49 protein-coding genes and 3 tRNA genes (2 of these 52 cut by a window edge) are annotated in these 57,210 nt (G+C 68.3%); 33 read left to right on the top strand and 19 right to left on the bottom strand.

Features of this window, described 5'->3' with window-relative positions; genetic code table 11:
• The 5 genes from uca to BJ988_RS23820 form a co-directional block, all read left to right on the top strand.
• On the top strand, positions 1–2,504 hold the 3' portion of the coding sequence (gene uca / locus BJ988_RS23840; RefSeq protein WP_179660346.1) for an urea carboxylase. Its footprint begins 1,177 nt before the window's first position; 2,504 of the gene's 3,681 nt are visible here — the last part of the coding sequence; the start codon falls outside the window, past its left edge; its stop codon occupies positions 2,502–2,504.
• Positions 2,501–4,198 (top strand): allophanate hydrolase, encoded by a 1,698-nt coding sequence (gene atzF, locus BJ988_RS23835; protein ID WP_179660345.1) that lies wholly within the window; start codon positions 2,501–2,503, stop codon positions 4,196–4,198. The genes uca and atzF overlap by 4 nt, the downstream gene beginning before the upstream one ends.
• A gap of 273 nt (positions 4,199–4,471) precedes the next feature.
• Positions 4,472–5,185 (top strand): TetR/AcrR family transcriptional regulator, encoded by a 714-nt coding sequence (locus tag BJ988_RS23830; RefSeq protein WP_343051763.1) that lies wholly within the window; start codon positions 4,472–4,474, stop codon positions 5,183–5,185.
• A 160-nt stretch (positions 5,186–5,345) separates the two neighbouring features.
• A complete protein-coding gene (locus tag BJ988_RS23825; RefSeq protein WP_179660343.1) occupies positions 5,346–6,569 on the top strand; it encodes a hypothetical protein in 1,224 nt (407 codons plus the stop codon).
• 104 nt (positions 6,570–6,673) lie between these two features.
• Positions 6,674–8,077, top strand: coding sequence for a cytochrome P450 (locus BJ988_RS23820; protein WP_179660342.1), 1,404 nt, complete (start codon positions 6,674–6,676; stop codon positions 8,075–8,077).
• A 155-nt stretch (positions 8,078–8,232) separates the two neighbouring features.
• Here the strand turns inward: BJ988_RS23820 and BJ988_RS23815 are convergent, their stop codons facing one another.
• On the bottom strand, positions 8,233–9,183 hold the full coding sequence (locus BJ988_RS23815) for a helix-turn-helix transcriptional regulator (RefSeq protein ID WP_179660341.1): 951 nt from the start codon (positions 9,181–9,183) through the stop codon (positions 8,233–8,235).
• 83 nt (positions 9,184–9,266) lie between these two features.
• On the opposite strand from BJ988_RS23815, the gene BJ988_RS23810 reads away from it, so the two are divergent.
• From BJ988_RS23810 to BJ988_RS23800, 3 genes are read left to right on the top strand one after another with little or no spacing between them, the layout of a single operon-like run.
• Positions 9,267–9,902, top strand: coding sequence for a histidine phosphatase family protein (locus BJ988_RS23810; protein WP_179660340.1), 636 nt, complete (start codon positions 9,267–9,269; stop codon positions 9,900–9,902).
• On the top strand, positions 9,899–10,228 hold the full coding sequence (locus BJ988_RS23805) for a YnfA family protein (RefSeq protein ID WP_179660339.1): 330 nt from the start codon (positions 9,899–9,901) through the stop codon (positions 10,226–10,228). Before BJ988_RS23810 ends, BJ988_RS23805 begins: the two co-directional genes overlap by 4 nt.
• Before the next feature lie 10 nt (positions 10,229–10,238).
• Positions 10,239–10,826, top strand: coding sequence for an NUDIX hydrolase (locus BJ988_RS23800; RefSeq protein WP_179660338.1), 588 nt, complete (start codon positions 10,239–10,241; stop codon positions 10,824–10,826).
• 270 nt (positions 10,827–11,096) lie between these two features.
• On the opposite strand, the gene BJ988_RS23795 is transcribed toward BJ988_RS23800, so the two are convergent.
• Complete coding sequence (locus BJ988_RS23795; RefSeq protein WP_179660337.1) at positions 11,097–11,312, bottom strand: hypothetical protein; 216 nt, start codon at positions 11,310–11,312, stop codon at positions 11,097–11,099.
• A gap of 164 nt (positions 11,313–11,476) precedes the next feature.
• Between BJ988_RS23795 and chrA the strand changes: the two genes are divergently transcribed.
• A complete protein-coding gene (gene chrA / locus BJ988_RS23790) occupies positions 11,477–12,613 on the top strand; it encodes a chromate efflux transporter (protein WP_179660336.1) in 1,137 nt (378 codons plus the stop codon).
• A 40-nt stretch (positions 12,614–12,653) separates the two neighbouring features.
• On the opposite strand, the gene BJ988_RS23785 is transcribed toward chrA, so the two are convergent.
• The 3 genes from BJ988_RS23785 to mobA form a co-directional block, all read right to left on the bottom strand.
• Complete coding sequence (locus BJ988_RS23785; protein WP_179660335.1) at positions 12,654–13,247, bottom strand: bacterial proteasome activator family protein; 594 nt, start codon at positions 13,245–13,247, stop codon at positions 12,654–12,656.
• Positions 13,248–13,320: 73 nt separating this feature from the next.
• On the bottom strand, positions 13,321–14,295 hold the full coding sequence (locus BJ988_RS23780) for an NAD(P)H-quinone oxidoreductase (RefSeq protein ID WP_179660334.1): 975 nt from the start codon (positions 14,293–14,295) through the stop codon (positions 13,321–13,323).
• A gap of 159 nt (positions 14,296–14,454) precedes the next feature.
• The gene (gene mobA / locus BJ988_RS23775; protein WP_179660333.1) at positions 14,455–15,024 is read right to left on the bottom strand and encodes an NTP transferase domain-containing protein; all 570 of its coding nucleotides are present in this window, start codon (positions 15,022–15,024) and stop codon (positions 14,455–14,457) included.
• Positions 15,025–15,129: 105 nt separating this feature from the next.
• Between mobA and BJ988_RS23770 the strand changes: the two genes are divergently transcribed.
• From BJ988_RS23770 to BJ988_RS23755, 4 genes are all read left to right on the top strand, one after another.
• Complete coding sequence (locus BJ988_RS23770) at positions 15,130–15,906, top strand: carbon-nitrogen hydrolase family protein (RefSeq protein WP_179660332.1); 777 nt, start codon at positions 15,130–15,132, stop codon at positions 15,904–15,906.
• 85 nt (positions 15,907–15,991) lie between these two features.
• Entirely contained in the window at positions 15,992–17,752 is a 1,761-nt protein-coding gene (locus tag BJ988_RS30690; RefSeq protein WP_246321562.1) for a hypothetical protein, read from the top strand.
• Between the two features lie 48 nt (positions 17,753–17,800).
• On the top strand, positions 17,801–18,031 hold the full coding sequence (locus BJ988_RS23760) for a biotin/lipoyl-binding carrier protein (RefSeq protein WP_179660331.1): 231 nt from the start codon (positions 17,801–17,803) through the stop codon (positions 18,029–18,031).
• A gap of 43 nt (positions 18,032–18,074) precedes the next feature.
• Positions 18,075–18,162: transfer RNA gene (locus tag BJ988_RS23755), tRNA-Ser, on the top strand.
• 16 nt (positions 18,163–18,178) lie between these two features.
• Here BJ988_RS23755 and BJ988_RS23750 read toward each other — a convergent pair.
• Positions 18,179–18,403, bottom strand: coding sequence for a hypothetical protein (locus BJ988_RS23750; RefSeq protein ID WP_179660330.1), 225 nt, complete (start codon positions 18,401–18,403; stop codon positions 18,179–18,181).
• 179 nt (positions 18,404–18,582) lie between these two features.
• Between BJ988_RS23750 and BJ988_RS23745 the strand changes: the two genes are divergently transcribed.
• The 3 genes from BJ988_RS23745 to BJ988_RS23735 all read left to right on the top strand — a co-directional run bounded on the left by BJ988_RS23745 (position 18,583) and on the right by BJ988_RS23735 (position 19,596).
• Positions 18,583–19,068, top strand: coding sequence for a hypothetical protein (locus BJ988_RS23745; RefSeq protein ID WP_246321561.1), 486 nt, complete (start codon positions 18,583–18,585; stop codon positions 19,066–19,068).
• A gap of 44 nt (positions 19,069–19,112) precedes the next feature.
• Positions 19,113–19,206, top strand: a tRNA-Ser gene (locus tag BJ988_RS23740).
• A gap of 180 nt (positions 19,207–19,386) precedes the next feature.
• Positions 19,387–19,596, top strand: a complete 210-nt coding sequence (locus tag BJ988_RS23735; protein WP_179660329.1) for a hypothetical protein — start codon at positions 19,387–19,389, stop codon at positions 19,594–19,596.
• Positions 19,597–19,607: 11 nt separating this feature from the next.
• Here BJ988_RS23735 and BJ988_RS23730 read toward each other — a convergent pair whose 3' ends face one another.
• On the bottom strand, positions 19,608–20,657 hold the full coding sequence (locus BJ988_RS23730) for a LuxR family transcriptional regulator (RefSeq protein WP_343051762.1): 1,050 nt from the start codon (positions 20,655–20,657) through the stop codon (positions 19,608–19,610).
• 107 nt (positions 20,658–20,764) lie between these two features.
• Here BJ988_RS23730 and BJ988_RS23725 point away from each other — a divergent pair.
• The 4 genes from BJ988_RS23725 to BJ988_RS23710 all read left to right on the top strand — a co-directional run bounded on the left by BJ988_RS23725 (position 20,765) and on the right by BJ988_RS23710 (position 22,859).
• Positions 20,765–20,837: transfer RNA gene (locus tag BJ988_RS23725), tRNA-Arg, on the top strand.
• 149 nt (positions 20,838–20,986) lie between these two features.
• Positions 20,987–21,259, top strand: a complete 273-nt coding sequence (locus BJ988_RS23720; RefSeq protein WP_218861081.1) for a helix-turn-helix domain-containing protein — start codon at positions 20,987–20,989, stop codon at positions 21,257–21,259.
• Positions 21,256–22,542 (top strand): tyrosine-type recombinase/integrase, encoded by a 1,287-nt coding sequence (locus BJ988_RS23715; protein ID WP_179660328.1) that lies wholly within the window; start codon positions 21,256–21,258, stop codon positions 22,540–22,542. The genes BJ988_RS23720 and BJ988_RS23715 overlap by 4 nt, the downstream gene beginning before the upstream one ends.
• A gap of 92 nt (positions 22,543–22,634) precedes the next feature.
• A complete protein-coding gene (locus BJ988_RS23710; RefSeq protein WP_179660327.1) occupies positions 22,635–22,859 on the top strand; it encodes a helix-turn-helix domain-containing protein in 225 nt (74 codons plus the stop codon).
• A gap of 77 nt (positions 22,860–22,936) precedes the next feature.
• Here the strand turns inward: BJ988_RS23710 and BJ988_RS23705 are convergent, their stop codons facing one another.
• A complete protein-coding gene (locus tag BJ988_RS23705) occupies positions 22,937–23,311 on the bottom strand; it encodes a hypothetical protein (protein WP_179660326.1) in 375 nt (124 codons plus the stop codon).
• Positions 23,312–23,415: 104 nt separating this feature from the next.
• Here BJ988_RS23705 and BJ988_RS23700 point away from each other — a divergent pair, with 104 nt between their 5' ends.
• Together BJ988_RS23700 and BJ988_RS23695 are read left to right on the top strand one after the other, a co-directional pair.
• A complete protein-coding gene (locus BJ988_RS23700; RefSeq protein ID WP_179660325.1) occupies positions 23,416–23,658 on the top strand; it encodes an addiction module protein in 243 nt (80 codons plus the stop codon).
• Positions 23,655–23,972, top strand: coding sequence for a type II toxin-antitoxin system RelE/ParE family toxin (locus BJ988_RS23695; protein WP_179660324.1), 318 nt, complete (start codon positions 23,655–23,657; stop codon positions 23,970–23,972). The genes BJ988_RS23700 and BJ988_RS23695 overlap by 4 nt, the downstream gene beginning before the upstream one ends.
• A 19-nt stretch (positions 23,973–23,991) precedes the next feature.
• Here the strand turns inward: BJ988_RS23695 and mobF are convergent, their stop codons facing one another.
• Complete coding sequence (mobF, locus tag BJ988_RS23690) at positions 23,992–26,676, bottom strand: MobF family relaxase (protein ID WP_179660323.1); 2,685 nt, start codon at positions 26,674–26,676, stop codon at positions 23,992–23,994.
• An 866-nt stretch (positions 26,677–27,542) separates the two neighbouring features.
• On the opposite strand from mobF, the gene BJ988_RS23685 reads away from it, so the two are divergent.
• From BJ988_RS23685 to BJ988_RS23675, 3 genes are all read left to right on the top strand, one after another.
• Positions 27,543–34,301, top strand: a complete 6,759-nt coding sequence (locus BJ988_RS23685) for a DNRLRE domain-containing protein (protein ID WP_179660322.1) — start codon at positions 27,543–27,545, stop codon at positions 34,299–34,301.
• 29 nt (positions 34,302–34,330) lie between these two features.
• Complete coding sequence (locus BJ988_RS23680) at positions 34,331–35,062, top strand: hypothetical protein (protein ID WP_179660321.1); 732 nt, start codon at positions 34,331–34,333, stop codon at positions 35,060–35,062.
• Positions 35,063–35,550: 488 nt separating this feature from the next.
• Entirely contained in the window at positions 35,551–36,084 is a 534-nt protein-coding gene (locus BJ988_RS23675) for a hypothetical protein (RefSeq protein ID WP_179660320.1), read from the top strand.
• 832 nt (positions 36,085–36,916) lie between these two features.
• On the opposite strand, the gene BJ988_RS23670 is transcribed toward BJ988_RS23675, so the two are convergent.
• Positions 36,917–37,285, bottom strand: a complete 369-nt coding sequence (locus tag BJ988_RS23670) for a hypothetical protein (protein ID WP_179660319.1) — start codon at positions 37,283–37,285, stop codon at positions 36,917–36,919.
• Between the two features lie 46 nt (positions 37,286–37,331).
• Complete coding sequence (locus tag BJ988_RS23665; RefSeq protein WP_179660318.1) at positions 37,332–38,150, bottom strand: aminoglycoside 3'-phosphotransferase; 819 nt, start codon at positions 38,148–38,150, stop codon at positions 37,332–37,334.
• Positions 38,151–38,263: 113 nt separating this feature from the next.
• Between BJ988_RS23665 and BJ988_RS23660 the strand changes: the two genes are divergently transcribed.
• A complete protein-coding gene (locus BJ988_RS23660) occupies positions 38,264–39,613 on the top strand; it encodes a protein kinase domain-containing protein (RefSeq protein WP_179660317.1) in 1,350 nt (449 codons plus the stop codon).
• Here BJ988_RS23660 and BJ988_RS23655 read toward each other — a convergent pair.
• Both BJ988_RS23655 and BJ988_RS23650 read right to left on the bottom strand, forming a co-directional pair.
• A complete protein-coding gene (locus BJ988_RS23655) occupies positions 39,610–40,047 on the bottom strand; it encodes an anthrone oxygenase family protein (RefSeq protein WP_179660316.1) in 438 nt (145 codons plus the stop codon). The two genes, BJ988_RS23660 and BJ988_RS23655, sit on opposite strands and share 4 nt — an antisense overlap.
• The gene (locus tag BJ988_RS23650) at positions 40,044–40,832 is read right to left on the bottom strand and encodes an NAD(P)H-binding protein (protein ID WP_179660315.1); all 789 of its coding nucleotides are present in this window, start codon (positions 40,830–40,832) and stop codon (positions 40,044–40,046) included. The genes BJ988_RS23655 and BJ988_RS23650 overlap by 4 nt, the downstream gene beginning before the upstream one ends.
• 73 nt (positions 40,833–40,905) lie before the next feature.
• On the opposite strand from BJ988_RS23650, the gene BJ988_RS23645 reads away from it, so the two are divergent.
• Positions 40,906–41,817: an AraC family transcriptional regulator gene (locus BJ988_RS23645; RefSeq protein WP_179660314.1), complete on the top strand. Its 912-nt coding sequence runs from the start codon at positions 40,906–40,908 to the stop codon at positions 41,815–41,817.
• A 9-nt stretch (positions 41,818–41,826) separates the two neighbouring features.
• On the opposite strand, the gene BJ988_RS23640 is transcribed toward BJ988_RS23645, so the two are convergent.
• Positions 41,827–43,053, bottom strand: a complete 1,227-nt coding sequence (locus tag BJ988_RS23640) for a TerC family protein (protein ID WP_179660313.1) — start codon at positions 43,051–43,053, stop codon at positions 41,827–41,829.
• A 59-nt stretch (positions 43,054–43,112) separates the two neighbouring features.
• Positions 43,113–43,733 carry a TetR/AcrR family transcriptional regulator gene (locus BJ988_RS23635; protein WP_179660312.1) on the bottom strand — a complete coding sequence of 207 codons (621 nt, stop codon included), beginning with the start codon at positions 43,731–43,733 and terminating at the stop codon, positions 43,113–43,115.
• 61 nt (positions 43,734–43,794) lie between these two features.
• Between BJ988_RS23635 and BJ988_RS23630 the strand changes: the two genes are divergently transcribed.
• Both BJ988_RS23630 and BJ988_RS23625 read left to right on the top strand, forming a co-directional pair.
• Positions 43,795–46,497 carry an MMPL family transporter gene (locus BJ988_RS23630; RefSeq protein ID WP_179660311.1) on the top strand — a complete coding sequence of 901 codons (2,703 nt, stop codon included), beginning with the start codon at positions 43,795–43,797 and terminating at the stop codon, positions 46,495–46,497.
• A complete protein-coding gene (locus BJ988_RS23625) occupies positions 46,494–48,581 on the top strand; it encodes a YhgE/Pip family protein (protein ID WP_179660310.1) in 2,088 nt (695 codons plus the stop codon). Before BJ988_RS23630 ends, BJ988_RS23625 begins: the two co-directional genes overlap by 4 nt.
• Positions 48,582–48,696: 115 nt before the next feature.
• On the opposite strand, the gene BJ988_RS23620 is transcribed toward BJ988_RS23625, so the two are convergent.
• Positions 48,697–49,389, bottom strand: coding sequence for a nitroreductase (locus tag BJ988_RS23620; RefSeq protein ID WP_343051760.1), 693 nt, complete (start codon positions 49,387–49,389; stop codon positions 48,697–48,699).
• 214 nt (positions 49,390–49,603) lie between these two features.
• Here BJ988_RS23620 and BJ988_RS23615 point away from each other — a divergent pair, with 214 nt between their 5' ends.
• The 3 genes from BJ988_RS23615 (at position 49,604) to BJ988_RS23605 (ending at position 52,561) form a co-directional block, all read left to right on the top strand.
• The gene (locus BJ988_RS23615; protein WP_179660308.1) at positions 49,604–50,491 is read left to right on the top strand and encodes a hypothetical protein; all 888 of its coding nucleotides are present in this window, start codon (positions 49,604–49,606) and stop codon (positions 50,489–50,491) included.
• Between the two features lie 75 nt (positions 50,492–50,566).
• A complete protein-coding gene (locus BJ988_RS23610; RefSeq protein WP_179660307.1) occupies positions 50,567–51,334 on the top strand; it encodes an SDR family oxidoreductase in 768 nt (255 codons plus the stop codon).
• A 9-nt stretch (positions 51,335–51,343) separates the two neighbouring features.
• Positions 51,344–52,561: an acetyl-CoA C-acetyltransferase gene (locus tag BJ988_RS23605; protein WP_179660306.1), complete on the top strand. Its 1,218-nt coding sequence runs from the start codon at positions 51,344–51,346 to the stop codon at positions 52,559–52,561.
• Positions 52,562–52,683: 122 nt separating this feature from the next.
• On the opposite strand, the gene BJ988_RS23600 is transcribed toward BJ988_RS23605, so the two are convergent.
• Both BJ988_RS23600 and BJ988_RS23595 read right to left on the bottom strand, forming a co-directional pair.
• Positions 52,684–52,947, bottom strand: coding sequence for a type II toxin-antitoxin system RelE/ParE family toxin (locus BJ988_RS23600; RefSeq protein WP_179660305.1), 264 nt, complete (start codon positions 52,945–52,947; stop codon positions 52,684–52,686).
• On the bottom strand, positions 52,944–53,204 hold the full coding sequence (locus BJ988_RS23595) for a ribbon-helix-helix protein, CopG family (RefSeq protein ID WP_179660304.1): 261 nt from the start codon (positions 53,202–53,204) through the stop codon (positions 52,944–52,946). The genes BJ988_RS23600 and BJ988_RS23595 overlap by 4 nt, the downstream gene beginning before the upstream one ends.
• An 83-nt stretch (positions 53,205–53,287) precedes the next feature.
• Between BJ988_RS23595 and BJ988_RS23590 the strand changes: the two genes are divergently transcribed.
• Positions 53,288–54,880 (top strand): cation:proton antiporter family protein, encoded by a 1,593-nt coding sequence (locus tag BJ988_RS23590; protein WP_179660303.1) that lies wholly within the window; start codon positions 53,288–53,290, stop codon positions 54,878–54,880.
• A 59-nt stretch (positions 54,881–54,939) separates the two neighbouring features.
• Here BJ988_RS23590 and BJ988_RS23585 read toward each other — a convergent pair whose 3' ends face one another.
• Positions 54,940–57,210, bottom strand: partial view of an FG-GAP-like repeat-containing protein gene (locus BJ988_RS23585; RefSeq protein WP_179660302.1) — the 3' portion only. Its footprint extends 519 nt past the window's final position; only the last 2,271 of its 2,790 coding nucleotides appear in the window; its start codon lies off the right edge, out of view — the gene reads right to left on this strand; the stop codon is at positions 54,940–54,942.

Genomic DNA, 57,210 nt, shown 5'->3' with positions numbered 1-57,210 from the left:
ATCCGCTGATCGCCAAGGTGATCGCCACCGGCGCGACCCGTGACGAGGCGCTGGACACGCTGGGTGACGCCCTCGCCCGGACCCGGATCGACGGCATCGTCACCAACGTCTCCGCACTGCGTGCGATGACGACGAACGACGAGCTCCGCTCGGCCACGCACTCGACCTCGACCTTGGCCGAACGGGCCAAGCAGGGCAGAGGTGGCGACCCGGACCCGCGCATCGACGTCCTCGACCCGGGCGTGCTCACCACCGTCCAGGATCTTCCTGGCCGGGTGGGCTACTGGCAGGTCGGCGTTCCCCCGTCGGGGCCGTTCGACCCGGTCTCCTTCGCCGAGGCGAACCTGGCCGTCGGCAACCACCGGGGCGCCCCCGGGCTCGAGGTCACGGTGCCGCTGGCGACCGGCCGGACGACGTCCGGCGGGCCGACGTTGCTCTTCACCGATCCCGCCGTCGTCTGCGTGACCGGTTCCCCCATGCCGGTCAGCGTCGACGGCGTCCCTGCCCCGCAGTGGGAGCCGATCGAGCTCTCCGCGGGGGCCACGTTGAAGCTGGGCCGCACCGACGGGCCGGGACTGCGGACCTACATCGCGGTCCGGGGCGGCCTGGACGTGCCCGAGTATCTCGGCAGCGCCTCGACGTTCACGCTCGGCGGGTTCGGCGGGCACGCCGGACGTACGCTCCAGCGCGGCGACGTGCTCCGCCCGGGGACGGCGATCGACCCCCAGGCGCAGCCCGCGGCGACCCCGGCGTCGCGGCGGCCGGCGCTGACCAACAGCTGGCAGATCGGCGTCACCGAGGGCCCGCACGGCGCACCGGAGTTCTTCACGCGATCAGACCTGGAGCAGCTCTACTCGGCCGACTACCGGGTCCATCACAACTCGGCCCGCACCGGCGTACGCCTGATCGGACCGAAGCCGACCTGGGCCCGTGCCGACGGTGGCGAGGCCGGACTGCATCCCTCGAACATCCACGACACCCCCTACACGGTGGGTTCGCTCGACTTCACCGGCGACACCCCGATCATCCTCGGCCCCGACGGTCCGTCGCTGGGCGGCTTCGTCTGCCCGGCGGTGGTCGCCAGCGGCGAGCTGTGGAAGGTCGGGCAGCTGCGGCCCGGCGACACGGTGCGGTTCGTGCCGGTGCGCGAGGACAGGGCCGCGGGCCTGGTCGACCACCGGGCTTCCTTGGCGGTGGTCGACGGCGCGGGTGGCGACGGCGACGACGGCGTCCTGGGCGGGCTGCCCGGGACTCCGGAGCGCCCGGAGGTCACCTACCGGCGGAGCGGGGACAACTCCGTGCTGGTCGAGTACGGGCCGATGACTCTCGACCTGGGTCTCCGGATGCGGGTGCACGCGCTGCAGTCGGCGCTGGCCGAGCACGCGCCTGCGGGCATCATCGACGTCACGCCGGGAATCCGGTCGCTGCAGGTCCATACCGACTCCTCGGTCCTGCGGGCCGGTCAGGTCGCGGCGCTGCTGCGTGAGCTGGAGGAGGACCTGCCCGCCACCTCGGAGCTCACCGTGCCGTCGCGGCGGGTACGACTGCCGCTCTCCTGGGACGACCCGGCGACCAGGGAGGCGATCGAGCGCTACACCGCAGGCGTACGTGACGACGCGCCGTGGGCGCCGTGGAACATCGAGTTCATCCGCCGGATCAACGGGCTGGCCTCGGTGGAGGAGGTCCACCGGACCGTCTTCGACGCGTCGTACCTCGTCCTCGGGCTGGGGGACGTCTATCTGGGGGCGCCGGTCGCGACGCCGCTGGACCCGCGGCACCGGCTGGTGACCACGAAGTACAACCCGGCGCGGACCTGGACGGCGGAGAACTCCGTCGGGATCGGTGGCGCGTACATGTGCATCTACGGGATGGAGGGGCCGGGCGGCTATCAGCTCGTCGGCCGGACCACGCAGGTGTTCAACCGGTTCCGGCGCTCTACGTCGGCCGGCGGGCTCTTCCACGACGATCCGTGGGCGCTGCGGTTCTTCGACCGGATCGAGTGGTACCCGGTCTCCGCCGAGGAGCTCCTGGAGCTGCGGGCGGAGGTCGATGCCGGTCGCGGTGAGTTCGAGACCGAGGAGGGCACCTTCTCGATCAAGGAGTACGACCGCTTCCTGACCGACAACGCGGACTCGATCGCGGACTTCCGCGACCGGCAGTCGGCCGCCTTCGAGGAGGAGCGCGAGCGCTGGAAGGTGGCGGGGGAGTTCGACATCTGCGACCGCATCGACGCGCGAGGCGAGCCGTCGGAGGTCGAGGTGCCGGACGGCTGCGTGCAGGTGACCGCGCCGTTCACCTCGACGGTCTGGAAGGTGGTCGCCAGCCGCGGGGCGCGGCTGGCTCAGGACGCCCCGCTGATGGTCGTCGAGGCGATGAAGATGGAGGCGAGCGTCCCGATACCGGTCGCCGGAGAGGTCGTCGAGCTCTACGTGAAGCCGGGCGAGCAGATCGCCCCTGGACAGGTCATCGCCGCGGTCCGGCCGGCCGACGGGTCCGGGTCTTGATCCACTCGCTCCCAGGTCGTGCGGTCGACCGCGCGGCCGAGGCTCTCGACCGGATCGAGGCGTCGGACCGGCCGGAGATCTGGATCTCGCTGCGTACGCGGACGGAGCTGCTCGAGGAGGCCGCCGCGATCGACGCGAGGGTGGCCGGCGGTGAGGTCCTGCCGTTGGCCGGGCGCCTGCTGGCGGTCAAGGACAACATCGACGTGCACGGCCTGCCGACGACCGCCGGAGCACCCTCCTTCGCCTACCAGCCGGCCCACGACGCCACCGCCGTCGCCCGGCTGCGTGCGGCCGGTGCGCTGGTCGTGGGAAAGACCAACCTGGACCAGTTCGCGACCGGACTGGTCGGCACCCGGAGCCCCTACGGTCCGGTCCGCAACGCCTGGGACCTCACCCGGATCTCGGGCGGATCCTCGTCGGGCTCGGCGGTGGCGGTCGCTCTCGGTCTCGTCGATCTCGCGCTGGGGACCGACACCGCGGGCTCCGGGCGGGTTCCGGCGGCGCTCAACGGCATCGTCGGGGTCAAGCCATCGCGTGGGTTGGTGCCGGTCACCGGTGTCGTGCCCGCCTGCTACACGCTCGACTGCGTCACCGTCTTCGCCCGTGATCTCGCGGCTGCGCGGGCGGCGGCGGAGCTGATGGCCGGTCCCGACCCTTCGGACCCGTTGTCTCGTACGCTGCCTCCGGATGCCGGGCTGCCGCCCGCGCCGAGGGTGGCCGTGCCGACCGGCGAGCACCTCGACGGTCTCGCCCCGGGATGGGCCGCCGCCTTCCGCGCCGCGGCAGCGCGGCTGGACTCTGCCGGCGTCGAGATCGTCGAGGTCGACATCTCGCCGTTGCTCGAGGCCGCTCGGCTGCTCTACGAGGGCGCCTTCGTAGCCGAGAGGTACGCCGCGGTCGGCTCCCACCTCGAAGCCAACCACGACCTCATCGGGACGGACCTCGACCCGACGGTCGCGGAGATCGTGCTCGCCGGGGCAACGGCCAGCGCAGCCGACTGGGCGCGCGACGTGGCTCTCCTGGCGCGCCTCGGTGCCGAGGCGAGCACGGCGCTGACCGGATGCTCGGCGCTGCTGACGCCGACGACGACCTGGCACCCGACCCTCGCCGAGGTGGCGGCGGATCCGGTCGGCGCCAACGCTCGCCTCGGCCGCTACACGAACTTCGCGAACCTGCTCGACATGGCGTCGCTCGCTGTCCCCGTGGGCCAGGTCGACGGGCTGCCGTTCGGGGTGATGCTGACCGGGGCCGCCGGCAGCGACCGCACCCTGGCGGCGCTCGGCCACACGCTTCTAAGCCCGAGCGTCGACCTCTTCGTGGTGGGTGCCCATCTGTCGGGGATGCCGCTCAACCACCAGCTGATCGAAGCCGGAGCCACCCTGCTGCGCCCGGCCTCGACTTCGGCCGACTACCGGCTGTTCGCGCTGGAGACCGTTCCGCCCAAGCCCGGACTGGTCCGGACAGGTGGTTCCGAGACCGGGGTGCGGATCGAGGGCGAGCTCTGGCGTGTGCCGGCCGCGGGCTTCGGGGCGTTCGTGGGCGGCGTACCTGCTCCGATGGCCATCGGGAAGGTCACGTTGGCGGACGGCTCCGCCGTCTCCGGATTCCTCGTCGAGCCTTTCGCGGTCGAGGGGGCTGCCGACATCTCGTCGTACGGAGGGTGGCGTCGTCACCGGTCTGAGCAGGGCCTTTGAGGGTCGGCGGGGATAGCGGGCGCCAGACCGAAGGCATTCCCTCTGACGGAACGCGATCCTGTTCAGACGTCCGGATGCGAGTCACACTGGGCACGGATCCGCCAAAATCGTCGTCCTCGGGAGGATGCCGTGCCAGCTTTATCGGTTCGTCATGCCATACCGTTTGTCCACGAGGACTTCAACCCTTTGGCGGGACTTTCGGCACTATTCTCTAGGGGAAGAAGACTCTTTCGAATCTTCCCCGAAACTCGGGAGGCCGCTTAGATGACGTACATGACAACTAGGCGTTCTCGGCCCGGCCGCCCCAGGCATGTGCCCGATTCGGGCACCGCCTCACCACGTGAGCAGATCCTCGAAGCCGCAGCGAAACTCTTCGTGTCGCAGGGTTTCGCAGCGACCTCCACCCGCGAGATCGCCGACCATGTCGGCATCCGCCAGGCTTCTCTCTACTACCACTTTGCAGGCAAGGACGAGATCCTTGTCGAGCTGCTCCGCACCACGGTTCGTCCGACCACGGACAAGGTCGAGAAGATCCTCAACCAGGTGCCACCTCTGAACGTCGAGACAGCCCTCTATCTGCTTGTTCTCGTCGACGTACGCACGCTTGCGGACGTGCCGCACAACGTCGGCATGCTCTATCTGCTGCCGGACGTGACCAAAGAAGAGGTCTACGTCGACTTCCGCGAGGAGCACGACAAGCTGGCTGAGGCTTACGCCGATCTCGCCAGCAGGGTGGCCACGGAGACGGTGCTGTCGACGATCGGTCTCAAGCAGCTGGGCAACATGCTCATCCAGCAGGTCGAGGGTGTCATCAACATGCGCACCGAGGACTCGGTCCGGCGGATCTCGTGCCCGGAGGCATGGGCTATTGCGGCCTCATGCCTGCGGATCTGCGGTGTCAGCGAAGAAAAGATCAGTGCTGCGAACGAGGTCGCCGTGGACATGCTCGACGATTTCCGAGAGGACAAGGTCCTCGAGGTCGCCTGACACGGTCCCAACCAGTCTGACGGCTCAGTAAATGGTGGGCACGGGCGGCGCGTGTGAGTTGCCCCGATGAGGCTTGACCGACACACTTTCCGAGCCCTTGCCCGCTTCCCCCACCACAAGGACCCCCACACGTGTGCAACGACCCTTCCGGAGGCCTCTGATGGCCCGGAAGCAGACAGCCATCCTCTCCGTGAACCGCGGTGTGACGACGCTCAACGGCTTGGTGGTGGATCGTCCGTGGGGGGAGGATCCGCATCAGGCAGGCATACGTGCCGTGCGCGAGCAGCTCGCCCGCCCGAGCCGCAAGCCCGTCGAGGTCGTCGCCACCGACGACGACGCCCGGATCCGGATGCTCGTCCATCCCGACGGTCGGGTCACCGACGTCGAGATGCTCGAGGTCTTCGGCACCTACGCCTCGCCAGGGCAGGCTCCCGGGGCGGCATGGCTCCCTGCTGCCGCTGCGCCGGTGGTCGTCCAGGAAGTCGTCGAGCCGGTGGAGGAGCCCGAGCCCGAGGCGGAGGAGCCGTACGTGCCGCCGGTCCTGGCCGTTCCGGCGCCTGCTGTCGAGCCAGCGGAGCCCGAGCCGGCTGAGCCCGAGCCAACGGAACCCGAGCCGGAACCCGAGCCGGCGCCTGCGCCGCCGACAGGGCCGCCGCCGGCCCCCGCGCTGATTCCTGAGCCGATTCCTGAGCCAGGGCCCGGCCCGGGTGCAGAGCTCGTCGCTGAACCGGTCTCCGAGAGGTCGCCCGGGCCGTTGGTGCCGTTGCACCACATGGAACCGGGCCCGTACCGGCGGTCTCGGATGACCCGTCGTGGTCGGGTGGTGCTGGTCATCGCCGCCGTACTCCTGTTGATCCTGGTCTACGAGGTCGTACGCGGCGTCGTGACCGGCTCCGATGCCGACTCGTCCGACAAGAAGGAGCCGCAGAGCGAGCAGTCGGCGCCCACCGCCGGCGCCAGCGACGAGGTCATCGAGCCGCCGTCGGAGGCGGTCTCGCCGAGCGGGCCGCCGTCCTCGGTCGGGGTCGAACCGACTCCGAAACCAACTCCGAAACCGACCCCGAAGCCCTCGCCGACCAAGAAGCCGAACGCGGAGCCCGCGCCCACCAGGAAGCTGTCGGTGGAGGCGATCGCTATGACCGAGGCCATCGGTCTTCGGATCGACACCAGCAGGCTGCCGGTGACGGCCAGGATCGCGATGGATCCGTGGGGCGCGCCGGAGCGGTTCACACGTACGGTCACGATCACCGAGCCCGACCAGCTCGTCGTGGTCAAGCCGGTCGCCTCGGGCCACGCCGAATGGAGCGTCCGGGTCGACGGTGCCGCGAAGGTCACCGGCTACACGCACTCCTGGCCCAAGGGCGATCGCAAGATCAAGCGCTGATCGCCGCCCCGGGACGGCCGGATTTGCTACCACGGTCGGATGTGGCGGCCTTCGGCCCCGGCGTACGCTGCATGAAACGTGTTCCTGTGCCTCGGAGGTCTCGCATGCCGCTCAAGATCACGCCGCCCGTCGGCGCTCGCACGATTGCCGGCCGGACGCTGGGCTGGACGCTGGGCCGGACGCTGGGGCCGGTGGAGCGCACCGCCAAGCAGGGGGTGCGCTGGGCGCTGGGGCACGGGTTGCCGCGTACCGCCATCGTCCGGTCTGCCAGGAAGGGAGACCTGCAGGGTGACCTGATCCTGAGCGGGCCCGGGTCGCACACCTTCGACCTGGTCGACCTGTTCGAGGAGTTCCGTGCGCGTGGGCCGCTCTACCAAGGCGGCTTCAGCCATCTCGCGGTCGATCATGAGGTCATCAAAGAGGTGTTGACCAGCAACGACTTCGTCACCGGGTTCTTCGCGCCCGACGAGTCGGGGACCGGTCTGCTGGCGCGCGCGGCGACCTGGTCTGCCAGCGACGTGTTCGCTCCGCTCCAGCCGCCGTCGCTGCTCGCGACCGAGCCGCCGGAGCACACCCGCTATCGCAAGCTGGTCACTCGTGTCTTCACCGTGCGAGCGGTCGAGCGACTGCGGACCCGCACCGCGGAGATCGCCCAGGAGCTGCTGGACGACCTGGAGAAGGAAGCGTCCTCCGGCGACAGCGTCGACCTCGTCACCCGCTACTGCGGGCTGCTGCCCATCACGGTGATCTCCGAGGTGCTGGGCGTCCCCGTCGAGCTGCGCGAGCGGATGTTGGAGCTCGGCAAGGGCGCGGCGCTCAGCCTCGACATCGGGCTTGGCTGGCGGACGTTCCGGGAGATGGAGGCGTCGCTGGAGGAGTTCGACAACTGGCTGCGCGGCCATCTGGCATATCTCGCCGATCACCCTGGCGACGACCTGCTCAGCCAGCTCGTCGCGCTCCGCGACGACGGCGACCGGCTCAGCGACAAGGAGCTGCGGGCCATCGCCGGTCTGGTCTTCGCGGCCGGCTTCGAGACCACCGTGAACCTGATCGGCAACGGCATCGCGCTGCTCCACGACAACCCGTCGCAGCTCGAGGTGCTCGCGGCACGCCCCGAGCTGTGGGCGAACGCGTCCGACGAGATCCTCCGGCTCGACCCGCCCGTGCTGCTCACCGGCCGGGTCGCCCGGCGCAACTCGACGATCGCCGGTCAGGAGATCCCGCGCGGCACGATCATCAACACGGTGCTGGCCGCCGCCAACCGTGACCCGGGTGTCTTCACCGACCCGCACACCTTCGACGTCACCCGGGAGAACGCCCGCGACCACCTCTCCTTCTCCAGCGGCCGCCACTTCTGCCTCGGCGCCGCGCTGGCCCGGATGGAGGGTGAGATCGGGCTCCGGCTCCTCTTCGAACGGTTCCCCGACCTCGAGCTCGTCGGCGACCGCGAGCGCCACCCCACCCGCATCCTCCGCGGCTACTCCCGACTGCCGGCAAAGCTCCTCTGAGCGCTGGTCGAGCCGCCGGAGCCGCTATGCGACCGAGCGAAGCGAGGGCGGCGGAGGCGTGTCGAGACCAACACAGTCCCCTCGAGCGCCGATCCGACCGTGTTGGTCTCGACGCGCTCGGCCGCAGGCGGCCTCGCGGCTCGACCAACGGGAGGTCAGCGCTCGGCGGCGTCGAGGAGTCGTTGGCCTAGGGTGGCCACGCAGCGGCGTACCTCGTCGCCCTCGACCACCCGGAACGGGACGGCGCGACGGGCGAGCTCCTGGGCGTACCAATCCGGGCTGTTGGTGCTCCCGACGAGGCGGCAGTGTCCGTCGTCGAGGGGTTCGAGGCGGCCCAGGACGCGGGGGAGGTAGCGGTCGACCTGCGCGAACGGGGCCTCGAAGACGACCTCGACCGAGTAGGCCCAGCCCTCGCCGAGGTGTTCCTCGACCTCGGTGACGGGATCGATCTCAGGTCGTACGAAGGCGGTCTCCTCGATGTCGACCGCGGCCATCCGGTCGACCCGGAGCACCCGGCGCGCGTCTGCGGTGTGGGACCAGCAGAGCAGGTACCAGCGGGCGTGGCGGACGACGACCGCCCACGGGTCGACGACCATCTTGCGCTCGTTGCCGTTCTCGGTCGTGTAGGTGATGGTGCTCCGCCGCTGGGAGTCGCAGGCCTGGACCAGGCTGGTGGTGATGTCCGGGTCAGGGGTGGCGGCGCTCTGGTCGGGGACGGCCGAGATCGTACGCCGCACCGCGGCCACCGTCTGTGACAGCGACTCGGGCAGCACCCGGCCGATCTTGCCGACGGCGCTGCCGACCGGGCCGGTGGCGTCGGCGATGTCGTGGTGGCCGTCGAGCAGGGCCATCACCAGGCCGAGGGCCTCCGCGGTGGTGAAGATGAGCGGCGTACGCATCCCGCGGCCGAGGCGGTAGCCGCCATACGGGCCGCGCTCGGACTCGACCGGAATCCCGGCCTCTCGCAGGATGGCGACGTAGCGGCGCGCGGCGCGCTCGGTGACCCGCAGCCGCTCGCCCAGCCGTTCGGCGGTGATGCCGGGGGAGGACTGCAGCAGCTCGAGGGTGAGCAGTGCCCGAGCTGTCGGGCTCTCGTCGTGTCCCATCGTGCGGCTCCCGGAATTGGTTCGTCCGGATTCAGATTAGTCCGTCGCTCTCGGCACGGCAGGTCCCGTACCCTTACCGGCATATGAGACTTCTGCTGATCAGACACGGCCAGACCCCGAGCAACGTCTCGGGGGCGCTCGACACTGCCTTCCCGGGCGCGGGGTTGACCGAGCTCGGCCTTTCCCAGGCCGCAGCGGTGCCTGACGCGCTGGCGGGGGAGAGGATCGCGGGGCTGTACGCCTCCCGCCTGGTCCGTACGCAGCTGACCGCCGAGCCGCTCGCCGCCCGGACCGGCCTTCCGGTCGTGGTGCAGGAGGGCTTCGAGGAGATCAACGCCGGACACCTGGAGATGGCCACCGACAAGGAGTCGGTGACGGCCTATCTCGAGGCGCTCGCCGACTGGATCGATGGCACTCTCGAGACCCCGGTCCCGGGCGGCGAGGCGGGCCACGAGTTCCTGGCGCGCTACGACGCCGCGGTGCAGGCGGTGGCCAAGCAGCACGAGCCCGACGACACGGTCGCGATCGTCTCGCACGGTGCCGCGATCCGGATGTGGACGGGGCTGCGCACCACGCAGTCGCCCGCCTTCGGTGACGACAACCGGATCCGCAACACCGGCCTCGCGGTCGTCGAGGGCAGCCCGGACGAGGGTTGGACGACGATCTCCTGGAACAACGACCCGTTGGGCGGCGCCCACCTGATCGGCGAGGGCTTTTGATCCTCCGCTCGCTCCTGCTCTTCGCGCTGGCCGCGGTCGCCGAGATCGGTGGCGCCTGGCTGGTCTGGCAGGGGCTGCGGGAGCACCGCGGCTGGCTCTGGGTGGGCGCTGGGTTCATCGCGCTCGGCCTCTACGGAGTCGTCGCCACGCTGCAGCCCGATGCTCACTTCGGGCGGATCCTGGCTGCGTACGGAGGGGTCTTCGTCGTCGGCTCGATCGTCTGGGGGATGGCGATGGACGGCTTCCGGCCGGACCGCTGGGACATCGCCGGTGCGGCGCTGTGCCTGGCCGGGATGGGCGTGATCATGTACGCGCCGCGTGGGTGAGGATGGGATCATGAGTTCCGAGGAAGTCTCTCCACACACCTTCGTCCCGGTCGCGCCCGGAGAGCGGCCCCGTCGTACCCGCAGCACTGTTCGGGTGCTCCTGATCGACGATCGCGACCGGATCCTGCTCTTCGCCGACTCCGACCCGGGGGTCCCGGGGGCGCGCTGGTGGATCACGCCGGGCGGAGGCATCGACCCGGGTGAGAGCGAAGCGGAAGCGGCGGTGCGCGAGGTCGAGGAGGAGACCGGCCTGCGGATCACCGAGGCCGACCTGCTCGGACCGACGATGCGACGCACCGTCGTGCACGGCTACAGCGACGTGGTCATCGATCAGCAGGACGTCTTCTACGCGTGCTGGGTGCCCGAGTTCGAGGTCTCCACCGCGGGCCACACCGAGGTCGAGCTGCTCACGATGGCCGGCCATCGCTGGTGGACGCGCGCCGAGCTCGCCACGACCGACGAGGCGATCTGGCCGGCGTCGCTCCTCGACCTGTGGACGGACGCCGACGTACGCCGCGCCGCGGCCGCCTCGGGAGCGGCCGGTCCTGTCGAGGCGGCCGATGGCGGACGCGTGGAGGAGTCGACGGTACCGGCCTGACGGCCTTACCCCAGCAGCACCACAGCCGACCATCCCCCCCAGGATGGTCGGCTGCGGTTCTTGCGAGATCTGGTCGACATCCCCCCGGTACGACGAGATCTCTGGTGTGCGTCGTCGCTTCGAGTGCGGATCCCCAGATCGGCACGTGCGACGACACTCAGTCCGTGGAGCGGCCTCCCGGCCGCGCCCTGTGCCGCCCCCTCGGTCGGCGCAGAGCGGCCAGCCACAGCCTCAGGCTGTGGACTCCGGACCGACGATGGTTGCGCATGGTCAGCGAACGGCCCCGAGCGCGACGATGCCGACGGCGGCCACGGCGGCGACGCCGAACATCGTGTTGCCGACGGCCGGCGGCAACCCGCCGCGGTGCTTGTGCTCGGACGGGTCGCTCTTCCGGATGCTGCGGACGGCGTCGAGGACGTTGTTGCGGATCGACTCGACGGCGGTCAGGTCACTGCGGTGACGTGCGGTGATCGTGGTGGTAGCCATTGGTTCTTCCTCTTCTCGGCGAACGGCGCTGGCCGTCCGGGTCGGCGGCCTTCACATGAGAGAGACGGGGGCGCGGGGTGGGCATGACGCGACTTTTCGCCACTTTAGAGTTACGGAATATCCACATCTGAGAAACATCATGTTCAGCCCGTACGCTGCGCGTCATGACCACGTCGTTGGCCGAGATCACTCGGGAATGGGGCCGGATCGGCGTCATCGGGTTCGGCGGTCCGCCGGCCCACATCCGGCTGCTGCGCGAGACCGTCGTCGAGCGCCGCGGATGGGTGGAGCCGGAGGAGTTCGAGGACGCGATCGCGACCTGCAATCTGCTCCCCGGACCCTCTTCGACGCAGCTGGCGATCTTCACGGCCTGGCGGGTCGGAGGCGCTCGCGGTGCGCTGGTCGGGGGCCTCGCGTTCATCCTTCCGGGGCTGGTCATGATCCTCGCGTTGGCGGCCCTCTTCCTCGGTGACCCGCCCGCATGGGTGCTGGGCGCGGGCGCGGGGGCTGGTGCGGCGGTCGCTGCCGTGGCGGTCCAGGCGGGCTGGGCGCTGGTGCCGTCCTCCTTCGAGCGGACCCCGTCGCGTCCGCGGTGGATCGTCTACGCCGTCATCGGGACGGTCGCCGCCGCGACCACCGGGGCATGGGTCGTCCTCGTGCTCGTCGGCGCCGGGCTCGTCGAGGTGGCGATGCGGAGGCCGTGGCGTACGAACTCCTTCCAGTCCGTCCTCACCCTGCCGTTCCTGGTCCAGGGCGGACTCACCGCCGCGGTGGCGGCGCCGCTGGCGTGGACGGCCTTCAAGGTCGGCGCGCTGTCCTACGGCGGCGGTTTCGTGATCATCCCGCTGATGCAGTCCGACGCGGTCGATCGCTACGGCTGGATGAGCGACGCGGAGTTCCTCAACGCGGTCGCGCTCGGGCAGATCACCCCGGGCCCGGTCGTCCACACGGTCGCGGTCGTCGGGTTCGCGGCCGCCGGGCTCCTCGGGGCCCTGGGCGCCGTAGTCATCGCCTTCGGGCCGTCGTTCGCGATGGTCATCGCCGGCGGGCGGCACTTCGAGGCGCTGCGCTCCTCGCCGCTCACTCGCGCGTTCCTCGACGGCGCCGGCCCGGCAGCGATCGGTGCGATCCTCGGATCGGCCGTCCCGCTGGCGCTGGCGACGAGCGAGTGGTGGCAGTGGGTGGTGCTCGCCGCGGCCGGCGTACTCCTGCTGCTGCTGAAGCGCGGGGTGGTGCTCACACTGCTGCTCGCTGCCGCGGTCGGGGTGGTTGTCGCCGTGGCTGGTGGGCCGCTGCCGTGAATGCTCACCGAGGTGCCTCGGTGAGCATCCGCTCGCTCACCTAGAGGTAGAGCCCGCCGGAGGAGTCGCCGTGGTCGTTCTGGGCGCCCGACTGCTGGGCTCCGCCCTGGCCGGGGGCAGGTTGGCCCTCGGCGGATAGGGTCACACCCGGCGGCAGACCCTTGCGGATCTGCTCGAACTGGGCGCGGGCGGCGACCTGCTGGGCGTAGATCGCGGTCTGGATGCCGTGGAAGAGGCCCTCGAGCCAGCCGACCAGCTGCGCCTGTGCGATCCGGAGCTCACCCTCGGAGGGGGTCTGCTCCTCGGTGAACGGCAGCGAGAGCCGCTCCAGCTCCTCGACCAGCTCCGGCGCGAGCCCGGACTCGAGCTCCTTTATCGACGCCTGGTGGATCTCGCGGAGCCGGTTGCGGGAGGCCTCGTCGAGCGGGGCGGCCTTCACCTCTTCGAGCAGCTGGCGGATCATCGATCCGATCCGCATCACCTTCGCGGGCTGCTCCACGAGGTCGGCCACGTCGCGCTCTTCGTCCTCGGGGGCCTCCTGCGTGGTGGCGTCCTTGAGTACGTGGGCGGGCACCGAGATCGGCTGCCCGTCCGGGCCGATGACCACGACTTCCCCGGTCTGCTCCTGCGTCATGCGCTCAACCCTACCCAGGGTCTGTTCGACAACTCGGAAGGCGCCGGCCAGGCGCCGAGTTCTCGAACAGCCCCTAGCCTCCGGTGGTCAGCAGGATCTTGCCTGTGTGCGTGCCGGATTCCATGAGCCGGTGGGCCTCGGCCGCATCCTCCAGCGGAAGTACGTCCTGCACGACCGCCTTCACGTCACCGGCCTCGATCATCGGCCAGACGTGCGCAATGACCTCTTCGCAGATCGTCTCCTTCTGCTCGACCGGGCGGCCGCGAAGGTTGGTGGCGATCACCGCGCCCCGCTTGCGGAGCAGGGCGCTGATGTCGAGCTCCGCCTTGCTGCCGCCCTGCATGCCGATGATGACCAGCCGGCCTTCGGGGTTGAGGGCGTCGATGTTCCGGGCGAGATACTTCGCGCCCATGTTGTCGAGGATGACGTCGGCGCCGCCGTAGACCTTGGCGACCTCGACGAAGTCCTGGTCCTTGTAGTTGATGGCCGCCTCGGCGCCGAGAGCCTTCACGAACTCTGCCTTCTCCTCCGAGCCGACCGTGGTGATCACCCGGGCGCCGAGCCGGCTGGCGAGCTGGATCGCCATCGTGCCGATCCCGCCGGCGCCGCCGTGGACCAGGAACGTCTCGTCAGGGGTCAGGCCACCGACCATGAACACGTTGGACCACACGGTGGTGGCGACCTCGGGGAGCGCTGCGGCGGTGACCAGGTCCATGCCCTCGGGCACCGGCATCGCCTGACCGGCCGGGACGGCCACCTTCGTCGCATAGCCACCACCGGCCAGGAGCGCGCACACCTCGTCGCCCTCCTGCCACTCCTCGACACCTTCGCCGACTGCGGAGACGACACCGCTGCACTCCATCCCGATGATGTCGCTCGCGCCCTTAGGGGGTGGGTAGAAGCCCTGCCGCTGGAGCAGGTCCGCCCGGTTGAGACCCGCGGCGGCGACGTCGATCACGACCTCGCCAGGTGCGGGCTCCGGGTCGGGGCGGTCGGTGACGGTGAGGACCTCGGGCCCTCCGGGCTGCTCGGCTACGACGGCTCGCATGCCACCCAGCCTAGGGGGCTGCGGGAGTGGCGAGCTGTGCCCTGGCGACGTGTAACACGTCGTTCGTAGGTCTATCCGGTTGTTGTGAACGACCGGATAGTCGGTGTAACCGCGTGTTACAGCTCGCGTGAGGCGCCGCGGCGACTCCTCAGAGTGACTTCAGAGCGACTTCAGGTCGGTCCAGGTGTCTACGTCGCGGTGCTCGTCGGCCTCGGAGGCGACCTCGACCAGCTTCAGGTCGGTCAGCAGCGTGCGCAACGACATCCCGTGCTGCCCCTCGTGGTCCGGGCGGACCTCGGCGAGCCGCGCGGCGGAGAGCACCAGCGCCAGCTGCCGGCGCCCGTCGGGCCCGCTGAGGACCGCGCCGTCGTGACCGAATGCCGCCTCCCGCAGCCGCGACAGCGTCCGCGGTCGCAGGAAGGGCATGTCGACGGCGATCACCCCGACGTACGCCCGCGGGGCCAGGAGCGCGTCGACGCCGGTCAGCAGGGCGGCGACCGGGCCGCCGAACCGGGGATCCTCGCGGACGAAGGTCACCGGACGCTCGGTCCTCACCGGGTCGCCCACGACGACGACCTCGGTCGCGTCGACGACGGCGTCCAGCGCCCAGGCCAGCATCGTGCGTCCACCGAGCTCGATCCCGGACTTGTCGACTCCGTCGAGGCGAGAGCTACGTCCGCCGGCGAGCAGCACGGCGGCGTACGGCTCCCATTCGTCCCAGGCAGTCACGCCACCACCTCCGTTGCGCAAGCGCCAGAATACGGACGCGTCGGCGTGCAGATTCGACGGCTCACTCGCAGGCGCTCGCTCACAGGGCGACTCTAGTCTGGAGATATGACCACCTGGAACAGCCTCCGGATCAGTCTCGTGCAGCACGCCTCGGGCCTCGAGCCCGACGCCAACCGGGCACTCCTCGACGAGCTCGCCCCGGAGGGCAGCGACCTGGTCGTCTTCCCGGAGGTCTTCGCCCGCGACTTCGGCAAGCCGGGGTCTGACCTGAGCCCGTACGCCGAAGAGCCTGACGGGCCCTTCGGGACTGAGCTGTCCCGGGTGGCGGAGAAGCGCGGGAGCACCCTTGTGGCCGGGATGCTCGAGGCCAGCGGCGACCCCGACGGCAGGCCGTTCAACACGTTGTTGGTGCGGGGCGGGGCGGAGGCGGCGTACCGGAAGATCCATCTCTACGACTCCTTCGGCTACAAGGAGTCCGACGCGCTGGTCGCGGGTGCGACCGAGCCGGTGATGGTCGATGTCGGCGGGGTGCCGACCGGCCTGATGACCTGTTACGACCTGCGCTTTCCCGAGCTCGCCCGACGGCTGGTCGAGCAGGGCGCCGAGCTGATCGTCCTGCCGGCGGCGTGGGTGGCCGGGCCGCGCAAGGTCGACCACTGGCGCACCCTCCTACGCGCACGCGCGATCGAGAACACCGTCTTCATCGCGGCCGCCGCCCAGTCCGCGCCGCGCTACAGCGGACACTCGCTGATCGTCGACCCGCTCGGGGACGTGCTGGCCGAGGCCGGAGACGGCGACGAGATCATCTCCGCGACGATCGACCGGGCCGTTCTCGACGAGGCTCGACGGACCAACCCGTCCCTGGTCAACCGCAGAATGTGACCCTGGTCAACAAGTCCCCGTCACAGCGGTAAACGGATATCGATGACTCGTTAGGTTCACCCCTTCCCCGGTATCCTCGACTGTTATGGACCGAGCCCCCCGCCGTCGCGCTGACAAGAGCAAGCGTGGCCGTCGTGCAGCCGGTCGCAGCGAGCCCACACCCGCTTATGTCGAGCCCACCTCGAGCGAGGCGCTGGCGTATGGACAGTGGGCGGACGACGACTGGTCCGGCTATCAGGAGCCCAGCCCGGGCACCGGTCAGCCCTTCGAATCGCAGAGCAACGGTCAGAGCTGGAGCACGAACGGCTGGACCGACGAGACGTGGTACGACGAGCGTCAGACGTCCCCGGAGGCTCCTCCCACGGGTGGTGGCCGACGGATCGCCGGCCGCGCCGAGACGGAGCAGCCGGACGAGCCGAGCGGCTACACCGGCAAACGTGCTGCGCGGACGGAGCCGGAGGAGGACCCCTATGGCGGCTACCCGGCGCCCGGGTTCCGCACGGAGCCTGAGCCCGCGCTGAGCGGGCCGTCCGCGCCCCCGCCGAGCGCACGGCAGACGCCGGCGTACTCCACCACGGGGACCTATGTCGGGATGACCGGACTGGCGCAGGCGCCGCAGACGCCGCAGACGCCGTCCCACGTTCAGCAGCCCGCCTATCCGGCTGACCCCTACCAGGCTGCCCCGTACCAGTCCGATCCCTACCAGTCCGGCCACCTCGAGCCGGTCCGCGGTCCGGCTGCTCCCTACGAGCCGGAGCCGACCGATCGCCCTGCCACGGCGGCCAAGGTGACCTCGTTCCTGGCCCAGCCGCGCGTCCCCGGAGCCGGTGCCGCCCGCGCCGGCCTCGGCATCATCGAGAGCCTGACCGCCGGCACCGTCCGGGCGATCTGGCTGGTCGCGCTCGCCGTCGGCCTGCTCGGCCTGGCGGTCAGCGCCTTCGACCTGGGCCCGCAGATCCTCGGCGGCCTCGGCGCCGCCGTCGTCGGCACCGCCTTCACCTTCGCGCTGGCCCACCGCACCGGCGGCCGGCCGCTGATCTTCGGCGCGCTGGCTGGGGTTGCCGGGCTCGTCGTGGTGCTCGTGGACAACGAGGCGCTGCGCACCGGGGCGGCGGTTCTGGTCGCGTCGGTCGCAGCGGTCCTCGCGGTGATGAGCACGGTCCCGTCGCGTCGCTTCCCGAAGACGATCCGAGAGGCGTTCATCGCCGTCGGCATCGCCGCGCTCGGAAGCTTCGCCGCGCTCGGCTTCCAGCCGGTCGTGACGGTCTCCCGATTCGAGTACGCAACGCTCGCCTGCTCGCTCGCGATCGCCTTCTTCGCGGTCTACCGCCTCGGTGCCGGCTTGCACGGCCTCGGTCGGCGCGGCGCGATCGTCGTCGGGATCGGCGGCTTGATGCTCGCGCTCACGCTGATCTACGCCGAGATGCTGCGCCGCTACGGCAGCACCGACCTGATCGACTCGATCGACGACATGCAGCGCTGGTGCCGCATCCACCTCGGTGGCTACCCGCACCCGATCCAGGCGCTCTTCGGGGTCCCCGCCCTGATCTGGGGCACCCACATGCGTGCTCGCCGCCGCCAGGGCTGGTGGGTCTGCCTCTTCGGTGTCGCGCTCACCGCGCCGGTCGCCAGCACCTTCCTCAACCCCGACGTCGGGCTCGCGGAGGCGGCGCTCTCGATCGTCTACAGCATCGTCATCGGTCTGGCGATCGCCTTCATCATCATCCGCATCGACCTCGCCCTCACCGGCTCGACGCAATCCGGCGGCGGCCGCAGGGCGGCGCGTGAGGCCGACGAGGCCAGCGCCGTACGGCCGGAGCCCGGCCGCACCCACGCGCTGCTCTGAGGCGCCTCTTGGCTGGGGCTACCTTCGGGTAACCCGTAGGTTCGGGCTATGAACCGCAGAACCCCCACCACGATCGCTGCCGAGATGGTCGCGAACGTCATGAGTGTCGGAGTGCAGCCCGGAGACAAGGTCGCTGTTGGGGACACCGTCATGCTCCTGGAGTCGATGAAGATGGAGATCCCGGTGCTCGCCGAGACGCCGGGCACCGTGGTGGCGGTCAAGGTCGCCACCGGAGATGTCGTCCAGGAGGGCGACATCCTCGTCGAGTTGAGCGCCTGAGGCTCTGGGCTACTAGACTCAGTTCCCGCGCCTACGGGCGCATGGACGGGTGCCGGAGTGGCCGATCGGAACCGCCTTGAAAGCGGTCGTAGGGAGACCTACCGCGGGTTCGAATCCCGCCCCGTCTGCCAGTGAAAACGAGCGAGGCTAGACCTCCTGCAGGTGTCGATCCACATCGATCATCAACCGCCGCAGCTCGAGGAGCAGATCCTCGATGTCGGCGCGGTCGAGCACGTCGTCGGCGAGGACGGCGAGCCGGCTCAGCAGCGTGCCCCGGTCGCGGAGCGCGTTGACATCGCTGAGGGCACGCCACTCCTGGCCGGTGTCGAGGACCATCAGCGCCTCGCGTACCCCTGCGAGGCGTTGACGCACCGACCATCGCCATAGGCCTACGTTGGCACCGGGGCGAGGAGCAGCGATCGCGGTATCCAGGGCCCGAAGAGCATCCGACATATTGGGAAGCACACCTGTCATGAGTAAAGTGTGACCTAGGTCACGTCAGGGAGCAAGCCGATGCGGCCCTGGGACTCCGTGTCGGCCACAATGGGGGCGTGTCATCTGCTGAGCTCACCTACTACCGCCTTGCTCCCACCGTGCAGGCCCGCCTTCTCGGCGCTGCCGTGGTCGGTCTGGCGCTGCTGGTCTTCGCCGGCACGGCTGTCGTGATCGCGGCACGTATCGACTTCGCGTGGCTCTTCGTCCCGCTGGTCCTCGGCATCGTCGCAGTGATCGGTTTCGGCTGGTGGCTCCGCAACAAGGCGTACGTCCTGCGCGCCAGTGCCCAGGGCTACCGAGTCGCGTTCGTGCGTGGGGCCGGAGTCCGCGAGGCTCGCTGGGCCGACATCCAGGAGGCGGTGACCACGATGCCCGCCGGTTCGCCGTGTCTGGAGCTCCGGCTCAAGAAGGGTGGCGCGACCACCATCCCCGTGACCATCATCGGCATCGATCGGGAGCAGTTCGTGCGCGAGATCCAGGGCTACCTGAAGGCCACGATCAAGCCCCTCGACACCAACTCAGGGCCCTCCGACGCCTCCTGATTGGTCCCAGGCGCTCAGGTGTTGCTAGCCTGATCGCGCGGTATGGAGGCGTCGCCTAGTCCGGTCTATGGCGCTCGACTGCTAATCGAGTTTGGGGCTTAAACCCCATCGAGGGTTCAAATCCCTCCGCCTCCGCCAGTTTCAACGAGTTTGGCCCCCTTCAGAAGGGGGCCAAACTCCGTTCTGACCTGCATTTTTGCGCACTGCGAAAGTCCGCACGCCGGAACATGGGTTACCCGAAAGTACCCAACCTGCACAATAATCATTCCGTAGGCCTCTCGGCACCGGCATCGGCCTCGAGACCAGGAAGGTAAGAACATGAAGCTCGTACGCACTGCGGCGGCTATCGCGCTGGCCTCGGCGGCGACGGTTGTGGTCACGCTGTTCCCAGCAGGCCAGACCCAGGCAGACATCACCTGGGGAGTCGGTGCTGATCAGGGAGAGACGGTCCAGGCGCAGGACATCACCTGGGGTTTCACCGGCGTCACAGCCTCCAAGACCCAGGCGAAGGACATCACCTGGGGCTGACCGCCCCAGCATCAGCTGTCATCGATTGCGCTCGACCCGCTTCGCCCGATCTCGTAGCCGAGTTGAAAGCGGGTATCGACGCCGAACTCCTCTTTGAGGTCGGCGACGTAGCCGGCGTAGGTTCTCGGGCTGACGCCCAGTCGCTTTGATGCGGCTGGGTCCGAGTGCCCTTCGACCAGCATTCTGAGGGTCATCGACCGCTGCTCGCTGGCGATGTCTTTCAGGGTGGACGGGTCGCCGTGTCCGAACGGCCGCCCTCGTTCCCAGGCACGCTCGAAGACATCGACCAGATAGGCGACGACAGACGGTTCGCGAACGGCGACAGCGACGTCGACGCCTTCCGGGCTGGGAATGACTGCGATCCGGCGGTCGAAGATCAGAATCCGGTTGAAGAACTCATCGAGTGTGCGGACCTCGCCGCCCGCCGCCACGACTGCTGAGACGTACTCCCTGGTTTCGCTGCTGCGCCTTGCGGCGTGTTGGTAAAGCGTGCGCATAGTGACGCCACGTTCGATCATCGCCTGCTCCTTGGCGATCGCCTCTGCCAGCGCGTCCCCGCCAGCTCTCCTGTTCTGAGGCTGTGCGGTGAGCGCCTCGAACTCGCACTCTGCGGCGAGCGAGTCGACGAACGGTTGGATGGCGGGGCGATGCACGTAGGTGAAGGGGCCACGCTCGTCATTGGGCGCCGAACGTCGCCACGCGCTACGCAGCGTGGTGAAGTGGTTGGCCCAATCGGCCGACTCCTGGAGCAGTCGGATGCCCTCTTGCGTCATCGGCGTGACGATCTGTGCCTGGACGGTTGCCGGGTCGACAGGCACCCAGCTGGTGTCATCTTCGCCGGCCTGGCGAACCAGTCCGAGCTCTATCAAAGAGGTCAGTGCGTCGGCGAACTCTCCGCCTTGGCTGATCCGCGAGTCTGATGCGGGAATCTCGCCTCTGTCCGCGATGAGCTCGAAGAGCTCGATGCTCTTGGCCTCGAGCATCGCACGCGTCATCGGCGTGCGGTCCCCGTCGGTCACGTTCTTCTCCTCGCCGGACGGCGTGGGTTGACGCTTGCTCACGCTCCACCTCCCCGATGCTGTGGCTGGCGCCAGATCCTCTCACACGTGGCGATTTCTGGTCACGGACCATCATCCGCTAATCTTCTACACGTTGCTTCGGTAACACTGCGCCTGTAGCTCAACGGATAGAGCATCTGACTACGGATCAGAAGGTTTGGGGTTCGAATCCCTACAGGCGCGCAAGACTTTGCAGGTCAGCGGCATGTGCGGCACTCCTCAGAAGAGGAGCAAACATGCAGATTCAACAGATATTCAACACTTCGGGGTCGTCATCGACGGCCCTCGACGTGTTTCCGAGGCGCTTGGCGAGTCTCGTGCACCTACCGTGCATGGACACCAAGAGCACACACCTGACCCTCGCATCGGCGACCGACGAGCACGGCCTGAACGCTGTGATGTCGATCTCCGAGCTCGCCGCCTACCTGCACGTCGCCGTGCAGACCATCTACGACCTGCGCTGCCAGGGCCGCGGCCCGCGGGGCTTCCGCGTCGGCCGCGAGATCCGCTTCCGCCTACGTGAGGTCGAGGCCTGGCTCTCGCGGATGGAGCACGACGACGCTGACCGACACATGGCCGGCCGGACGCCGGAGGAACCGCGATGAGCGGCGGACGCCCACGGCTGACGATCGGAACCCACGGCGAGATCTGGACGACGCCGAAGGGCAAGAAGGTCACGGCCGGAACGTGGGTGCGCGACCACGACGGCAAGATGCGTCAGGCCACGGCCACCGGATCCTCCAAGACGGTTGCAGTCACGTTGCTGAAGCAGCGCATCCTGCAGCGGCCACAGTTCGGCGCCGGTGCCGTCCTGGACTCGACCAGCCCCTTCGGGCGACTCGTCGACTTATGGCAGGCCGAGCTCGAGACCCGGGACGTCGCGGACGGGACCCGGGACCGCTATGGCGATGCCCTTCGTCTGCACGTTCGTCCGGCGCTCGAGCACTTCACCCTCAACGAGATCACGACCAGCCGCGTGGAGTGGTTCCTGCGCAGGCAGTACGAGACGTCGTATGCGCAGGCTCGGACCGCGCGGACCCTGCTCAACCAGCTCTTCGGCTTCGCGATGCGGCACGACGCGATGGCTCGCAACCCTGTCGACGGGACCTCGCCGCTGCCGCGACCGGCCGGCGTACCGCAGGCGCTGACGCTGGAGCAGGTCGCCGCGATCCGGGAGGCGGCGTGCGCATGGCGCACCGAGCCGGGGCGGCCTGGTCCAAAGCCTGATGGAGTCGTCCGGGACATCCTCGAGGTGCTTCTGGCGACGGGGATGCGGCCGGGCGAGGTGCTCGCCATCAGGCCCTGCGACGTCATCGACGGGCCGAAGGGGATGCTCATCGAGGTCACGGGGACCGTGGTGCAGCGCAAGGGGAAGGGCGCGTATCGGCAGGACCGGCCCAAGACGCATGCCTCGAAGCGATTCGTGCCGGTCCCCGAGTTCGGGGCCGATGTGGTTCGTCGCCGACTGGCGGCACTCGACGGTCAGCCGGAGCGCACGATCTTCGCGAATCGTCGCGGTGGTGTGCTCAGCCCGCCGAACGTCCGACGTACGTTTCGTGAGTTCCTGGTGCTCGCCGGCTTGGCCGATTCCGGGATCAGCCTGCGCTGGTATCGACGCACCGCGGCGACTGTCGTCGCCAGAGCGATGGGGGCGGACGCCGCCGCCGACTTCCTCGGGCACTCCTCGACTGTTGTCACCGAGGGGCACTACATCGAGCCGGACCGGGCCGTCGACCGGACGCCGACGGCGCACCTGCAGCGCACGCTCCGTGCGGAGCGGCCAGACCCCCGACTGCTTTCCAGGGCGATGAGCGAGGAGGAGGCCGAGATCCTCGACGAGATCGACCCCGCGACCGACAACGACGGCATCGAGGGGAACGCGGCCTGAGTGAATTCTCTCGCCGCGGGGAGCGTCGCGCACCTGGCTACTGCAGCCGCCGTCACCCATCGGTGGCACCCAACAGATACTGGAGGTTTCCGATGAGCACTGAGCAGATCCCGTTCTCCCGCCGCGACGAAGAGGAGGTGCTGACTTTCGCCGAGGTCGCCGAGATCCTCAAGGTCTCACCGAACACGCTGCGCTGGTGGCGCCAGAACCGGACCGGGCCCGACTTCTTCAAGCTGGGCCGCCGCCTGGTCACCACCGTGGGCGACGTACGCCGATTCATGCGACAGCAGCGGCTCGCCAGCCGCAGACCCTTCTGAGATCGCACGGTTCCGGCGCAGCGCCGGAACCGGTCAATCCTCGAAACGGACCGTGCCGTGCTCGCGGTGCCGGTGAGTCACCGGAACCGTGCTCTCCCCGCGCTCTCCCCGGATGGGCTGCGACCGGCCGCTGGTTCCGAGGAGCCCTCGGAACCCGTGTCTCTCGCGAGTTTCCGCAGGTCGTACGGTGCTGATGATTCATCGGCACCGTAGATTCCCGAGCAATGTGCCGGACCAAAGCCATCGATCTCACGGTGGTGATGAATCATCCCCACCGTCTCCGCCCCATGCTGCTGGCCGCCACCGAGCGCGTTCGGAGCCCGGCTCGCGGCGCGATCGCGCCACGGGACGTCGGCACCGATCAGGTCGAACATGCCTTCGACTATCCGCTCGATCGGCGCGAATTTCAAGGACCAGGTGTGTTCTGGGTCCACCTCGTCATTGACCGTCACCAGTCGTCGACAGCCGTTGGGTCGACTGCTTCTCGGGTGTGGTGGTTGCCTTGCGGGTTCGCGAACACCGTGGCAGGAGTGTCGTGCCTGCGTACACTGATCACATGACGCTGAGCGCATCTGAGTTCTTCGAGGCGGGCCTGAACCTGCCTCCGTCGGTGCGCAAGGACGTGGCTCTTCGGTTGCTGGAGTCGGTCGAGGTCGTCGATGACGACGCGGTCGAGGAGGCGTGGTCGGAGGAGATCGCCTCGCGTGTGGACGACGTGGTGAGCGGTCGGGTCGAGACGGTCTCGGGCGAGCAGGTCTTCGCGGAGATCGCCGCTCGGCGGGCTGCTCGTAGCGCATGAGGTCTGCGTTCGACTTCCATCCGGAAGCTCGGGCTGAGTTCGCTGCTGACGTCGACTGGTACGACGATCGGGAGGACGGTCTGGGTGGTCGCTTCGCACAGGCCGTCCGCGCAGCGATCGACGCCGCAGTCGAGGACCCGGAGGCGTGGGCGAGGTGGCAGGGCTGGGATCGTGAGCCGTCGGTGCACGCGAAGGGCGTCGCCGGGTTTCCGTACCGGGTCGTCTACGTCGTCAACCAGGACGTGCTGACGATCGTGGCGGTGGCTCATGCCAAGCGTCGACCGGGCTACTGGCGAGATCGAGTACGCCGCTGACGCGCCACGCCTCGGTAGGTCATAGCCCGATCCCCGGCGTCGTGGCGGGCGCCGGTCGAAACGTGGCGAGCGGATCGGCCTGAGCGCCTGGGCGCAGGGGCCGACGTGCGGCTGGCCGGGGGCCGTAGCGGTCGATGTCCTCGAGGGCACGCCGGGCGGCGCGCGCGGGGCCCAGGTCGGCTCGGTCATGCCCGAAGATGTCGATCCATTGCTGCCGGGCGTCCTCGACGGAGTCAGCGACGAGGTGTGCGGTGTTGTGGTCGCGCCCGCGGGTCATGCCGACATAGGCGGAGGCGGCGCTGGTGTGGCCCCCGACCAGAACGTGCGCGTCGTGCGCAGTGGCGCCCTGGATGCCGTAGGTCGTGGTTGCGTAGGCCAGTTCGACGTCGTGGTGGACGTAGGCCATCGGTAGGTGTCGACGTCCGGCGTCGCCGTGGACGACGAGTCCGTGCTTGTCGCGGCCGGTGACGGTCCAGGTGTCACGGTTGGCGACGTCGGCGTCGGGGTTGTTGCGGCGGGTCGCGATCTTGTCGCCGATCCCGATGCGTTCTCCGGCGTTGGTGGTGATCTCCTCGGTGACCTGGCCGGCGAGCCTGCGGGTGTGATGCACGAGGGTGTTGATCCGTGCTGCGGCCTCGCGAGTATCGGCGATCACCACGCACTCGCCGTTCTGGCCCGAGGGATCCATGCCGATTGCGAGTGCCGCCAGCTCGGTGAGGCGTTCGACGTCGCTGGGGTGGATAACGATCTCGCCCCTGGCCAGTAGCTGGTCGAAGGTCTCACCGGGCCGGTCGCCGGCGCGCATCTGGAGGCTCAGGTGGGCGTAGCCGGGGTCGGTGAAACGGCGTACGCCGTCCAGGTCGATGCACCGGTTGGTGGCGTAGCGGCTGGCGAGGTCGAGCACGCCGCCGCGGCCGACGGCAGGGAGCTGGTGGCGGTCGCCGATCAGTGCCAGGCGTGCGCCGGTCTCGTCGGCGACGTGGATCAGTGCGACCGCGGTGTCCTGATCGAGCATCCCGGCTTCGTCGACGACGAGCAGATCACCGCGCCGCAGTCGCGCGTCCGGTCCTGGAATCGCGGCGTCGTGTGCCCAGTGGCCGTGGTCGTCCCAACGGAAGCCGTGCTGGTGGAGCAGCCACGCGGCTGAGTACGACGTGGCGCCGACTTGTCCGGCGGCGACCTTGGCCGCCTTGAGCGTGGGGGCGACGACCAGCATCCGGCGGCCGGCGTCGGCCAGCGCGGCCTGGGTTGCGGCGAGGGTCGCGGTCTTGCCGGTGCCGGCTGCGCCTTCGACGACCACCAGCGCCTCGGTGCTGGCCAGATGCGCGGCGGCCAGGACCTGCTCCCGGGTGAGCCGCTCTCGTCGGCTCGAGTCACGCTGGATCGCCGAAACGGTCCGAGTGGCGGGTGGCGACCCGGATTCGGCGCGTTTCGCGAGGCGGCTGGTCAGGTGATGCTCGACTGCCAGCACGTGGGGTGAGGTCAAGGAGCGTACGTGCTCGGGGACGTCGTCACGGTCCAGCAGCGACTGGGAAGCTGCCAGGACGCGGGCGGCGAGGTCCTCGGTCAGCTCGTGACGGACGGCAGCCTGGGTGATCACGCCGGCGGCGGCGATCAGCTGTTCGACCTCGCCTCGCACGTCGGCGATGTTCCAGGCCGAGCGGCGCGCCCCCAGCCGGGTCAGTACCTCCGCGGTCAACTCGATTCGGCGCAGGCGCCCGATCCGGGTCACCTCGAGGGTCGCGGGCCGTGTCGGTGGACGGTAGCCGAGGTCGGCGAGGTGATCCCGCCAGGCACACTCCAGGTCCGCGCCGGAGGTGGGGACGATCTTGTCGGGTCGCTCGTCGGCCCAGGCGCGCCGGTCCCAGGCCTGCAGGAGCCGCGGTCCGGGTTCCTGCCCGGGGTGGTCGCGACGCCAGCTTGCCTCGTAGCGGTCCATGTTCTGCTCGATCTGTCGCGACCGGGCCGAGAACGCCGAGACGTACGGTGTCAGCTCGGTGAGCTCGCCGGTGTCGAGATCGACATGGAACCCGTGGGCTGCGAGCGTGGCGCGGAACTCGGGGTCGCACATCATCGAGGCGTGACCGATCCCGTTGATCGCCGCGATCGCGTCGCGCATCCCGATCGTGTGCAAGCCGCGCCATCCGGTGCTGCCCATCACTTTGGCGAGGACCCGGGTGTTGATCTGGACGTGCAGGTGGCGGTGTGGATCGCCGGCGCGTGAGGTGTAGTGCCGGATGACCGCTGCCTCGATCTCGGCCACCGGCACCTGTACCTGACGCCCACGAGGACCAACTCTGGTGGTGGAGTGCCGTGCCAGCCAGCCGATGATCTCCTGGGCCGCTCGCTCCTGCGCTGCGTCGTAGGCTTCGGCGATCTTCGGCTCCTGTGCCGCGGCCAGCGACCAGGTCTTGGGGCCGTTGACGGTGAACTCCATGAACCGGTTCGCCGCCTTGTCGTTCCGCAGCCGCCCCTTCGGACGCCCAGCCTTCGGGCCATCGATCTGCAACCCGGCCACCCAGCGCTCATAGATGTCGCCATCCATCACCCCGGCCAGGTGCACCGTCTCCGGAGTGGCGACGTACCGGAGGGCGAGACCGGTGCCCTCGGCCAGGTAGTAGTCATCCGCTGAGGACCGATCCCGCTCCAGATACTTGCGGGCATCCGCCGCGGCCCCGCAGTAGGCCACCACGCCACCATGCATCCGAAATCACCGCCCATCAACAACCGTCGACAATCGCAAATCTGCAGGTCAGGAGAGTATTCGCTACTGAAATGCGTAGCATGCGTGCCGGGGTCTTGAGGGCTGAAAGGGTGCCTGGCGCCTGCTGATTCAGGTGTCGGCAGTGATCGTCAGCGTTCGATACCTCGGCATGCTGCGGGGAGATGCCGTGCGGCTGCGATCGGAGCGACCGAGCGGATTCGTTTGCCGACCCTGTGGCGGCCGATCCCGCGGCCGTGCCGCGCCGATTGATAGGGGGGTCAGGGCCGGAATGTGAGGCGACCGCCTTGCTCAACGGAGTTCCTCGCAGGGCGACGGGATCGACGACCGCAAACCCTGGCCTTTCGCGACGCGCGGAAGAGTTCCCCATCCATCGTCGGGGCAGAAACTGGTGACCTCTCACTCCTTGCGTACCGCCCACGCCTGGTTTCGTCAGATGCTCGACAGGGCGAGGCGGTGGTTGGCACTCGGCCCCAAGTCACGGATCGAGGACAGAGCGGCGATCTGATGGCGCCCTTCCTTCAAGTTTGGATGCCGTTGTTGGAGTCTCGTTTCAGGACAATCCCGGGAGATACAAACGGTTAACAATGGGCTCGAAAATTGCCGAGCGATACCCCCGCCGGCTTATGTTTCCGCTTGCTCGCCGGCTCGGGGTCGGAGATGCGTTTCTGATTGTTCGATTCTTCAGGAGTCCAGTGAATCTCCCCCACCCCGGTGTGCTTTCCCATGCCCTCCGACACCTGTCTAACCGCGGGTCTGACCTATTCGTCGACTCGTTCATCTTTTTTCGTGCTCGTTGTGTCCGTCCAGGGACATTGGCTGCTCTTGTCGGCGTCCTGTCGTTGGCCGTGGCGGTCGTCGGTCTGTGGATACCAGTAACGCCGGCGGCAGCTTCGGTCCAAGCGGCGGATGACCCTGTGTTGGGGCCTGGTGATCTCGATGACCGGCCCGGACGCCCGGATGCGGTGTCGGCCTCGGTGACGGCCCGGACCTCCGGGGTGGCCGTGGAGGACATCTCGCAGCGCAGTGAGTCCGAGCGTGTGTTCGCGAACCCTGATGGCAGTTGGACCTCGGAGACGGCATCGGAGCCGACCCAGGTGCAGGACGGGGCCCCGGGGGCCGACGGGACAGCTCAGTGGAATCTGGTTGACCCCACTCTCGTCGAGGCTCCGGGCACCGCGGCCGGGTGGCGGCCGGCTCATGCGGTGGTCGAGCAGTCGTTCACCGCGGGTGGGACTGACTGGTTCGCCTCGCTGACTCAGGCGGGTCATGAGCTTCGGTTCGGTCTGGATGGTGACCTGGCTGCCGGTGGTGCCGATGCCGGTACCGGCGGCGGGTCGCCGGTGCAGTTCGGGACGCCTGTGGTCTCGGAGAACACAGCGGTGTACAAGGACGTCGCCTCCGATGAGGCGTGGAGCGCTGACCTGGTGGTCCGCGCATCGGCCATCGGGTTCGAGCACTGGTGGGTCCTGAACCCCGCGCAGACCACGGCACAGAAGTCGACGGCACCCTCGGCGAGAGCGGCAGAGGATGGGACAGCGCTATCCGAGGCGAGTATCACCGATCTTGACCTTGGGTTGACGGTCACCGATGTGACCGCGCAGACGAACTCGAAGGTTGACCCGGTCGAGGTGGTCACCACCGACAGTGGCGGGATCAAGATCCTCACGGACAAGGAAACGTCGGTGCTGCAGGCGCCGGGGCCGCTCTACTGGGACGCCACCACCACGGGACCCGATGAGTTCGACCCTGCAGCCAAAGCGCTGAAGACGCGCGGCAAGAAACCCCCGAAGCGCACCACCCCGCCAGGGGAACCGGCGGATGAAGGGCATGTGCATAAGGCGAAGACCAGCGCCCGAAACCTGTCCAAGAACGGCACAGCCACCGGTGTCTCTGTGATCAGGCTGGGCATCCCTGCCGAGGTCCTCAAGAGCGCGGCTGCATCCGGACCTGTCGTCGTCGATCCGTCGTTCACGATCGACCCGACCGCTGACACCTGGATCCAGACACCGGACTACACCACCTCCCAGGTGAGCTCGCAAGAGCTCCGTGTCGGCACCAACGATTTGGGCGCCCACACGGCGCGGTCGTACCTGAAGTTCGACGGCGGCAATAAGACCTGGGCCGGCAACCACGTCACCTCGGCCTCGATGAAGCTGCGCAACTTCTACTCCGGATCCTGCACGGGATCTGCCATCCGGGCCTCGAGACTCACGTCGAACTGGGACCTGTCCGGATTGACCTGGGGCAACCAGCCCAACGGCGCGACCACCAACTACACCGACATGTCGACCGCACGTGGATTCAGCTCGTCATGCCCGGCCGCTGATGTGTCCTTCAATCTGACCTCCATGGCCCAGGCCTGGGCCAGCGGCACCAAGAACTACGGCCTCCGGTTGATGGCCGTCGATGAGGACGTCAACAGTTCCTGGCGTCGGTACCGGTCCGCGAACTACACCGATACGTCCCTGGCCCCGACGCTGTCGGTGACCTACAACTCCTACCCCGGTACAGCTAGCACGCCGGTGGTCTCTCCTGGCACCGCGCCGTATGCCACGTCGGCGACCCCGAAGATCTGTTTCACGGTCTCGGACACCGACCCCGGTGCGAAGCTGCGGGGCTCGGTAGAGGTCTACGCCGGCTCTACGGCGTCCGGGGCAGCGTTGTGGTCCTGGACTGCAACCGAAGCGAGTGCAGTCACGAACGGCACGAACGTCTGCCCCACGATCCCAACAGGCAAGCTGACCAACGGGTCGACCTACACCGTGCGGGCACGCGCCTTCGACGGAACCAACTGGTCGAAGAGCTACTCGGCCTCGAAGACATTCACGGTCGATACAGTCAAACCCAACGTTACGGTCACCGCGTCGTCGTTCACCAACGGGCAGTGGCGCACCGACCGGCCGGCCTCGAACACGTTCACCTTCAACGGGTCCACCGACACCAAGTCGTTCAGCGTCGTCCGCGACGGCGGTGCCGCCACGATGCTGACCGCGAACAGCTCGGGTGATGCGTCCCTGTCATGGGTGCCCGCCAACGGCTCCCACATGCTGAAGGTCACCGCGACCGACAAAGCCGGGAACAACTACACCCCTGGCGACTTCACGTTCGGCGTAGGGTCTGCCGGTTTCGTCCTGCCCAACAAGGACACGCGCTCGACCGGGTTGTTCCCAGTGTCTGCCGAAGGACCTCCGGGTGCAGAGGATGCCACCGTTTCCTGGCGCTACACCTCCACCTCGACCACGACACCCGAATGGAACACGGCCGACGACGTCACCAAGGGCAGCGGTGAGTGGGATGGCGCTGTCACCAGTGACTCAGCATCCTCGGCGACAGGAACCTTGAACTGGGACGCCTCCGCGCAGGCGGACCCAGCGGCCGGAACCGAGGCTGACCCCGTCGAGATCAAGGCACCGTCGCATATCGAGCTTCGAGTCTGCTTCAGCTATCCCAGCGGGGCGACAGATGCCTGCACGCCGGCGCAGCCTGTCGAGCTGGTTCCCTCTGCGTTCGGTGACAACTTCCCGACCACTGATCTCGGACCGGCCAGCGTCGCGCTCTTGACAGGCGAGGTCGCCTTCAGCGAGACCGATGCTGTGGACACTCTCGCAGGGGTTGGGCGTACGTTCTCCTCTTACGATGCTGCCACCTCCAGCCCGGGTGAGTTCGGCCTTGGCTGGTCAACCGAGCTGCTCTCGGAAGGTGACTCCGACGCCTATCTGGTAGACAACCGAGCCAAGGACGCCACTTTTGTCCTTGTCACCGCTGGGAATGCGTCCCAGACCTACACCCCGGCAGATAACAGCGCTGATGTTGTCAACCCGACAGGTCCGGTTACGTTCGTTCCAACTGGTGGTGAAGACGGTTCGCGTCTCGTCCTGTCGCCGGCATCGGCTCAGGCCCCATCGAGCGTAGTGGTGACCCGTCCGCAGCAGGTGAGCACGACATGGACCTGGAAGCGGCCCGATGCCACCGACACGACGCCGGGCACTGAACCAGAGGAATGGGTCTTGGCGAAGGCGAATGGAGGAGGTACCACCTCGTTCAGCGGTAGTGTCGATGGCACAACCTGGATCGGCCAGACTGAGGCTGGGGTCGCCGCCACTTGTACGCCAGTTCAGCAGACCAGCGGGTGTCGTTGGCTGCAGATCTCCTACACCGGTGCCGACGATGCCAAACGGGTCACCAAGATCGAGCGAGGCATCGCAGGCACCACAGGGCTCACCACCCTGGCCACCTACTCCTACAACGCCGCTGGTCAACTCGTCGACGTCTGCGGGCCTGACCCTGACGGTGCCGGCGCCAAGACGGCGCTGTGTGCCAGCTACGACTACACCACAGTAGGTGGCAGGACTCTGCTCGTGAGCGCGGCCGCACCTGGCCAGAAACCCTGGCAGTTCGACTACGACTCCACCGGGCGTCTTACCAGCGTGTCCAGGCCGCTGGATCCAGCCAACGTCACCTCGAACACCACCGAGGCAATCTGGACCATCGCCTACGGTTTGCCCACAAGTACCGCTGGCCTGCCTGACATGAGTACAGCCGCAACGTCCAAGTGGGGCCAGGACACCGCGCCTACCAAGGTCTATGCCGTCTTCGGCCCCGAACGTGTTCCTAGTAGCACGCCAAGCACTGCCGACCTGTCCTACGCCTCGCTTTACTACACAGACGCCGCTGGCCAAACCGTCAACACGGCCAAGCACGGCAACGTGACCAACGACGGCAGCGGCGACGGCGAATGGCTGGTCGACACCACGTGGTACGACAACGCCGGCAACACTCACAGAACGTTGGACGCGGCTGGACGAGCCCAGGCGTTGGCAGCTTCTACTGACCCTGCAGTCAATTCGCAGGTCGCTTTCGATGCTTCCGCGTTCACCGTCTACGGACCAGTACCCAAGGTCGCTGGAGGTTCCGAAGGCAGCGATGAAGGTCTCGGTGACCGTGTCCTCGACGAGTACGGTCCTGCCCACACCGCCACTCTCGAGGACGGCAGCATCGGCCAGTATCGAAGCCACAGCCACTATGTCTACGACGACCAAGCTCCCGAGCTCGGAGGCGACGACAAGCCCGCGCTCCCCGAGGGGCAGGCAACATTCAACCTTGTGGTCGAGCAATCCGACTCCGCCGCGAGCGCAGACATGAGTGCTGACTACGACATCACCCTCACCCGCAACGTCTATGATCCCGTCGTCGAGGGCGACGGAAGCGGGTGGAAGCTCAACTCGCCGACCAAGATCAAGACACAAACCGGCTCGGACAGCACCGGGGCTCCGACATGGTCGACCCAGATCACACGCCACGACAGCGACGGACGACGCATCGAGTCCCGGCAGCCAGGCGGTGCCGCCAACGCGGACGGGTCTGGTGCCGACGCGCACGCCAACGTGTTCTCCTACTACGCCAAGAACAGCACTGATCCCGACTGTGACGTCACCGGTCACCCCGAACGTGCCGGCTGGGAAGCCCAGCTCTGTAAGAGCGGTCCCGCAGCGCAGCCAGATACGACGGACGCACCAACCATGCCGGTGACCCACTACGCCGCGTACGACGAAGCCCTCCAGCCCACACGGGTCACGGAGAGCTCCGGGGCCACGACTCGGACCACGACCATTTCCTATGACCTCCTCGGCCGCAGCCAGACCACCACGACCACCACTCAAGGTGGCGGGATCGAGGCCGATTCACGGTCAATGACCACCGGGTACGACCCCAAAACAGGCATGCCCACCACACAGTCCAACACTGATGGCACCATCACGACCACCTACGACACCTGGGGCAGGGTGAGCACCTACACCGACTCGCTGGGGAACACCTCAACTACGTCCTACACCGTCGACGGACAGATCGCTTCCTTCAACGACTCAGCAGGCACCTACACCTACACCTACGACGGGCCCTCAGGGGAGCACCGCCGCGTCGCAACCACCGTCCACGCCGGCATTCTCAAGGCCGACGGCACCTCAGCTGTCCCGTTCAAGCTTTCCTACGACGCGGCGGACCGCACGGCTCAGATCAGCTATCCCGGCGGCACCACCGCGGCCTACACCCGTGACCAGGCCGGAGCCATCACCGGGCTCGAGTACACCAACGGTGACGGAAGCGACTTGCTCGAGTTCACCAACACACTCGACGTCGATGGACGTGTCGTGGAGTCAACTAGTCCGGAATCCACCCAGGCCTACACCTACGACGCTCTCGGTCGACTCACCAAGACCGAAGACACCAGAGCCGACGGATGTACCAGCCGGGTCTACGGATTCAGCGCCACGTCCGAGCGCACCAGCCTCGCAACCTACGCACCCGCTACCGGGACCGACACCGATGGTGACGGAGAACCTGACTCCGGTATCGGCCGATGCCAGACAACCACCGAGAAATCGACGGACACGACGACCTACGACGCAGCCAGCCGCATCCGCGACGCCGGCTACACCTACGACACCCTTGGCCGCACTCAAACTGTCCCAGCTGCAGACACGTCCAACGGGTCCGACATCTCGGTCAGCCCCCTCAGCGCTACCTACTACGCCAACGACATGGCCAAGTCGCTCACTCAGACGGTACAGACCGCAGGAACCGACACCGACGGCGACGGCGTAACCGACACCGGCCCCACGCAGGTGGCGAAAACCACGCGCTATGGCCTCGACCCAACCGGCCGCATCAACACCATCACCAACACCACTGCCGGCGCTGAGACCAGCCGCGAACAGTTCGTCTTCGCCGCAAGCGGGGACAGCCCGAGCGTCGTGCGTACCTCGACCAACGCGGGAACCAAGTGGTCGACAATGAGATACGTCTCGATCGGAACCGCCGGCATGGTGGCCTCGATCACAGATACCACGGCCACCCTCAACCTCGCGAACCTTCACGGGGACACCGTCGCGACCGTCGGCCTGGAAGAACCAGGCCTAAGGAACTACGGCGAAACTGACGAGTTCGGCAACGCCGTGACAGGCAGTTCCAGACCAGATTCGCGATACGGGTACCTCGGGTCCAGCCAACGCGCATCCACGAACCTCGGCGGCCTCACGCTCATGGGAGCTCGCCTCTACAATCCCATCTCCGGCTCGTTCCTCAGCGTCGATAGAGTGCTCGGAGGAAACGCAACCGCCTACGCCTATCCGGCTGATCCAGTCAACAGTTCCGACACGAGCGGCCTAATCGCCGGGGTCGATGACGCCGCGGCTTTTCTCCTGGCGATCTTCGCCGTTACTGCGGGCCTCATCATGCTGACCTGGTACCTGCTTCGAAACTGCACATTTGGCTGCAACGTAAAGGTACGAAGCTTCTCGATTCCGTTCCCGAACCCATTCGCACCTTCCGCATGGAACCACCGAGGATCGAGATATCTCGTTTATCGGATCTACAACGTCAGTTCAGGGCGCACCTACAAGTACGGAATCTCGCGCCACGGTCCGTCCCGTCCCGCGAGCCAGTTGCCCAAATGCGGAAGGTACTACGGCAGCAAGTGCAAATGGTCGGCGAAGTTCTACGTTTATGGCTGGTACTATGCCCGTATGGCCGAGGCTGGTTTGATCTGGAAGTATGCCAAGAGACATGGGCACTGCCCGCCCGGACAATACTTGAGTTGTATCTGATGAGGGCCCAACTCACACGCTCACGGATCATGTGGGAGCTGCTCTCGACGGGCGTCGATGATTCGGACGACCTCGCTATGTTTCGCAACATGCTGCGGCTGTTCTCGCAGAGACAGCTCAAGGACTTTCGGGGTCACCTGGACAGGACGCTCGAGGCTGTGTCGGTGGTCGATCTCGTCGATGGCGAGGGTTGTTCCTATGTCGGGGATGCGAAGTTGGCCGCGGCAATGATGCTCTTGGCGGGCGGGCGTGACCGGACTGCGGAGGCGATCGCTGCTGGTGTGGTGACCGTTCCTGAGCCTGTGGAGCGGGGGCTCGAGCTGATGGAGGTCTTGGAGGCGGAGGCTGAGGAGCCTGAGGGTGATTGGGCCGACGGGAAGCTGATCTTCTCGGTTGTAGCCGATGTCGCCGACTGGGGGGTGCCCAACATCGCGCGCGGTTTCGAACGTGCGGAGGAGATTGTCGAGAGCGACAAGGCGCTTCAGGCTGTCGTTGACAGCGGTGAGGTCAAGTCGGTCTATGTCGAGATTTTCCCGTGGCATATGGATGGCACCGTTGAGCCTCCGAAGTTTTCCCGTCGTAACGGGCGGTGCAAGGTGTCTGCGGTGTTCGATCTCGATGCCCTCCCCGAGGACCGGTCAGATGTGGGGATTGAGCTCGTCGTAGATCTTGTTCGCCAAGCCGGTGTTCGGTTCAAGTTACCGGTTGCCGATCTGGTCAGCAGCCTCGAGTTGGCTGCCAGTGCAGCGCGCAACCGGTAAGCAAGGCACACCCGAGCCTGGCCTCTGAGGAATGGGAGTTCAGGGACGCGATGGCCCGGAACCCTCTAGTTTAAACAGAAACAAATAGACGCCATCAAGTAGGAAGAGCCCACAAAAGAATGCCGGCCGGCACTTCGCGTTCATGGTGATGTCGGCGCATTATGTAGGCACCAAGGCTGCTCGAGCGATGGGAGTCGCTCATGAGTTCAATGCGCCGAAAAAGAAGGATTCGCAGCGCGACTTCTCCAACAATGCCTATGCTCTAGGGTGGTACTCGAGGCATAAGGGAATGACGGCGTCGTATATCGGATTTTCCCTGACCGTGGCGACATGGTTCAGCTCTACTGGCATGGAGTCAGCCTGTTCATATGCGGATACATGTACGGATACTGTTCTAAGCAGAACGAAGTATTTCGAGGAAGCAAGTGCAAAAGTTGAGGAGAACATCAAACAGGTTCGTTTGGGCGTCGCTCGTCTTGTGCGCGGTGGTGGCTTTCACCGTACTCGTTGTCACGGCTCTGTCCAAGGTTTCAGGCGATACGCGTGAACGTACAGGTGTGGTCACTGATGCTGCTGCACTTTCCGTCTGGAAGTCGACTCTGAGTCCAGCGCTAGATGACTTGAACTCCTTTCCTGATCCACCCGGTATTCCGGCGGACGAGCCAGCGCGCGTCAGGCCGTGTGCCATTGACGAGTCAGATGGTTCGTTGGTGCAGCTCACGGCCGAGAAGCACTGGGCCACTGACGCCTCCCGAAATGGATACCCAAGTTTGGATGCGGTGGTTCCGGAGGTTCGTGCTGGTTATGCCGAGATCGTCGAGTCGGTGGTCGCCCGCGGCTGGACCGATCGAACCGATTCCCACGAAGAATCGGGGGACGGGGTGAACGGGCCAGTGAGAACGACGCTGACCAAGTCCATTGGGAACGAACGTGTCACGCTGTGGATTGATATGTACACGGACAGTGTCTTTGCCACGTTGACGTTCCCGGATGCGCCTCGCGCATGTCGGCTCGAGGAGTGAGTAGACACACCTGCACCATGGATGACAGATGAGTGTGTCGCCGTGGGACCTACACCTGCTTCACCGGCACTTCGACCGGGGCCCTGTCAGGTACGGCCACGCCCATGGGGTCAACATCAACTCCACACATCAGCCCTGAGACGGCGCTGCCAGAAGTCTCGAAGGTGGCCGAGACGTCGGGTAGTCTGATCGACGAAGGAACCCGGAGTGTCGGCGTTCCCGCTGGTCAGAGCCAGAGAAGCTGCGAGTTGAACCGAAGATGGACGAGATCGGCCGAGAGGTCGGTCTGCGCGATCGCGACCAGAAGGTTTGGGGTTCGAATCCATACAGGCGCGCAGAACCTTGAAACCGCCCTTGACCAGCCAAACCGCTGGGACGGGGCGGTTCTTCTTTTTCACATCCGGCACTCGCACCAGGTGTCAGCGCGTCATCGTGGGAGGACGTGACCGTCGGTCGCCTTTGGCCCGACGGCACGACCCAACACGTGCCAGAACGCTAGGAGTAGCGGTGGCTCTTTGCTTCGTGGCCCTGCTCGCGTGTGCAGGTGCGCCCACTCATCGAACGGTGCCCACATAGTGTCTCGGTAGGCGACGGCGGAGGAGCTGGGCTGGCGGACTGGGCTTTCGCAGGCCGAACCGCGGGACGGGCCGGCGTCGAGGCAGTGGTCGGCGTGGCCGCCCTCTCGCGATACCGGGCCTCCCGCATCGCCCGATTGGCTGCATCCTTACTCATCGTGTCTTCACCTGTCTGACTCTAGCCGTGCGCGCCGACAGTCTGGTTCAGGCGCGGCCACGGGCCCGAGCGAGCCGTGCGTCCAGCTTCGGACGAAGCCTCAGATCGACTCCAGGCGAAGCCGGAGCAACTGCTCGAAGCGCTGGACGTCACCGCCTGCGCGCTCGAGGTCCGCCGCATCGAGCAGGACGGTCAGATCGGCATCGGTTCGGACCAGGACGACCGGAGCACCTGCCGTACGGACCACGTCGGCGACGTCGGCCGGCATCTCGTTGAGATGGAGTGTCGTGAACGGGACCGGGAGTCGAGCAAGGAGCTCGTCCCAGCTGGGTTTCCGGCGAAGTGGCGAGTGGGTGATGTCGCACAGGGAGCAGTGGCGGGTGCCGCGAAGGCGCCCCCACACGTAGGCCGCCTCTCCGAGCAGCCCGCCGTCGGCGTCGTAGACCCCGACCAGCTCTTTCGCCTGCATCCGACGATGGTAGTGGCGAACCGGTCGCAACCGCCCGGTCCCATCGTCAGGCTGGCCAGGTCAACGGGTCGAGGAGGAGATAGAAGCGCTGCCTCTCCGCGTCCAGGTCGATCCCGTACAGCTCGCCGAACTCATGATCAGCCGCGCGAGCGGTGACCTCGTCGGGCCAGGTCTCGCGGGCGTTGGCCAGCAGCAGCGCGAGGTCGGCGTACGGGTCGGCGACGCCGAGACGGCCCAGGTCGATCAGTCCAGCCACCCGCATGGTGTCGGGGTCGATGAGGATGTTCGGCAGGCAGAGGTCGCCGTGGCAGACGACGCGTTCGTCCTCCTCCTGCCGTTGGCGTCGTGGCAGGTCGTCCTCGACCTGGCCGAGGACATGGGCAGGCGGCACCTGCTGAAGCGGTAGCGGCAGGAACTCGGTCTGGACCCGGCCCTGTGCCACCGTCGTACGCGCCAGGGGCATCATCGATGCGAGTCCTCTGTCGAAGGGACAGTCCGCGGTGGGGAGGTCGTGCAGGTCCCGTGCGATGGCGGCTATCCCCGACCAGGCGCGCCGGAGCGCAGCGGCATCGAGCTGGTCGGCAGGGACACCGGCAACGGCGCTGGTGATCAGGCACGCGCCTTCGTCGTTGGACCGCCATGCGAGGACAGACGCAGTGGGGAGGCCTGCCTCGCCGAGCCACGTGATCCGGTCCCGCTCCGCAGCCACGTCATCCCGGTATGCCGCGGGGGCGAGCTTGGCGAACCGTCCACGGGCACGGTCGTGGAGGACCATGGCGCCCGACTCTCCGGTGGTGACCGACTTCCAGTCCGTGCCGTCGGCGGGCAGCAGCCCGGCTGGTATCGAGGAGATGTCGACCGCCATGGACCAATGATCACTGCGGACCGCTTGGCATCCAACACGGTCTGGCCCGGAGTGTGGTCGGCGAGATCGACGGGTTGCGCGCACCGGCTGAGGCTCGGCCCCATAATGTCCCGGTGACCCTTCCCCAGCTCCTCGGGCGCCTGCGCCAGGTCAAACCTCTCGGTTCCGGCGGATTCGCCGAGGTGTGGCTCTACCAAGACCCGGTCCTCGACTCGCTGGTGGCCGTGAAGGTGCTCAGTGCCCAATGGACTCAGGCGGCTGACATCCGGGAGCGGTTCCTGCAGGAGGCGCGCTTCCTTCGGTCGGTCGACTCGCCCCATGTCGTCTCGGTCCACGACATCGGCGAGACCCCGTCGGGTGCGCCCTACTTCGTGATGTCGTACGCCGACGCGGGGAGCGTCGCGGAGCTGATCACCCAGCACCCTCAAGGCATGCCGCCGCAGACGGTGGCCGACGTGGTGGCACAGGCCGCGTCCGGCCTCGACGCACTGCACGCCCTCTCGGTCATCCATCGCGACGTGAAGCCGGCCAACATCCTGCTCACCGGCGGGTCCGACGGTCGGCTGCGCGCAATGGTCGCCGATCTCGGCGTGGCCCGCGCGCTCGACCAGCACTCGGAGGTGACCCGGCAGATCGGGACGCCCGCCTACATGGCGCCCGAGCAGTTCGACGAGTCGCTGCCGATCGATCATCGTGCCGACGTACGCAGCCTGGGCGCGGTGGCGTGGGCGATGTTCGCGGGCCGCTCACCGGCGCCGGCTTTGACGGTCGTATCCCGCGTTCCCGACCTCGGCACGGTCGCGCCCGTGCCGGCAGCGGTGTCCGCGGTGATCATGCGCGCCCTGGAGCCGAGGGCCGAGGACCGCTGGCCGGACGCGGGGAGCTTCGCCGCAGCGCTCACCGCTGCGGCCGAGGGGCGGGCAGTCGTCGTACCTCCTCCTTCAGAGGCGCAGACCGTGCTCCGGTCGCCGTCCTCGACGCAGCCGCAAGCGACGCAGCCGACGCAGGCGCCGCCCGCGCGCCGGCGACGCAACGGCGTCCTCATCGCTGCCGCCGTCGGTGTCGCGCTGGTGCTTGTCGGTGCGGCGACCTGGTTCGTGGCGCGCGGCGGTCCGGCGGAGGATCCGGCCAACGCCGCGGAGACGGCGGCCGGGAAGCCGGTCAGCGGCGCGGAGACCGCGGCCGTCCGGTTCGTCGACGCGCTCCAGGCAGGTGACTGCGAGGCCGCTGGCCTCTACATGCCCGACCTCGACGACCCGGCCGGGTGGGACTGTACCGATGACGCCAACGGCGGCGACGGTTTCTACTACCACATCCTCGAAGACCTCGACGCCGGCGGCGAGCGGCGGGTCGAGGATCTCGGGGACGGGCTCTTCCGGGTGGTCTGGGTGGACCAGGGCTACGTCAACATGCAGCGCCAAGAGGACACCCTGTTCAAGGTGCAGCAGGTCGTCTGCTGCTAGCCCGATATCCGGGTGACGGCCCCGGGCAGGCTGAGAAGAACGAAGGCACCGGTTGCGGCGAGGGTTCGTAGCGTGTGGAAGATCAGCCACGGCCTCTCGAACGAGGACACGGAGCCGCCGTTCGCCAGGGCGTCGTTCAATGGCAGGTTCGCCGCGAAGGTGATGACGACGGCAGCGACGGCGAGGCAGGCGGCGGTGATGGCGAGGGGGCTCCGGTGCCATCCGAGGAGCATCAGGGCCAGTAGCGGGGCGCCCAGGAAGAAGGCCAGGAACACCGGGTTGACGATGACCACGTTGAGCCGGTTCACCACCCGGGCGTAGACATCGTCAGGCTGGCCGTGCAGCGCCGGCATGAATGCGACAAGGAAGGCGATGTAGACGCCGGCGGTGACGCCGTTGAGCAGCCTCGCGCCGGTGAGTACGACCTCGCTCATGACTGATCACCCCGGTCGAGATCATCGATGCTTCGAGCAGCGCGGCCCAGGACTGCCTCGACGTCGCCGGTCACGTATGCGTTGCGTCCGTCGAGAACCTCTTCGAACAGGTACGCCAGTCCAGCCGCGTCGGGCGTCGGCAACCCGGCCGCGGTCAGGACCGAGACGTAGTCCTCCGTGGGCATGGAGCGGTACGTGACGGTGGGCCCGCCGATGGCGTGCGCGGCCTCCTCGAAGGTGAGCAGTCGAGGCCCGGTGAGCTCCAGGACCCCGCCGACGTAGCCCTTGTCGAGGAGGGTCGCGACGGCGACGTCGGCGATGTCGTCGGCGTCGACGAACGGCTCGGCGGCGGTGTGCTCGACCATGGTGAACGACCCGGCCGCGAGCTCGTCCGCGAACGCACCTTCGGTGAAGTTCTGCACGAAGAAGGCCGAACGCAGGATCGTCCACTCGGCGCCTGAGGCCATCACGGCCTGCTCGGCTCGCTGGGCACCGTCCTCGCCGCGGCCGGAGAGCAGTACGAGACGGCCGCAACCCGCGGCGACCGCCTGAGCGGCGAACGCGCCGATGATCTCGTCGGCGCCCGGCAGGCCCAGGTCGGGCTGGAAGGTCAGGTAGGCCGACGCGCAGCCCTCGATGGCCTCGGCCCAGGTGGTCTGGTCGTGCCAGTCGAACCGGGGCGCCGAGTGCCGGGTGACGGCACGTACGTCGTGGTCAAGGGTCTGCAGACGGCGGGCGACGCGCTGGCCGGTCTTGCCGGTGGCGCCGGTGATGAGAGTTGTCATGCCTCTAATCTGGCCTGGCGAAAGCGACGATGGAATACGCTTGGCTCCAGTAGCCATGCGTTATCGTCTCACCATGTCGTCACTCGATCTGCTCATGGACGGCCCGCGGGCCCAGGCCGCCTTCCTGTTGAAGGCGGTGTTCGCCGGGGAGTGGTCGATCACCGCCGAGGACGAGGTGCCGCTCACGGTCATCGCGATAGCACGCGGCGAGGCGGTCTTCACCGGCTGCGAGGGACCGCAGGAGGTGGCGGCAGGGGATGTGATCGTGTGCCGCGGGCCGGCGACCTATGTCATCGCCGACTCGGCCGATCGTCCCGCCGACATCCGGATCCTGCCCGGCCAGGTCTGTATCGACACGAACGGGGCCCTGCTGGCCGAGGAACTGGCGCTGGGCGTACGCACGTGGGGCAACAGCCGCTCGCCGGAGGCAACCGTGATGCTCATCGGGACCTATGAGCGCGAGACGTCGGTGGGCTCGCTGCTGTTGTCCCGGCTGCCGACCAGCGTGGTGCTGCGCGGCTTCGACACCGCCGTTCTCGACCTGCTGTCGACAGAGCTGGTGCGTGAGGAGGCCGGACAGGCGGCTCTGCTCGACCGGCTGCTGGACGTACTCGCGGTCAAAGCTGTCCGGGAGGTGCTCGCGGACTCACCGGCACTTCCTGCCGACGACGCCGTGGCCGCGGTGCTGCGGGCGATGGAGCAGCACCCCGAGCTGCCCTGGACGGTCGCCGGTCTCGGTGAGCAGGTCGGTCTCTCGCGAGCCGCTCTGGCGCGACGCTTCACCGAGCAGGTCGGCGAGCCACCGCTGGCGTACCTGACCCGGTGGCGGCTCGCTCTGGCGGCAGACCTGCTGGTCGGCACGGACCTGACCCTGTCGGCGATCGCCGCCCGCGTCGGCTACGCCAACCCGTTCGCACTCAGCGCTGCCTTCAAGCGCGTCCACGGCACCTCGCCGACCTCCTACCGGAGCCGCCATGTCGCCTGAGGCCCTGCCCTACTCCTCGCGGAGGATCTTCGGCGGACCCGCCGACGATGCCTCGCCGCGCTCGACGGCGGCGGTGTGGCTGGCGAGAGCGCGTTCGAGGAGCTCCATGAGAGGGGTCTCCTCGCGCGCCATCTGCAGGTAGTCCGGGCCGAGGGAGACGATGAGGTCGCGTTCGGCGAGGAGGGCGTTGTGGATGCGCTCGCGCTCGGCGGGGTCGGTGGTGTACTCCGAGTCCAGGTACGACGCTGCGTGCCGGCGGGCGTTGGCGATGGCGTTCTTGGCCCGGCCGCGCTTGCTGAAGAGAGAGGCGACGACGGTGACCACGAGTACGCCGAGGATGACGCTCAAGGACAGGCCGGTGCTGATCTCGACCACGTGCACGGGGTCGCCGTCGTTGATGAACGGGACGTTGTTCTCGTGGAGTGCGTGCAGGATCAGCTTCACGCCGATGAAGGCGAGGATCGCGGCCAACCCGTAGGACAGGAAGATGAGCCGGTCGAGGAGGCCGTCGAGCAGGAAGTAGAGCTGGCGCAGGCCCAGCAGGGAGAACGCGGTCGCGGTGAAGACGAGATAGACGTTCTGTGTCAGACCGAAGATCGCAGGGATCGAGTCGAGCGCGAAGAGGATGTCGGTGCCGCCGATGGCCACCATCACCAGCAGCATCGGCGTCAGGATGCGCTTGCCGTTCTCCACCGTGAAGAGCTTGTCGCCGTCGTAGTGCTCACTGACGTGGAACAGTCTCCGGGACAGGCGGACGACGAAGTTCTCCTTGTCGGAGTGGTCGTCGGGCTTCAGCATGTTGCCGGCCGTCATCAGCAGGATCAGCCCGAACAGGTAGAACACCCAGGCGAAGGTGTTGATCAGAGCGGCGCCCACGAAGATGAACCCGGTGCGCGCGATCAGCGAGAAGGTGATTCCGAAGAGCAGCACCTTCTGCTGGTCGTCGCGCGGCACCCGAAAGCTGGTGATGATGATCAGGAAGACGAACAGGTTGTCGACCGAGAGCGCCTTCTCGGTGATGTAGCCGGCGAAGTACTCCCCGCCCATCGCGCCGCCGCCGATGATCAGCACGCCGACGCCGAAGAGCAGCGCGATCGCGACGTAGAGCGCCGACCAGGTGGCCGCCTCCTTCAGCGTGGGTGTGTGGGCCTTGCGGACGTGGAAGAAGTAGTCGAACCCGAGCAGGCCGACGATCGCGACCACGGTGACCACCCACACCCATGTCGGTGCGCCCATGCTGACAACCCCCTGAGAGTCGATCTGCGAGTCGGTCCGAGCGGGACTCGCGGTTCAGCCTAGGCGGAGGTTCGCGGGATCGACACCCCATCGAGGATCTGGGGGAGCGCGTCGTCGAGGAGTCGGTCGGCACGAGGGTCGTCGGGCCGGATCGTACGCATCGTGAGGCTGTGCAGGAACACGCCCATCATCGTCTGGGCGAGAAGGTCGGTCGGCATCGTGGAGGTGCAGTCGAGGCGGTCGAGCGCGAGCTCGACCACCTCGACGAGCTGCTCGCTGAGTGCCGTGAAGGTCGCCGAGCTGATCTCTCGGGCATCGGGGTCGCGCAGGCTCTGCAGCACCACCTCGCTCTGCAGGACGTACCAGCGGTCCTGCATGGGGCCGACCGCGTCGAAGGCCGCTCTGATCAGCGATCCGCTCGAGTCGGCGTCGCTGTGCTCGGCGACGGCGGTGCGTACGGCCTCGATCAGCCTCTCGGACTCCTCCTTGAACGCCTCGAGAAGCACCTCCTCGACGCTGCCGAAGTTGGAGTAGAAGGCGCCGCGCGTGTAGCCGGCGGCGCTGACGAGGTCGTCGACGGTGACCCGGCGCGCCCCGCGCTCGACGAAGACGTCGACAGCCGCGGCCAGCAGTCGCGCGCGGGTGTTCGTACGTCGCCTGGGGGCCTTCACCTCGGTCATGTAGCAATCCTCACATACACCGACGATACACTTTCGTATTGAATGCGTTAATGTATCGAACGTGTCCTCCTACCTCTACCGCCTCGGCCGGCAGGTCGCGCGCCGAGCCAAGACAGTGCTGGCCCTCTGGCTCCTGCTCGCCGTGCTGCTGGGCGCGCTGACGGTCTCGCTCGGCGGCAAGCTTCAGAACGACTTCACGATCCCTGGCACGGAGTCCCAGCAGGGCCTGGACGCGCTCACGCAGCGCTTCCCCGAGGTCTCCGGGACCTCGGCGCAGCTGGTCTTCGTGGCTCCCGAGGGGCAGAAGATCCAGGATCATCGGCGCGAGATCGCCGACGTGCTCGCCGAGGTCGAGAAGGTGGACCACGTCGCGACGGTCACCGACCCGCTGGCGTCGGAGAGCCGGACGGTGAGCGACGACGGCCGCGATGCGCTGGCGACGGTGCAGTTCGACCTCGGTCTCGACGAGCTCCCCGAGCGGGTGACCGACGAGCTGGAGGAGGCCGCGGAGCTGCCGGAGGGGTCTCCGGTCGAGCTCCACATCGGCGGGGATGCGTACTCCGTCACGGGGGTGCACGTCAGCGCGACCGAGGCGATCGGTCTGCTGATCGCCCTGCTGGTCCTCGCGATCACGTTCGGGTCGTTGCTGGCAGCCGGCCTGCCGATCCTGACCGCGCTGCTCGGGGTGGCGATCGCGATGGCCGGGATCTTCTCCGTCGCCGCGGTCACCACGATCTCGGCCACGACCCCGACTCTCGCGCTGATGATCGGGCTCGCGGTCGGTATCGACTACGCGCTGTTCGTGATCGCCCGCCACCGCAGCCAGCTGGCCACCGGTCTCGGTGTGGAGGAGTCGATCGCCCGAGCGGTCGCGACCGCGGGAAGCGCGGTCATCTTCGCTGGCGTCACGGTCATCATCGCGCTGTGCGGCCTGGTGGTCGCGGGCATCCCGTTCCTGGCGGTGATGGGGTACGCAGCGGCCGCGGCCGTCCTGGTCGCGGTGCTCGTCGCGCTCACCGCCGTGCCGGCTCTCCTCGCGCTCGCGGGGGAGCGGTTGCGGCCGAAGTTTGGGTCTCGGGCCCATCGGCGTGAGGCTGCCGCGGAGGGGCGGCCTCACGCCATCACTCTCGGAGCCCGCTGGGTGCGACTGGTGACCAGGATGCCGGTGGTCACCGTCGTGATCTCCCTGCTGATCATCGCCGTCCTGGCGATCCCGGCGCGCGACCTCGCGCTGGGGCTGAGCGACAACGGCAGCGCCGAGCCGGGCAGCAGCGAGCGGGAGACGTACGACCTGATCAGCCGTGACTTCGGGCCGGGGTACAACGCGCCGCTGTTCGTGACCGCGGACATCATCGACACCACCGACCCGATCGGCGTGGTGGACGATCTCGGCAAGGCGCTCGGGGATCATGACGGCGTCCAGAAGGTCGCCCTGGCCACCCCGAACCGGACCGCCGACCTCGGGCTCGTGGTGATCTACCCGACCACCGAGAAGAGCGACCCGGCGACCGCCGCGCTGGTCGAGGAGATCCGCGCGGACTCGGCTGACCTGGAGAAGCGGTTCGGGATCGAGGACGTCATGGTCACCGGGCAGACGGCGGTCGCCATCGACGTCAGCGACCGCCTCTCCGGCGCGATCCTGCCGTTCGGCGCGGTCGTCGTCGGGCTGTCGCTGATCCTGCTGACGATCGTGTTCCGCTCGATCGCGGTCCCGTTGAAGGCGACGCTCGGCTATGTGCTGTCGGTGGCGGCATCGTTCGGCGTCGTCGCTGCGGTCTTCGAGTGGGGCTGGGGCGCCGACCTGTTCAACGTCGCCAAGGTCGGCCCGGTGATCGCGTTCTTCCCGATCATCCTGATGGGCGTGCTCTTCGGGCTCGCGATGGACTACGAGGTGTTCCTGGTCTCCCGGATGCGGGAGGACTTCGTCCACACCGGGGATGCGCGGCGCTCCGTCGACACCGGGTTCACCGCCAGCGCGCGCGTCGTCACCGCCGCGGCGATCATCATGATCGCCGTCTTTGCGGCCTTCGTCCCCAACGGGGACCCGATCGTGAAACCGATGGCGCTCGGTCTCACCGTGGGTGTGCTCATCGATGCGTTCCTGGTGCGAATGACGCTGGTGCCGGCGGTGCTCGCCCTGCTCGGGCGCCGGGCCTGGTGGCTGCCGCGCTGGCTGGACCGCCGGATGCCGGTCCTCGACATCGAGGGCGAGGCGCTCGTCCACCACCTCGAGCACGCCGACTTCGTGGACTCGCACGGCGAGGTCGCGGTTCGGGCACGGCACGTCGCCGTCTCCGGTGCGCTCGCTCCGCTCGACCTGACGCTTCGGCCGGCCGGGATCGGCGTCGTCCACGGGCCCGATCCCGTGGCGCGCTCTGCTGCGCTCGCGGCCCTCACCGGCCGGCTCGGGTTCTCGGGGCAGCTGGTGGTGCTCGACCGGCTGCTGCCCGAGGAGTCCGGAGCGGTACGCGCCCGGGCGGCTCTCGTCGGCAGCGTCGCCGAGGCGCTTCGGTTCGCAGAGGCCCGACGGGTGCCGGCGCTGGTCGCGATCGACAGCCCCACCTCGCTCGACAGCGGCCAGATCGCCGCCCTGTCCGCGCTGACCTCGCGAGGCACCACGGTGCTTCTCGGGATGCCGTCGGTGCCCGCCGTGCCACAGGTCGCGGATGCGATCGCTCGGGCCGTGCCGGCCTCAGACAACCAACCTCAGACCGAGCTCGCTGACACCGTTGCTCCGGTCGCCGACCTGGAGACAGTCCGATGAAACGTACGAAATCATGGTGGGGCGGCCGCCGTCTGATCGCCGCCGCGATCCTGCTGCCGGTCGTCGTGACGGCGCTCGCGCTCGTCGCGCTCGGCGACCGGACCGAGAACCTCGACCGAGTTCCTGCCGCCGTGGTCAATCTCGACGAGCCGGTGACGACGGGAAGCGGGAAGAGCAAGCAGACGATCTACGCCGGGAGAGCGCTGGCCGCGGACCTCGTCTCCTCCTCGGAGTCGTCGAGCCCCACGCTCGGCTGGGAGCTCACCGACGAGGAGGACGCGCGCTCGGGCTACGCCGATGGGACGTACGCGGCGGTGATCACGATCCCGGAGGATCTGTCCAAGACGCTGTCCGGGGTGCAGGGGAGCGACCCCAGCGCCGGTCGGGTGAGAGTGGAGGCGTCCGACGCCTCGAGCGAGGTGACCGCCGGGATCGCGCGGCAGGTCGCGCGGCAGTCGGCATCGACCCTGGGACGTACGGTCACCACCACCTATCTCGACGGTGTCCGCGACCAGACCGGGAAGCTCAAGTCCAGCCTGACCTCGGCTGCTGACGGCGCCGACCAGCTCGCCGACGGAACCTCCGCCGCCGACTCGGGTGCGGGGAAGGTCGCCGACGGCGCCAGGTCGCTCAGCTCCGGTGCCTCCGGGGCGGCCGATGGTGCCGCGCAGGTCGCGGGCGGGGCCGACTCGCTCGCGGGTGGTCTCGGTCGGCTCTACAGCGGGGCGGACTCGTTGGCGAGGGGTGCCGGGAAGGCTTCGAAGGGTGCCTCCTCGCTGGCCGCCGGGGCCGACTCGCTCGCCGGTGGCCTCGGTCGGCTCGAGAGCTCGACCGCGGAGCTCCCGTCGCAGGCCTCGGCGCTCGCGACCGGCGCCACGCAGGTGTCGGAGGGCGTGGACGGCTACACCCAGCTCGCCAAGGGCTGGGCGCAGGCGTGCGCGAGCGACCCGCTGCTCGCGGCCTCCAAGCCACAGCTGTGCGGCGCCACCGGGGCGGCGGTCGGATCCGGTGGTGGGCAGGCCGACCAGCTCGCCGCAGGCGCGGCCGAGGTCGCCTCGGGTGCTTCGGCGCTGTCGCAGGCGGCGCCTGAGCTGACCGGAGGGATCTCGACGGCGGCGGTCGGGGCCGGGAAGGTCGCGTCCGGAGCGTCGCAGGTCGCCGACGCCAACGCCCGGCTCGCTGCCGGGGCGCGTGAGCTCGAGGGCGGTCTCGGCAAGGCGAACGACGGCGCCGCCTCGCTGGCCTCCGGTACTGATCAGCTCGCCTCCGGCACGAAGCAGCTCGAGAGCGGATCGGCCTCGCTGGCCTCGGGTGCTGACGACCTGTCCGCCGGGACCTCCTCGCTGACCGAGGGTGCGTCCTCGTTGGCCTCCGGGCTCGATGAGGGTGCCTCGCAGATCGCGGTCCCGGGTGAGAAGCAGGCGGAAGTCGTCGCCGACCCGGTGCAGGTCTCGGTCGCCTCGGAGACCGCCACCTCGGGGGCGACCCGGCTGGCACCGGCGGTGATCGCGCTGGCGCTGTGGCTGGGTGCGTTCGCGATCTATCTGTTGCGTTCGGCCTTCCCCGCCAGGCGGCTGCGGGAGGCGCTGCCGGCTCGTCGGCTCGCCTTGCTCGGCCTTTGGCCGGCGGTGGTCGTCGGACTGGTGCAGGCGCTGCTCATCGTCGTGGTGGTCGGTGCGCTCGGCGCCGACCTCGACCAGCCTGTCGCCACGGCTGGGATCGCGGCGCTCGCTGCAGCTGTGTTCGTCGCGGTCCACCAGGCTGCCGTCGCGCTCGCCGGCCGGCGTCGGGGCTGGCTGTTCTCGCTGGTCTTCCTCGCCCTGCAGCTGGTCTCGCTCGGTGGACTGCTGCCGGTTGCCACCGCCGCCGAGCCGTTCGGCACGCTCGCCGGGATCCTTCCGGTCCCGCTCGCCGCCGAGGCGCTGCGCGGGGTTGCGGTCGCGCAGAGCGGTGCGGCAGCGGGTGCGTCGCTCGCCGGCCTGGTGCTGTGGCTCCTGCTCGCGCTCGCGGTCAGCGTCTTCGCGGCCGGGCGGGCGCAGCGTACGTCGGTGGCGGAGATCCGCGGGGCGGTCGCTGCGGGCTGAGCGGCGGCCAGCGCGCGTGTAACACGTCGTTCGTAGGACTATCCGGTCGTTCTGATAGGGCGAGAAGACCTACGAACGACGTGTTACAGCTCGCGTCACAGCTCGTCGCGGAGGCTCAGAGCAAGGTGTCGTGCAGGACGATGTGCTCGTCGAGCGGGGCGCGGCCGATGTCGACGCGGTTCACCGAGGCGTCGGGGTCGGCGGTGCCGAAGGAGATGCCGTAGAGCAGCTTGAGGTCGGCCGGCAGGCCGAGGTGGTCGCGGACGGTCTCGGCGAACAGGCCGTGCATGCCCTGGGGGACGCCGTGGTACCCGCGGGCGGTGAGGGAGAGCAGGAAGTTCTGGGCGTACATGCCGACATCGTTGGCGGCGCGTACGACGTCGCCGAGCTGAGGCACGAAGAGCAGGGCCACGTGGGGCGCCCCGTAGAAGCGAAGGTTCTCGGCGACGGCCTTGGTGCGTCCTTCCTGGTCGTCCCGGGCGATGCCCAGGGCGCCGTAGAGGGTGGCCCCGGCGTGCTGTGAGCGCTGGACGTGGACGTTGTCGCCGTCCCCGTACGTCGTGGTGAAGTCGGGGGTCATCTGGCCGGCCTCGAACGCCTTCAGCATCGCCTCGCTGAGGCGGTCGCGAGCGTCACCGGAGAAGATGTGGACCGTCCAGGGCTGGGTGTTGCTGTGCGACGGGGCGCGCTGGGCGTCCTCGAGCACGCCACGGATCTCGTCGGCGGGCACCGGATCGGGCAGGAAGGCCCGCGCGGAGCGGCGGGATCGGATCACGTCCGTGAAGGTGTCGACGGCGGTCGTGCTCACAAGAATGGTTCCTCTCAGGTCTGCCGGGCCCGATGGCCTCGGTCCACTCCTTGCGCAATGCGGAGGGACTCTCCGGTATTCCGCCGTCGGCATCGAGGTGGCCGATCCCACACGCCAGGCGGACTACCCGGTTCAGGTGATACCCGCGCACCGTGCCGGGTCGGGACCCGGTTGCGTCGAAGACTCGAAGTCCGACCTACCTGAGGGGGAACCAATGATCAGAAAGCTCGTCTGTGCCGTTGTGGCGGGGGTCGCCGCCACGGCGTTGTGGTCCATGCCGGCCTCGGCTGCGCCTCTGCTGCAGCTCTCCGGAGCGATCTTCACCACCGACGTCTCCGGTGCGCCTGTCAACCTCAACCACTACGCCGCCAAGCAGGACGTCTATCTCAACGGCGGCCCGGGCATCAACGCGCCCGATGACGCGGCCGGTCTGCCGGCCGGGATCTACGCCTTCCAGGTGACCGACCCGTCCGGCAAGACGCTGCTCTCCACCGATCCGGTCTCCTGTCGCCGGGTCGAGGTCGACGCCAGCGGGCGCTTCGTCAGCGTCGCGCCGAGCGGTGCCTGCGCGCACTCGACCGGCACCGACGCGGAGGACTCCGGCATCACCGTGCAGCTGTTTCCCTTCCTCGACACCCCGAACAACGGTGGCGAGTACAAGGTCTGGCTGACGCCGTACGACGCGCTCGACTCCACCGCTCCGGGCAGCCGGCACGGTTTCGTCCCGGCCGACAGCAAGACCGACAACTTCAAGGTCCGGGCCCGGGCGATCGTCGAGATCGACACCCGGTTCTCGCGGCATGGCGGACCGTTCATCGACGGCCTGGCTGCCGAGTGGACCGACACGCTGGGTGCGCACAACGTGAAGTACTCCGAGTACAACCCGGCGGTTCTCGCTTTCCACGAGGCGCACGTCGAGGCTGCGGAGGCGGGGCTGCACAAGATCACGGTGGCCGACCAGACCGGTTGCGAGATCGATGACGTGCACTACGCCGGGCAGACGTTCGTCCCGGATGCGAACGGCTCGGTCACCGTCCCGGTGCAGGTCAAGAAGCACATGAACGGTGATCACACCTACTGGGTCGACGTGCACTGCGTCTGACGTCACGACACTCGGATCCGGTCACCGGGACCATCAACCTAGCATTTGCTTGGTAGCCGCTCTAGACTGCCGAACATGGCAGTCGAGATCGACTTCAGCGGCCAGGTGGTCGCGGTGACCGGCGGCGCCCGTGGTGTGGGCGCCGGGATCGCCGCGCGGTTCCTGGCGGCAGGCGCGGAGGTGGAGATCTGTGGGCGCTCCGAGCCCGCGGAGCTTCCCGTCGTGGACGGGCGCAAGCCGGTGTTCTCCCAGGTGGACGTGCGGGATCCCGAGCAGGTCGCGGCGTGGATCGCCGCGATCACCTCGCGGCTCGGGCGGCTCGACGTGGTCGTCAACAACGCCGGTGGCGCGCCCTACGCCGACTTCGCGACCGCGTCGCCGCGCTTCCACGAGAAGATCTCGGCGCTCAACTTCCTGGCCACCGCCTACGTCAGCCAGGCGGCGTACGAGGCGTTGAAGGCCTCTCGCGGGTCCATCGTCAACATCAGCTCGATCTCGGCACGGCGGCCAAGCCCGGGGACCGCGGTCTATGGGGCCGCGAAGGCTGCCGTCGAGAGTCTGACCGGGTCGATCGCGGTCGAGTGGGCTCCGGACGTACGCGTCAACGCCATCTCCTGCGGGCTCGTCGCCACGCCGGGGTCCGAGGACCATTACGGCACCGAAGAGCAGCGGGCCGCGGTGGCCGCGACCATCCCGCGGGGCGTCTTCGCGACCCCCGAGGAGGTCGGCGACGCCTGCCTCATGCTCGCCTCCCCGCTCGCCGCGCACATCACCGGCGCCGTCCTCGCCGTCGACGGCGGCGGAGAGTGGCCCGCCTTCCTCCAGCACACCCCCAACTCCTGAGGAGAAATCGTGCCCGAAGCAGTCATCGTCTCGGCCGCCCGCTCACCGATCGGCCGCGCCTTCAAAGGGTCGCTGAAGGACCTGCGTCCCGACGAGCTGGCCGAGCAGATCTTACGCAGCGCGCTCTCGGCAGTCCCGGAGCTGGACCCGACGCGGATCGACGACCTGATGATGGGCTGCGCCCAGCCCGCGGGGGAGCAGGGCTACAACATCGGCCGGGTCGTCGGCGTACGTCTGGGTCTGGACGCCGTTCCCGGCACCACCGTCCACCGCTACTGCGCATCGTCGCTGCAGACCACTCGGATGGCCTTCCACGCGATCCGCGCGGGCGAAGGGGACGCGTTCGTCGCCGCCGGCGTGGAGTGCGTGTCCCGTTACGAGCGCGGCAAGGCAGACGGGATGCCGGACACCAAGGCCGAGGAGTTCCTCGAGGCGGGCGAGCGCGGTGCCGCGCGAGTGGCCGCCGGCGAGGCCTGGACCGACCCTCGTGAGGCCGGCGATCTGCCCGACTACCACCTCGCGATGGGTGAGACCGCCGAGAACGTCGCCGAGATGTGCGGCGTCACGCGGGAGGCCCAGGACGAGTGGGGCGTACGTTCCCAGAACCGCGCCGAGGCCGCCGCCGCCCGAGGCTTCTGGGAGCGGGACATCACGCCGGTGACGCTGCCGTCCGGTGAGGTCGTCTCAACCGACGACGGGCCGCGGGCAGGGGTGACGCTGGAGAAGGTCGCCGGCCTCAAGCCGGTCTTCCGCGAGAACGGCACGATCACCGCCGGCAACTGCTGCCCCCTGAACGACGGCGCGGCCGCGCTGGTGATCATGAGCGACTCCCGCGCCGCCGAGCTCGGGATCACGCCGCTGGCCCGGATCGTGTCGACCGGAGTCTCCGGGCTCTCGCCCGAGATCATGGGGCTCGGGCCGGTCGAGGCGTCCCGCCAGGCGCTCGCTCGCGCCGGACTCACCGCCGACGACATCGACCTGGTCGAGATGAACGAGGCCTTCGCCGCCCAGGTGCTGCCCAGCATCGCCCAGATCGGTCTCGACCCCGAGCGGGTCAACGTCAACGGCGGTGCGATCGCCCTCGGCCACCCCTTCGGCTCCACCGGAGCGCGTCTCGCAACCACGCTCCTCCACGGGCTCCAGGAGACCGGCGGCCGCTACGGCCTGGAGACGATGTGCGCCGCCGGCGGCCAGGGCATGGCGCTGGTGATCGAGCGGCTGGGCTGATCTGGCGGCGGCTGCACCACATGTAACACGTCGTTCGTAGTACTACTCGCCCTCTCTAAAGGGCGAGTAGTACTACGAACGACGTGTTACAGCGACCGGTCGCGGCTCGACCAGCAGGGTGGTCAGGCGCTCCGGCGCCCCAGGTGGATGACGGCAACCGTGATGTGGCGCTCCTCGATCACGTAGACGATGCGGTAGCGGCCGACGCGGAGGCGGTAGCGGTCCTTGCCCCACGCGTAGGCGCCCACATCACGAGGGGTCTCGGCCAGGGTGTCGATGGTGTCGAAGACCTGGATCAGGCCGATGGGATCGTCGTCAACGTACGCCTCGGCCGACCGCAGCGCTTCGTCGGCCCAGACGACTTGGTAGGTCACCGGCAGGGTCACTCGCCGACGGGACGGTCGAGGCCGAGGGCGCGGCGAGCCTCGGTGTGCGGGGTGTAGCTGACCTCGTTGAGCTCGCGGCGCAGGGAGTAGCGCGCGATGGCGAGATCGTCCTCGAGGTCCTCGACGCGCCGGTCGTGGTCGTTGAGGTAGGCGCGGATGGCTTCGCGGGCGATCTCCTGCTTGGACCGGTTCTCCGTCCGGGCGCGGTCGGACAGCAGCCGGTCGTCGGCCTCGCTGAGTCGCAGAGTCATTGCCATGGACCCAGCGTAACCGGAGGTGGTATCACGCGGTATCGTTCGCAGGTCGGAAACGTCGAGTTTCACGTGGGGGAAAGTCCAATATGTCGCTGACCGCGCTCTATCTGCTCGTCGCACTCGGAGCGGGGCTGGTCGCGATGTTCCTCAGGCTCCCGCCGCTGGTCGGCTTCCTCGCCGCCGGGTTCGGGCTGCATGCCGCCGGCGTCGGCGAGCTGGAGGGGCTGCACACGCTGGCCGACCTCGGCGTCACGCTGCTCCTGTTCGGCATCGGGCTCAAGCTCGACGTCAGGTCGCTGCTCCGGCCCGACGTCTGGCTGAGCACCTTCGCCCACCTGGGCTTCAGCGTCATCGTCGGGGTGGGGCTGCTGGCCGGCATCGCGCCGCTCGGCTTCGCGCTCGTCGCCGATGCCGACCTCGGTGAGATGGCGCTGATCGCATTCGTCCTCTCGTTCTCCTCGACCGTCTTCGCGATCAAGGTTCTCGACGAGCGTCACGACAACAACACCCTCTACGGCCGGATCGCCATCGGTGTGCTGATCATGCAGGACATCGTCGCGGTGGCGTTCCTGACCATCTCCAAGGGCCACTGGCCCTCGCCGTGGGTCTTCGCGCTGGTGCTGCTCCTCCCCGGCGCCTGGCTCGCCCACCGGATGTGGGACCGGATCACCTCCACCGAGCTGACCGCGCTCTTCGGCCTGGCGATGGCGCTCGTGCCGGGCTACTGGCTCTTCGAGACCGTCGGACTCAAGGGCGACCTCGGGGCCCTCGTGATCGGCATACTCCTGGGGTCGCACGCCAAGGCGCCGGCGCTGTCCAAGGTGCTGTTCAGCACCAAGGAGCTCCTGCTCATCGCCTTCTTCCTGAGCATCGGGCTGACCGGCGTGCCATCGCTCGAGGACTTCGCGCTCGCCGCCGTGCTGCAGATCCTGCTGCCGCTCCAGGCCGCCGCCTACATCGTGATCTTCGCGTTCATGGGGCTGCGCTACCGCACCGCGACCCTGGCCTCGTTCACGCTGACCAACTACTCCGAGTTCGGGCTGATCGTGATCGTCATCGCCTCCGCGACCGGGATGGCGTCGGCCGAGTGGCAGACCGTCCTCGCGGTGGCTACCGCGCTCTCGTTCCTGGTGGCCGCTGTCTTCAACGCGTACGCCGCGAGGTTCATCAACCTGCTCAACCGCGCGTTGCCGGAGCGGAGGTCTGCGCGGCTCCAGGAGGCCGACCGGCCGATCAACCTCGATGGCGCCAAGGCGCTGGTGGTCGGCATGGGCCGGGTGGGGCGTACGACCTACGAGGAGCTCTGCCAGACCCAGGGCTATCAGGTGCTGGGGATCGAGCACGACTCGCTGCGGGCCGACTCGCTCAAGGCGGAGGGTTTCGCTGTCGTCGAGGCCGACGCGACCGACCAGGACTTCTGGGAGCGGGTCAAGAAGGGCGCCGGCATGGAGCTGGTCGTCCTCACCATGCCGTTCCACGGCGACAACCTGCTCGCGATGGACCTCCTCCGCAAGCTCGGGTTCACCGGCACCGTGGCCGCGATCGCACTGCGGCCCGAGGAGCGCGACGAGCTCAAGAAGCGCGGCGCCCACGCCGTCCTGAACCTGTACGCCTCCGCCGGCTCCGACCTCGCTGAGAAGGCGATCCGGGTCAACCTGGAGCGTCGGGCAACGTCTTAGCGTCCGAGAACGTACGAAGGCCCGTGGCGTCACCGCCCCGGGCCTTCGCAGTCTGCTGGTCAGCCGAGCAGGTCGTAGCCCGTCGACAGCTCGCCGAGGTAGGTGCGGGTCACGCTCGTGCCGCCGGTCCCTCGCTGGAAGGCATAGAGATTGCCACCCGAACGGGCGAGCAGGTCGCCACCGGCGCCGCCGCGCAGGTCCCGGACACCGAGAACCGCGTTGTAGCCAGAGAGGTTGACCGACAGGGTCCGGTAGGAGACCAGGCCGCCGGGGCCGTTGCTCTCGTGGACGACCAGAGAGCTGCCGTTGACGAAGAGCACGTCCGGGGTGTTGCCGGAGTTCCAGCGGCCGACCCCGACCAGGCGGGCGCCGGAGGCGGAGGAACGCATCACGATCGAGGCGCCGACCTTGCTGGTGCCCTTACCTGGCCAGAGCTTGATCCTTCCGTCGGAGGTGCGGCCCATCACGTCGGGGTAGCCGTCGCCGGTGACGTCGCCGACGGCGTCGAGCACGCCGACCGAACCCAGTCCGCTGGCGACCACGACACCGCTGGAGAAGCTGCCTCTGCCGTTGCCGCGGTAGAGCCGCAGTGTGCCGTCGGAGAGCTTGGCGAGGAGGTCGCCCTTGCCGTCGCGGTTCCAGTCGCCGGCGTTCATCAGGATCTTGGCCGAGGTGAGCCGCAGTCCGGAGTAGATCGGCTTGGCGAGGTTGAGGCGGCCGTTGTTGGGCTTGACGTAGAGCGTCGATCCGCGCTTCATCATCAAGTCGGGCAGGCGGTTGCCGGTGAGGTTGGCCGCGCCGACGAGGGTTCGGTTCACCCCGGCGTACGGGCCCAGCGGCTTGCCGAAGCCCGAGCCGCGGGCGGGGTAGACCCAGCCGCGCCCGGACCTGTCGCGACCGATCAGGTCGCCGCGGCCGTCGCCGGTGAAGTCGCCGTACCCGCTGATCTGGACCAGCGACGACCATGACGGGCTACGGGCGGGAATGCGTACGGCGGTGGTGAAGGTGCCTCGGCCGGTGCCCTTGAGGTAGTAGAGCGCCCCGGACTTGCGGCCGATCAGGTCGCGCCTGCCGTCGCGGTTGACGTCTCCGGTGGCGGCCAGGAGTGCGAACCCGCTCAGCGAACGGGTGGTCGTCTTGCGGTCGAAGCCGCCGGCGCCGTTGCCGTAGAACCGCACCAGCTTGCCGGTCGACGACTTGCCGACGAGGTCGTTGTGCCGGGTGCCACCGATGTTGCCGACAGCGGTGATCAGCGATACGCCGCGGAACTTGGTGTAGGGGAGGTTCTTGTAGACCGGCGCGAAGGTGCCGTTGCCGCGCCCCTTGCGGATGCCCGCCGAGCCGTTCTTGCGGATCTGGATCAGGTCGGCCTTGCCATCGCCGGTGATGTCCGGGGTGACGACCTGGGCGCGGACCGTGCTGCCGAAGGTCGTGGACGCCTTGGTGGCGTCGAACCCGGCGAACCCGCCCGTACGCATCGTGAAGACCTTGCCGTCGGACTTCCGTCGCGCGACGAGGTCGGAGTGGCTGGTGCCGGCGATGTTGGACTCCAGATCGCGTCCGGCCCAGCTCTTCTGGAGGCTGGCGGACAACGTACGGATCGCGGGGATCTTGGCGTAGAGGTGCTCGCCCGGGCACAGGGTCTGGCCCGCGTCGCGGTGGCCCTTGATCGCGTGCGAGAACGTCGTGCTGCCGATCTTGACGTTGGTGGCTCCGGCGCTGACGCCGTGGAGGGAGAGCTTCCAGGCGTAGAGAGCGCCGTAGGCCTGGATCAGCTCGGGAGTCGGCTGGACGGTCTCGAAGTTGCCGAGCGCGGAGGCGGCGAAGCTGTCGGTGTTGTAACCGGAGGTGTGGGCTCCCTCGACCGGTCTCGCGACGCCGCCGTTGCGGCCCTCCCAGATGCGGCCGAACTTGTCGATGAAGAAGTTGTAGCCGACGTCGCGCCAGCCGTTGGTCTGCACGTGGTAGGCGTAGATCCCCCGGATGATCCCGGGGACGTCGGCCGCGGTGTAGTCGTTGGTGCCGGCGGTGTGGTGGACGAAGCCGCCCCGGATCGTGCGGTAGGTCGGCGCGACCTGCTCGCGGAGTGACTCGTCGGCGCCCCACTGGGCGCGGCTGTAGATCCTGGGGCTGGGGGTGTAGGTGCTGGCCGCGAGCTCGAGGTCGGCGTCGGTCTTCTTCTTGTGGGTGGACGGGGCCTTGGTCGTGCCCTCGCCGGTGTCGATCTGCGGGAGCTCTTCGACGGTGTCGTCAGGCTTGCCCGGCTCGATGACGGCGAGCTCGAGGTCCTCGGGCACCTCGGCTTCTGCCGGGACGACGATCCGGGTCTG

This window comes from Nocardioides panzhihuensis, assembly GCF_013408335.1.
Taxonomy (GTDB): Bacteria; Actinomycetota; Actinomycetes; order Propionibacteriales; family Nocardioidaceae; genus Nocardioides; species Nocardioides panzhihuensis.
Note: the sequence above shows the minus strand (reverse complement) of the source record. Positions and strands in the feature narration are given on the sequence as shown.

Excerpts from the sequence above, each read along its gene's own strand:
- BJ988_RS23670 (WP_179660319.1), bottom strand. The coding sequence starts at position 37,285 with ATGCAGGCGAAAGAGCTGGTCGGGGTCTACGACGCCGACGGCGGGCTG.
- BJ988_RS23760 (WP_179660331.1), top strand. The coding sequence starts at position 17,801 with ATGAACCGCAGAACCCCCACCACGATCGCTGCCGAGATGGTCGCGAAC.
- BJ988_RS23715 (WP_179660328.1), top strand. The coding sequence starts at position 21,256 with ATGAGCGGCGGACGCCCACGGCTGACGATCGGAACCCACGGCGAGATC.
- BJ988_RS30690 (WP_246321562.1), top strand. The coding sequence starts at position 15,992 with ATGGACCGAGCCCCCCGCCGTCGCGCTGACAAGAGCAAGCGTGGCCGT.
- BJ988_RS23635 (WP_179660312.1), bottom strand. The coding sequence starts at position 43,733 with ATGACCGAGGTGAAGGCCCCCAGGCGACGTACGAACACCCGCGCGCGA.
- BJ988_RS23615 (WP_179660308.1), top strand. The coding sequence starts at position 49,604 with ATGATCAGAAAGCTCGTCTGTGCCGTTGTGGCGGGGGTCGCCGCCACG.
- BJ988_RS23800 (WP_179660338.1), top strand. The coding sequence starts at position 10,239 with ATGAGTTCCGAGGAAGTCTCTCCACACACCTTCGTCCCGGTCGCGCCC.
- BJ988_RS23830 (WP_343051763.1), top strand. The coding sequence starts at position 4,472 with ATGACAACTAGGCGTTCTCGGCCCGGCCGCCCCAGGCATGTGCCCGAT.
- BJ988_RS23770 (WP_179660332.1), top strand. The coding sequence starts at position 15,130 with ATGACCACCTGGAACAGCCTCCGGATCAGTCTCGTGCAGCACGCCTCG.
- BJ988_RS23815 (WP_179660341.1), bottom strand. The coding sequence starts at position 9,183 with ATGGGACACGACGAGAGCCCGACAGCTCGGGCACTGCTCACCCTCGAG.
- BJ988_RS23595 (WP_179660304.1), bottom strand. The coding sequence starts at position 53,204 with ATGGCAATGACTCTGCGACTCAGCGAGGCCGACGACCGGCTGCTGTCC.
- BJ988_RS23610 (WP_179660307.1), top strand. The coding sequence starts at position 50,567 with ATGGCAGTCGAGATCGACTTCAGCGGCCAGGTGGTCGCGGTGACCGGC.
- BJ988_RS23720 (WP_218861081.1), top strand. The coding sequence starts at position 20,987 with ATGGACACCAAGAGCACACACCTGACCCTCGCATCGGCGACCGACGAG.
- BJ988_RS23655 (WP_179660316.1), bottom strand. The coding sequence starts at position 40,047 with ATGAGCGAGGTCGTACTCACCGGCGCGAGGCTGCTCAACGGCGTCACC.
- BJ988_RS23710 (WP_179660327.1), top strand. The coding sequence starts at position 22,635 with ATGAGCACTGAGCAGATCCCGTTCTCCCGCCGCGACGAAGAGGAGGTG.
- BJ988_RS23825 (WP_179660343.1), top strand. The coding sequence starts at position 5,346 with ATGGCCCGGAAGCAGACAGCCATCCTCTCCGTGAACCGCGGTGTGACG.
- BJ988_RS23820 (WP_179660342.1), top strand. The coding sequence starts at position 6,674 with ATGCCGCTCAAGATCACGCCGCCCGTCGGCGCTCGCACGATTGCCGGC.
- BJ988_RS23780 (WP_179660334.1), bottom strand. The coding sequence starts at position 14,295 with ATGCGAGCCGTCGTAGCCGAGCAGCCCGGAGGGCCCGAGGTCCTCACC.
- mobF (WP_179660323.1), bottom strand. The coding sequence starts at position 26,676 with ATGCATGGTGGCGTGGTGGCCTACTGCGGGGCCGCGGCGGATGCCCGC.
- BJ988_RS23640 (WP_179660313.1), bottom strand. The coding sequence starts at position 43,053 with ATGGGCGCACCGACATGGGTGTGGGTGGTCACCGTGGTCGCGATCGTC.
- BJ988_RS23665 (WP_179660318.1), bottom strand. The coding sequence starts at position 38,150 with ATGGCGGTCGACATCTCCTCGATACCAGCCGGGCTGCTGCCCGCCGAC.
- BJ988_RS23650 (WP_179660315.1), bottom strand. The coding sequence starts at position 40,832 with ATGACAACTCTCATCACCGGCGCCACCGGCAAGACCGGCCAGCGCGTC.
- BJ988_RS23625 (WP_179660310.1), top strand. The coding sequence starts at position 46,494 with ATGAAACGTACGAAATCATGGTGGGGCGGCCGCCGTCTGATCGCCGCC.
- BJ988_RS23695 (WP_179660324.1), top strand. The coding sequence starts at position 23,655 with ATGAGGTCTGCGTTCGACTTCCATCCGGAAGCTCGGGCTGAGTTCGCT.
- BJ988_RS23590 (WP_179660303.1), top strand. The coding sequence starts at position 53,288 with ATGTCGCTGACCGCGCTCTATCTGCTCGTCGCACTCGGAGCGGGGCTG.
- BJ988_RS23645 (WP_179660314.1), top strand. The coding sequence starts at position 40,906 with ATGTCGTCACTCGATCTGCTCATGGACGGCCCGCGGGCCCAGGCCGCC.
- BJ988_RS23810 (WP_179660340.1), top strand. The coding sequence starts at position 9,267 with ATGAGACTTCTGCTGATCAGACACGGCCAGACCCCGAGCAACGTCTCG.
- BJ988_RS23795 (WP_179660337.1), bottom strand. The coding sequence starts at position 11,312 with ATGGCTACCACCACGATCACCGCACGTCACCGCAGTGACCTGACCGCC.
- BJ988_RS23785 (WP_179660335.1), bottom strand. The coding sequence starts at position 13,247 with ATGACGCAGGAGCAGACCGGGGAAGTCGTGGTCATCGGCCCGGACGGG.
- BJ988_RS23700 (WP_179660325.1), top strand. The coding sequence starts at position 23,416 with ATGACGCTGAGCGCATCTGAGTTCTTCGAGGCGGGCCTGAACCTGCCT.
- BJ988_RS23735 (WP_179660329.1), top strand. The coding sequence starts at position 19,387 with ATGAAGCTCGTACGCACTGCGGCGGCTATCGCGCTGGCCTCGGCGGCG.
- BJ988_RS23680 (WP_179660321.1), top strand. The coding sequence starts at position 34,331 with ATGTGGGAGCTGCTCTCGACGGGCGTCGATGATTCGGACGACCTCGCT.
- chrA (WP_179660336.1), top strand. The coding sequence starts at position 11,477 with ATGACCACGTCGTTGGCCGAGATCACTCGGGAATGGGGCCGGATCGGC.